Annotated in this window: 48 protein-coding genes (2 of these 48 cut by a window edge); 22 read left to right on the top strand and 26 right to left on the bottom strand. The window is 69.1% G+C overall.

Features of this window, described 5'->3' with window-relative positions:
- The 4 genes from Ssi02_RS00795 to Ssi02_RS00780 all read left to right on the top strand — a co-directional run.
- Positions 1-354, top strand: partial view of an FAD-binding oxidoreductase gene (locus Ssi02_RS00795; protein ID WP_204019955.1) — the 3' portion only. Its footprint begins 897 nt before the window's first position; only the last 354 of its 1251 coding nucleotides appear in the window; its start codon lies beyond the left edge, outside the window; it ends in the stop codon at positions 352-354.
- On the top strand, positions 354-1649 hold the full coding sequence (locus Ssi02_RS00790; protein WP_204019952.1) for a (Fe-S)-binding protein: 1296 nt from the start codon (positions 354-356) through the stop codon (positions 1647-1649). The genes Ssi02_RS00795 and Ssi02_RS00790 overlap by 1 nt, the downstream gene beginning before the upstream one ends.
- Positions 1646-2398: an IclR family transcriptional regulator gene (locus tag Ssi02_RS00785; protein WP_204019950.1), complete on the top strand. Its 753-nt coding sequence runs from the start codon at positions 1646-1648 to the stop codon at positions 2396-2398. Before Ssi02_RS00790 ends, Ssi02_RS00785 begins: the two co-directional genes overlap by 4 nt.
- 429 nt (positions 2399-2827) lie before the next feature.
- Entirely contained in the window at positions 2828-4012 is a 1185-nt protein-coding gene (locus Ssi02_RS00780; RefSeq protein WP_507763431.1) for an Rv1352/Rv1906c domain-containing protein, read from the top strand.
- 134 nt (positions 4013-4146) lie between these two features.
- On the opposite strand, the gene Ssi02_RS00775 is transcribed toward Ssi02_RS00780, so the two are convergent.
- Positions 4147-4620, bottom strand: a complete 474-nt coding sequence (locus Ssi02_RS00775; protein WP_204019947.1) for a hypothetical protein — start codon at positions 4618-4620, stop codon at positions 4147-4149.
- Positions 4621-4814: 194 nt separating this feature from the next.
- Between Ssi02_RS00775 and Ssi02_RS00770 the strand changes: the two genes are divergently transcribed.
- The 3 genes from Ssi02_RS00770 (at position 4815) to Ssi02_RS00760 (ending at position 8012) form a co-directional block, all read left to right on the top strand.
- Positions 4815-5495, top strand: coding sequence for a response regulator transcription factor (locus tag Ssi02_RS00770; RefSeq protein ID WP_204019945.1), 681 nt, complete (start codon positions 4815-4817; stop codon positions 5493-5495).
- Positions 5492-6766 carry a sensor histidine kinase gene (locus tag Ssi02_RS00765; RefSeq protein ID WP_204019943.1) on the top strand — a complete coding sequence of 425 codons (1275 nt, stop codon included), beginning with the start codon at positions 5492-5494 and terminating at the stop codon, positions 6764-6766. The genes Ssi02_RS00770 and Ssi02_RS00765 overlap by 4 nt, the downstream gene beginning before the upstream one ends.
- A gap of 766 nt (positions 6767-7532) precedes the next feature.
- On the top strand, positions 7533-8012 hold the full coding sequence (locus Ssi02_RS00760) for a PepSY domain-containing protein (RefSeq protein WP_204019940.1): 480 nt from the start codon (positions 7533-7535) through the stop codon (positions 8010-8012).
- A gap of 103 nt (positions 8013-8115) precedes the next feature.
- Here Ssi02_RS00760 and Ssi02_RS00755 read toward each other — a convergent pair whose 3' ends face one another.
- From Ssi02_RS00755 to miaA, 8 genes are all read right to left on the bottom strand, one after another.
- A complete protein-coding gene (locus Ssi02_RS00755) occupies positions 8116-8802 on the bottom strand; it encodes an HNH endonuclease family protein (RefSeq protein WP_239128481.1) in 687 nt (228 codons plus the stop codon).
- 303 nt (positions 8803-9105) lie between these two features.
- A complete protein-coding gene (locus tag Ssi02_RS00750) occupies positions 9106-9321 on the bottom strand; it encodes a hypothetical protein (protein WP_204019938.1) in 216 nt (71 codons plus the stop codon).
- Between the two features lie 51 nt (positions 9322-9372).
- Positions 9373-11805, bottom strand: a complete 2433-nt coding sequence (locus Ssi02_RS00745; RefSeq protein ID WP_204019936.1) for a GcvT family protein — start codon at positions 11803-11805, stop codon at positions 9373-9375.
- A 275-nt stretch (positions 11806-12080) separates the two neighbouring features.
- Positions 12081-12443: a phosphomannose isomerase type II C-terminal cupin domain gene (locus Ssi02_RS00740; RefSeq protein ID WP_239128480.1), complete on the bottom strand. Its 363-nt coding sequence runs from the start codon at positions 12441-12443 to the stop codon at positions 12081-12083.
- An 89-nt stretch (positions 12444-12532) separates the two neighbouring features.
- Complete coding sequence (locus Ssi02_RS00735) at positions 12533-13291, bottom strand: SDR family NAD(P)-dependent oxidoreductase (RefSeq protein WP_204019932.1); 759 nt, start codon at positions 13289-13291, stop codon at positions 12533-12535.
- Positions 13292-13373: 82 nt separating this feature from the next.
- Positions 13374-15662 (bottom strand): tetratricopeptide repeat protein, encoded by a 2289-nt coding sequence (locus tag Ssi02_RS00730; RefSeq protein ID WP_204019930.1) that lies wholly within the window; start codon positions 15660-15662, stop codon positions 13374-13376.
- Positions 15663-16372: 710 nt separating this feature from the next.
- Positions 16373-17128 carry an SCO6745 family protein gene (locus Ssi02_RS00725; RefSeq protein ID WP_239128479.1) on the bottom strand — a complete coding sequence of 252 codons (756 nt, stop codon included), beginning with the start codon at positions 17126-17128 and terminating at the stop codon, positions 16373-16375.
- Positions 17129-17300: 172 nt separating this feature from the next.
- Positions 17301-18218, bottom strand: a complete 918-nt coding sequence (miaA, locus tag Ssi02_RS00720) for a tRNA (adenosine(37)-N6)-dimethylallyltransferase MiaA (protein ID WP_204019927.1) — start codon at positions 18216-18218, stop codon at positions 17301-17303.
- Positions 18219-18302: 84 nt separating this feature from the next.
- Here miaA and Ssi02_RS00715 point away from each other — a divergent pair, with 84 nt between their 5' ends.
- Positions 18303-18557 (top strand): antitoxin, encoded by a 255-nt coding sequence (locus Ssi02_RS00715; protein WP_239128478.1) that lies wholly within the window; start codon positions 18303-18305, stop codon positions 18555-18557.
- A 234-nt stretch (positions 18558-18791) separates the two neighbouring features.
- Here the strand turns inward: Ssi02_RS00715 and Ssi02_RS00710 are convergent, their stop codons facing one another.
- Together Ssi02_RS00710 and Ssi02_RS00705 are read right to left on the bottom strand one after the other, a co-directional pair.
- A complete protein-coding gene (locus tag Ssi02_RS00710; RefSeq protein WP_204019921.1) occupies positions 18792-19322 on the bottom strand; it encodes a methylated-DNA--[protein]-cysteine S-methyltransferase in 531 nt (176 codons plus the stop codon).
- A gap of 178 nt (positions 19323-19500) precedes the next feature.
- Positions 19501-20193, bottom strand: a complete 693-nt coding sequence (locus Ssi02_RS00705; RefSeq protein WP_204019918.1) for a class III extradiol dioxygenase subunit B-like domain-containing protein — start codon at positions 20191-20193, stop codon at positions 19501-19503.
- 144 nt (positions 20194-20337) lie between these two features.
- Between Ssi02_RS00705 and Ssi02_RS39690 the strand changes: the two genes are divergently transcribed.
- Both Ssi02_RS39690 and Ssi02_RS00700 read left to right on the top strand, forming a co-directional pair.
- Positions 20338-20556 (top strand): putative leader peptide, encoded by a 219-nt coding sequence (locus tag Ssi02_RS39690; protein WP_373870057.1) that lies wholly within the window; start codon positions 20338-20340, stop codon positions 20554-20556.
- A 72-nt stretch (positions 20557-20628) separates the two neighbouring features.
- Entirely contained in the window at positions 20629-21921 is a 1293-nt protein-coding gene (locus Ssi02_RS00700; protein ID WP_204019915.1) for a dicarboxylate/amino acid:cation symporter, read from the top strand.
- Between the two features lie 140 nt (positions 21922-22061).
- On the opposite strand, the gene Ssi02_RS00695 is transcribed toward Ssi02_RS00700, so the two are convergent.
- A complete protein-coding gene (locus Ssi02_RS00695; RefSeq protein ID WP_204019912.1) occupies positions 22062-22502 on the bottom strand; it encodes a hypothetical protein in 441 nt (146 codons plus the stop codon).
- Positions 22503-22783: 281 nt separating this feature from the next.
- On the opposite strand from Ssi02_RS00695, the gene Ssi02_RS00690 reads away from it, so the two are divergent.
- Positions 22784-23245 carry a hypothetical protein gene (locus tag Ssi02_RS00690; protein ID WP_204019909.1) on the top strand — a complete coding sequence of 154 codons (462 nt, stop codon included), beginning with the start codon at positions 22784-22786 and terminating at the stop codon, positions 23243-23245.
- A gap of 71 nt (positions 23246-23316) precedes the next feature.
- Here the strand turns inward: Ssi02_RS00690 and miaB are convergent, their stop codons facing one another.
- The gene (miaB, locus tag Ssi02_RS00685; protein ID WP_204019906.1) at positions 23317-24816 is read right to left on the bottom strand and encodes a tRNA (N6-isopentenyl adenosine(37)-C2)-methylthiotransferase MiaB; all 1500 of its coding nucleotides are present in this window, start codon (positions 24814-24816) and stop codon (positions 23317-23319) included.
- Between the two features lie 185 nt (positions 24817-25001).
- Here miaB and Ssi02_RS00680 point away from each other — a divergent pair, with 185 nt between their 5' ends.
- The 6 genes from Ssi02_RS00680 (at position 25002) to Ssi02_RS00655 (ending at position 31305) form a co-directional block, all read left to right on the top strand.
- Complete coding sequence (locus tag Ssi02_RS00680; protein WP_204019903.1) at positions 25002-25658, top strand: Uma2 family endonuclease; 657 nt, start codon at positions 25002-25004, stop codon at positions 25656-25658.
- Between the two features lie 121 nt (positions 25659-25779).
- The gene (locus Ssi02_RS00675; protein ID WP_204019900.1) at positions 25780-26535 is read left to right on the top strand and encodes an amino acid ABC transporter ATP-binding protein; all 756 of its coding nucleotides are present in this window, start codon (positions 25780-25782) and stop codon (positions 26533-26535) included.
- Between the two features lie 247 nt (positions 26536-26782).
- Positions 26783-27637, top strand: a complete 855-nt coding sequence (locus Ssi02_RS00670; RefSeq protein ID WP_204019897.1) for a glutamate ABC transporter substrate-binding protein — start codon at positions 26783-26785, stop codon at positions 27635-27637.
- A 106-nt stretch (positions 27638-27743) separates the two neighbouring features.
- A complete protein-coding gene (locus tag Ssi02_RS00665; RefSeq protein ID WP_204019894.1) occupies positions 27744-28409 on the top strand; it encodes an amino acid ABC transporter permease in 666 nt (221 codons plus the stop codon).
- On the top strand, positions 28406-29284 hold the full coding sequence (locus Ssi02_RS00660) for an amino acid ABC transporter permease (protein ID WP_204019891.1): 879 nt from the start codon (positions 28406-28408) through the stop codon (positions 29282-29284). Before Ssi02_RS00665 ends, Ssi02_RS00660 begins: the two co-directional genes overlap by 4 nt.
- Before the next feature lie 119 nt (positions 29285-29403).
- Positions 29404-31305, top strand: a complete 1902-nt coding sequence (locus Ssi02_RS00655) for a S9 family peptidase (RefSeq protein ID WP_204019888.1) — start codon at positions 29404-29406, stop codon at positions 31303-31305.
- Between the two features lie 131 nt (positions 31306-31436).
- Here Ssi02_RS00655 and rny read toward each other — a convergent pair whose 3' ends face one another.
- On the bottom strand, positions 31437-33053 hold the full coding sequence (gene rny, locus Ssi02_RS00650) for a ribonuclease Y (RefSeq protein WP_204019885.1): 1617 nt from the start codon (positions 33051-33053) through the stop codon (positions 31437-31439).
- 535 nt (positions 33054-33588) lie between these two features.
- Here rny and Ssi02_RS00645 point away from each other — a divergent pair.
- Positions 33589-34263, top strand: a complete 675-nt coding sequence (locus tag Ssi02_RS00645) for an alkylmercury lyase family protein (protein ID WP_204019882.1) — start codon at positions 33589-33591, stop codon at positions 34261-34263.
- Between the two features lie 416 nt (positions 34264-34679).
- Here the strand turns inward: Ssi02_RS00645 and recX are convergent, their stop codons facing one another.
- Both recX and recA read right to left on the bottom strand, forming a co-directional pair.
- The gene (gene recX, locus Ssi02_RS00640; RefSeq protein ID WP_204019879.1) at positions 34680-36458 is read right to left on the bottom strand and encodes a recombination regulator RecX; all 1779 of its coding nucleotides are present in this window, start codon (positions 36456-36458) and stop codon (positions 34680-34682) included.
- Positions 36459-36517: 59 nt separating this feature from the next.
- Positions 36518-37675 (bottom strand): recombinase RecA, encoded by a 1158-nt coding sequence (gene recA, locus Ssi02_RS00635; protein ID WP_204019876.1) that lies wholly within the window; start codon positions 37673-37675, stop codon positions 36518-36520.
- Between the two features lie 406 nt (positions 37676-38081).
- On the opposite strand from recA, the gene Ssi02_RS00630 reads away from it, so the two are divergent.
- The gene (locus tag Ssi02_RS00630) at positions 38082-38354 is read left to right on the top strand and encodes a hypothetical protein (protein WP_204019873.1); all 273 of its coding nucleotides are present in this window, start codon (positions 38082-38084) and stop codon (positions 38352-38354) included.
- A gap of 55 nt (positions 38355-38409) precedes the next feature.
- Here the strand turns inward: Ssi02_RS00630 and Ssi02_RS00625 are convergent, their stop codons facing one another.
- The 4 genes from Ssi02_RS00625 to Ssi02_RS00610 all read right to left on the bottom strand — a co-directional run bounded on the left by Ssi02_RS00625 (position 38410) and on the right by Ssi02_RS00610 (position 42059).
- On the bottom strand, positions 38410-39639 hold the full coding sequence (locus Ssi02_RS00625; protein WP_204019871.1) for a Dyp-type peroxidase: 1230 nt from the start codon (positions 39637-39639) through the stop codon (positions 38410-38412).
- A 15-nt stretch (positions 39640-39654) separates the two neighbouring features.
- Positions 39655-40215, bottom strand: coding sequence for a copper chaperone PCu(A)C (locus Ssi02_RS00620; RefSeq protein WP_204019869.1), 561 nt, complete (start codon positions 40213-40215; stop codon positions 39655-39657).
- A 526-nt stretch (positions 40216-40741) separates the two neighbouring features.
- Entirely contained in the window at positions 40742-41308 is a 567-nt protein-coding gene (locus Ssi02_RS00615) for an MFS transporter (RefSeq protein WP_204019867.1), read from the bottom strand.
- 556 nt (positions 41309-41864) lie between these two features.
- A complete protein-coding gene (locus Ssi02_RS00610) occupies positions 41865-42059 on the bottom strand; it encodes a DUF3046 domain-containing protein (protein WP_204019865.1) in 195 nt (64 codons plus the stop codon).
- Positions 42060-42278: 219 nt separating this feature from the next.
- Between Ssi02_RS00610 and Ssi02_RS00605 the strand changes: the two genes are divergently transcribed.
- Positions 42279-47405 (top strand): Lhr family helicase, encoded by a 5127-nt coding sequence (locus tag Ssi02_RS00605; RefSeq protein ID WP_239128477.1) that lies wholly within the window; start codon positions 42279-42281, stop codon positions 47403-47405.
- Positions 47406-47645: 240 nt separating this feature from the next.
- Here the strand turns inward: Ssi02_RS00605 and Ssi02_RS00600 are convergent, their stop codons facing one another.
- Positions 47646-47963: a hypothetical protein gene (locus Ssi02_RS00600; RefSeq protein ID WP_204019863.1), complete on the bottom strand. Its 318-nt coding sequence runs from the start codon at positions 47961-47963 to the stop codon at positions 47646-47648.
- 541 nt (positions 47964-48504) lie between these two features.
- Here Ssi02_RS00600 and Ssi02_RS00595 point away from each other — a divergent pair.
- Positions 48505-49428: an oxidoreductase gene (locus Ssi02_RS00595; protein ID WP_204019861.1), complete on the top strand. Its 924-nt coding sequence runs from the start codon at positions 48505-48507 to the stop codon at positions 49426-49428.
- Here Ssi02_RS00595 and Ssi02_RS00590 read toward each other — a convergent pair.
- The 5 genes from Ssi02_RS00590 to Ssi02_RS00570 are packed head-to-tail and all read right to left on the bottom strand — an operon-like array spanning position 49416 to position 55463.
- Positions 49416-50534: a 2-oxo acid dehydrogenase subunit E2 gene (locus Ssi02_RS00590; RefSeq protein ID WP_204019860.1), complete on the bottom strand. Its 1119-nt coding sequence runs from the start codon at positions 50532-50534 to the stop codon at positions 49416-49418. The genes Ssi02_RS00595 and Ssi02_RS00590 overlap by 13 nt on opposite strands.
- Positions 50527-51513, bottom strand: a complete 987-nt coding sequence (locus Ssi02_RS00585; RefSeq protein WP_204019858.1) for an alpha-ketoacid dehydrogenase subunit beta — start codon at positions 51511-51513, stop codon at positions 50527-50529. The genes Ssi02_RS00590 and Ssi02_RS00585 overlap by 8 nt, the downstream gene beginning before the upstream one ends.
- Complete coding sequence (locus Ssi02_RS00580) at positions 51504-52460, bottom strand: thiamine pyrophosphate-dependent dehydrogenase E1 component subunit alpha (RefSeq protein ID WP_239128476.1); 957 nt, start codon at positions 52458-52460, stop codon at positions 51504-51506. The genes Ssi02_RS00585 and Ssi02_RS00580 overlap by 10 nt, the downstream gene beginning before the upstream one ends.
- Positions 52453-53958, bottom strand: coding sequence for a condensation domain-containing protein (locus Ssi02_RS00575; RefSeq protein ID WP_204019856.1), 1506 nt, complete (start codon positions 53956-53958; stop codon positions 52453-52455). Before Ssi02_RS00575 ends, Ssi02_RS00580 begins: the two co-directional genes overlap by 8 nt.
- A gap of 26 nt (positions 53959-53984) precedes the next feature.
- The gene (locus Ssi02_RS00570) at positions 53985-55463 is read right to left on the bottom strand and encodes a class I adenylate-forming enzyme family protein (protein ID WP_204019853.1); all 1479 of its coding nucleotides are present in this window, start codon (positions 55461-55463) and stop codon (positions 53985-53987) included.
- 316 nt (positions 55464-55779) lie between these two features.
- Here Ssi02_RS00570 and Ssi02_RS00565 point away from each other — a divergent pair, with 316 nt between their 5' ends.
- Positions 55780-57671, top strand: the start of a protein-coding gene (locus Ssi02_RS00565; protein WP_204019844.1) for a non-ribosomal peptide synthetase/MFS transporter. 3466 nt of this gene lie beyond the right edge of the window; only the first 1892 of its 5358 coding nucleotides appear in the window; its start codon is at positions 55780-55782; its stop codon lies off the right edge, out of view.

Here is a 57671-nt window from a genome sequence, read left to right as displayed (position 1 = left end):
GTGCGGCAGGACGACCTCTATGACGCGATGCTGGCCGTCGCGGGCACCGTGCGCGTCACCGGGGTCGAGGCGGCGGTGCGGGGGTGGGCCGCCCCCGTGTCGGTCCTGCGCATCGCCCTGCGCACCGACGACGGCCCGGCGGCAGGCGACGCGGCGGGTGCCGCCTTCGTCACGGCGCTCCGCGACATGGTCGAACCCGGGGGCCGCGTCGTGGTCGTGACGGCGCCCGAGGAGATCGCGCGGCGGGTCGACCGCTTCGGGCACATCGGTGCGCTTCCTTTGATGAAGCGGGTCAAGGAGAGGTTCGACCCGGATCGTTCGTTGTCGCCGGGACGTTTTGTGGGAGGCATCTGATGACCCCGTCCGAGCCACCGCACGGCATCGACGCGGAGCTGATCAAGGACTGCGTGCACTGCGGCTTCTGCCTGCCCACGTGTCCCACCTATGTGCTGTGGGGCGAGGAGATGGACTCCCCGCGCGGGCGCATCCACCTCATGGGGCAGCACGTCGAGGGAGCTCCCCTCTCGGACGCCATGGCCGGCCACTTCGACGCGTGCCTCGGATGCATGGCGTGCGTCACCGCGTGCCCGTCCGGCGTGCAATACGACAAGCTCATCGAGCAGACCCGCGCCGTGGTGGAGCGCGAGCACCCCCGGCCGCCCGGCGAACGCGCGATGCGCGCCCTGGTCTTCGCGCTGTTCCCGCACCCGCGCAGGCTGCGTGCCCTGCGCCTGCCGCTCCGCCTCGGCGCTCCCGTGGCGCGGCGGCTCCTCCCCCGGCTGCGCGCCCTGCATCCCTCGCTCGCCGCCATGGTCGAGCTCGCCCCGCCCGTGCCCGCCCATCGGACACGGCTGCCGCCTCGCGTCCGGGCCGTGGGCCCGCGTCGCGCCACCGTGGGCCTGCTGACCGGGTGCGTGCAGGGGGAGTTCTTCCCCGGGGTCAACGCCGCGACGGCGCGTGTGCTCGCGCTGGAGGGCTGCGAGGTGGTGATCCCGCGCCGGCAGGGCTGCTGCGGGGCCCTGTCGCTGCACTCGGGGCGCGAGGAGGAGGCCGTGCGGTTCGCCCGTGCCACGGTGGCCGCGTTCGAACGCGCCGGCGTCGGCACGGTCGTGGTCAACGCGGCCGGGTGCGGCTCCACGATGAAGGACTACGCGACGGTGCTCGCCGGCGACGAGGCGTGGGCGCGGCGGGCCGCCGAGCTGCGCACGGTCGACGTCGCGGAGTTCCTCGCCGAGCTCGGCCCGCGTGCGCGGCGGCACCCCCTGCGGCTGGACGTGGCCTATCACGACGCCTGCCACCTCGCCCACGCCCAGCGTGTGCGGGCGCAACCCCGCGAGCTGCTCGGCGCGATCCCGGAGCTGCGCGTCAAGGAGATCGCCGAGCCGGACATCTGCTGCGGCTCGGCCGGAACCTATAACCTTTTCCAGCCCGAGGCCGCGGCCGAGCTCGGCGAACGCAAGGCCACCCATGTGCTCGCCGCCCAGGCCGACCTGCTCGTCTCCGCCAACCCCGGTTGCACCATGCAGATCACCGCCGCGCTGCGCCGCACCGGCAGAAAGGAGCTCCCCATCGCCCACACGATCCAGGTGCTCGACGCCTCCCTGCGCGCCCTGCCGGTGAGCGCCCTGACCGGCGGAGCATCGCTGTGAGCACGGTTCAAGCCGTCGACCGGGCGCTGGACGTGCTGGAGGCGCTCGCCGGGCAGGGTGGAGAGGCCGGGTTGTCGGAGATCGCCGCCCAGACCGGCCTGCCGTACGGCACGATTCACCGCTTGCTCCGCACTCTGCTCGCGCGAGGCTATGTGCGGCAGGAGTCGGACAAGCGTTATGCGCTGGGCGGGGCTCTGGTCAGGCTGGGCGGCACGGCCGAGCGGATGGTGGCGGTGTGGGCGCAGCCGTACCTCTCGCGCATGGTCGAGCTGTCCGGGGAGACGGCGAACCTCGCGGTGCTTGAGGGGGACTTCGTGGTCTATGTCGCGCAGGTGCCGTCGCCCCGGCGGCTGCGCATGTTCGCCGAGGTGGGGCGGCGGGTGTTGCCGCACAGCACGGCGGTGGGCAAGGTGCTGATGGCCGACCGCGGCGACGGCGAAGTGGCGGCCCTGATAGAGCGCACGGGCATGCCCCGGCGCACCGCCAACACGATCACCGATCTCGGGTCCATGCTCGCCGAGCTGGAGGCGGTGCGGCGGCGGGGATACGCGCTGGACCTCGGTGAGGAGGAGCTCGGCGTGCACTGCCTCGCGGTGCCCGTGCGCGACGGGGGGCGGGTCATCGGCGCGATCTCGGTGTCGGGTCCTTCGGAGCGCATCGACGCTCTGGACCGCGAGACGCTCGCCCGTGACATGTCTGGGGTCGCCGCGGAGTTCGGGCGCGAGCTGGGGCCGGACCGGCAGGTCTGAGCCGTCTCGTCAAGATCCGCCTAGCCCCCGTCCATGGGCATGTGCGCCGGCTGTGCCGTACGGCTCGCGCCTGATCGGCCGGGGGCCGGATCGGGGTGGTCACATGGCAGCTGACCAGGAGGGGAACGGCTCGCGGGGCGGTGTGGGCCTGGATTGAAGATGCTCGGTGCTCGGCTCTCTCCGAAATATCCGACAGATCGAGATATTCTTGACCTTGTTCAAGCTGTCTAGTGGTATTACTCGTCACTACTCGTCTGTCACTACTGGTCGGTCAGCGTGCACCGGTCACCGCTGGTGACGAGTGACTCCGAGAGACTCGTCCTCGATAACTTGTCATCGGCCGACTGTCGTCAGCGGAGAGCCGTCACAGGCTCCACTTTCCTCCGGTGCCGTAGGACGTAGGGAGAGTTCTTGGGGCAAAGGGGTCAGGTGAAGTACCCCTCGACAATCCCCGGGAGGGGCTTGTTCGTCGTCGGGGTGGACATCGCGCCGGGCGAATACGTCTGCGAGGCGGCCAAGGGCGGCCGGTTCGTGCGCTACCCGGGAGGCGGCAGGCCTCCGGTCGTGCGAGTGCCCAGCCCCAGGACCCCCACGCAGATCACCATCGAGAGCGACGACACCGCTTTCGAGACCGCAATCCCCGGCGACTGGACCCGGGTGGCCGACGATCCCGGCCCGCGCGCCGCCACGCAGCCCTCGTCCGCCGAGGCACGCGACGCCGCCCCCGCGCTCGTGATCTCGCCGGAGGCCCCGGAGCGTGTCGCCACGCTGATCCGCGACCACCAGCAGGCCGTCCTTGAGGACTACCACGGCAAACGTATGGGGCCCTCGTCCCGATTAGACCTCGGACTGCGGATGGCGGCGGACTTCGCCCTCACCCCCGTGTCCGCTTTCACCGTCGCGACCGGCATCTACCTGAACTCCGGGTTCGGAGCCGTCCTCAGCGTCCTCGGCGGCACCGGCGTCGCCATCGGTGTGAGTCTCTTCTTCGCCAAAGCCGGGAAATACGCCCCCAGGATGTGGCGTGAACTCAGCGCCGTCCTTCTCGCCCGGGAACACCGAGAACACCTCCTGCTCCCCGAGGACTTCTCCGCCGACTGCGCGGCCCTGCTCTTGCGCGCCCAGCACGCCATCGAGTCGGTGCGTTCCTCGAAGGTGCGCCAAGCCGGCCTGCTGGACGCCCACGACACCGCCGGCACCCTCGCCGACCAGGAGTGGGAGATCGCCAAGGCGCTCGCCCAGGTGTCGGCGCTGCGGCGCACCCAGACCCAGATCATGGCGGCGGGAGCGGCCCCCGAGGTCTTCGCCGCCATCCAGTCGGCCGCCGCCACGCTGGAGACGGTGCTGGCGTCGGTGACCGAGCGGGTGGAGACCCTGGAACGCTACGCCGAGAGCGTGCACGGCGCCGACCTCGCCTATCGCGCGCATGAGCAGATCCGCGCCCTCAGCGAGCAGGCCCACCAATATGAGGACCTGCTCGCCTCGACGGCCCGCGACGACGTCGCCATCCCCGCCATCGAACGCCTCAGTGACCAGGCCACCACACTGCGCCAGGCACTCAACGACAGCCTCGACGTGGTCGGCCGCCTCGGCTCGGACCTGCGCGGCATCTAAACGCCGCATACCGCCTGGAACCCGGTTCGGGGCTCGGACGGAGTAGGGGTGTGTGACCGCATGAACGACGATGAGATCAAGATGGTGGCCCGCATCCTGTGGGGGCGGGTGCGGGCCATGTCGGGGCAGCGCTCTCAGTCGGCGTCGACCTCTTGCTGGATCTTCTCTCTGGGGATGCCGTTGGCGTCGCAGGTGACGGTGACCCGGATGTCCAGCCGCTCGGACTCGAACTCCACCTCCACGCGTTTGCCGGTGCCGTAGGGGCCGTCGTCGAGCTGGAATCCCTGGCCGGCGAACAGGTTTTGCACGGTGACCGTGCCGTTGGTGCAGGTCGCGATGAAGCTGCCGCCCTTGGTGGAGATGGCGCGCTTCTTGCCGCTCGCGGAACTCGGTTCGCCTGTGGGGGTCGGGCTGGGGCGGGAGGTCGCGGCGGCGACGGGGGTGGTCTGCGCCAGGGCCCTGGTGACGTCCTCGGTGGACCGGGCCGCGCCGGTGGAGCCGGTCAGGTCGGGCACGACGAGCCGTATCACCGCGATGCTGCCGACGGTCGCGATGACCGCGGCCACCAACCAGCTCCCGGCGATCAATAGAACACGCCGATTCAACACCCACTCCCCCTTCCGGCTGCGATCAACAGCGGGCGGATGATCCGTCCGGCCCGCGGCCTGGAAACTCGCGAGGGCCTAAGTCCTTCGAGGTCAGAGGGACTGAACACACTATCCCCCGCATCATGCTAAGGCGTGGTTAAGGCACCGCTAACGTGGTTATGCGCTTTGTCATGCACCGTCTACCGTGACACCAAATGGCCGATGTCCTGCTTATAGAAGACGACGCGACGATTCGTACCGCGCTGACGCGTGGCCTCCGCGAGCGAGGCCACGCGGTCACGTCGTCCCCCAACGCGCTCGACGGGTTGCGCCTGGCCGTCCAGGATCGCCCTGACTTGATCGTGCTCGACCTGGGTCTCCCCGACCTGGACGGCACGGAGATGCTGCGCATGCTCCGCGCCGTGAGCCGCATCCCCGTGATCGTGGCGACCGCGAGGGACGGTGACGCCGAAATGGTGCCCGTCCTGGATGCGGGGGCCGACGATTATGTAGTCAAACCGTTCACCTCCGCTCAGCTCGACGCCCGCATCAGGGCGGTACTGCGACGCACAGGTGAGAGCCGCCCGGACGAGACGGTGGCCGTCGGCGGGCTGCGGATCGATCCACGTGGACGCACGGCCACCCTGGACGACGCCGTGATCGAGCTCACCCCACGCGAGTTCGACCTGCTCCACTACCTGGCCACCCGCCCCGGCGAGGTGGTGACCAAGCGGGAGCTGCTGACCGAGGTCTGGCAGGTGCCGTACGGCGGAGCCGACAAAACCGTCGACGTGCACCTGTCGTGGCTCCGCCGCAAACTCGGTGAGACCGCCGATCGCCCCCGTTACCTGCACACTGTCCGCGGGGTAGGCGTCAAGCTGGTCGAACCCTCATGAGACGCCGGCTCGCCCTTCTGGTGACCGCCACCACCTCGCTCGTACTGATCGCTCTGCTCATCCCCCTCGCCATCCTCGTGTTGTCGGTCGCGGAGAACCGCGCCATCCACGAGGCGACGCAGGAGACGGAGTCGATCGCGATGGTGGCCGGGATCGAGACCGCCGACTTGCACCTCGCGGTCGAACGGCAGTCGCAGACCACCGGCCACCCCATCACCGTCTTCATGAGCGACGGCTCCCAGATCGGCAGCCAGGCGAAGCGTTCGCCCGCGGTTGAACTCGCGATGCGGGGCTGGAGCTTCACCGCCGAGGCGGAGGGGGGCGGCCAGGAGATCCTGGTCTCGGTGCGCGACCCACAGAACCGCCCGTTGGTGGTGCGCGCGATCCTCAGCGAGGCCGATCTCCGGCAAGGTGTGACGATGGCGTGGTTGGGGCTGCTGTGCCTTGGGCTGCTCCTCATCGGGTTCGGGGTGGTGGTGGCCGACCGGCTCGCCCTGGCGTGGACGCGGCCGATGGACAACATCGCCCGGGTCTCCCACAAACTGGCCGCCGGCGATCTGACGGCCAGGACGGAGCCGGACGGGCCGCCCGAGATGCGCGCGGTGGGCGTGGCGCTGAACGGGCTGGCGGACAGGATCAACGATCTGCTGGCGCAAGAGCGCGAGAACGCCGCCGACCTGTCCCACCGGCTGCGCACGCCGCTGACGGGGTTGCGCCTTGACGCCGAGGCGCTGCGCGACGTCGAGGAGGCGGCCAAGATCAGCGCCCGGGTGGACGCGCTCGAACGGGCGGTCACATCCGTGATCACCGAGGCCAGGCAGCGCACGACGGGCAGGCAGCAGTGCGACTCGGCCGCCGTGGTGCGAGAACGTGTCACCTTCTGGTCGGTGCTGGCCGAGGACCAGGCCAGGGAGGTCTTCCTTGACCTCGTCCCCGGTCCGCTCTACGTCGCCGTCAGCGCCAGCGAGCTGGCCGCCTGCGTGGACGCGCTGCTCGGCAACATCTTCGCCCACACCCCCGACGGCGTCGCGTTCACAGTACGGCTGACGCCTCGTGCGAGCGGGGCGCTCCTGGAGGTGGCCGACCAGGGGCCCGGGTTCCGGCGCGTCGAACCCCTGGCGAGGGGGGAGAGCGGCGCGGGGTCCAGCGGGCTCGGCATGGACATCGCGCGGCGCACGGCCGAGTCGTCGGGAGGCAGCATCACGATCGGCCCGACGCCGGGCGGCGGTGCCACGGTTTCACTGGTTTTGGGTGGCCCATCAGCGCCTTAACGATCTCTTAGCACTCTCGCAGCGTGGCCCTATCTTCGGTCACGCCAAGGTAGATCCATGACCAAGACAACGGAGAGACCGCCACTTCCCCGCTGTCGAAGGTCCCAAGCTGAGGGGTGAACCGCGAGAGCGGCTCTCCTCGTCAAGCGGACGTTCCACGGCCGCCGCGTCGCTACCCCGGCTCGGCACCGATCTCGCGACCGGGGCCAGGGAACGTTCATGGGGTGCCCGCAGCACCTCGAAGGGTAAGAATCTCCTTCCGCCCCGCCTGGTGAGTCCCCGTTGCCTCTACGGGTAAGGCAACCGGTCCTGCGAAACGGCTCGCCAGGCGGTGGAGGAGGGAAACGGCAGTGAGGTGGTCAACGGGCGTTTCAGCCTTCAACCCCTTCCCCACGGCCATTCCGCCGGCCGTGTGGATGGACACCTACCTGGTGGGACGGCGATGTCCGCACAGGTTGGTTGGAGGCTGACACGCTCAGCAGTGGTACGGCCATGTGAGGGCGCCGGCTCCGCTCGGGGGAGCCGGCGCCCTTCGCCGTTCCCAGGCAGCTCACCGCTTTCCAGGCAGCTCACTGTTCCCAAGCGGCTCACCGCTTTCCGGCGGTTCGCCGTTTCCGGCGGGTCACCGCTCCGAAAGCTCTCGCCGATTTCCGGCGACGATGGCGACTTTGGGGCTCTGACCAGGGGTTTTGTGTCTTAGCACAGCGTTAGTGTTCTCGCAGCGCGCCTCTATCTCGGGTCGCGCGAACCTATGGCTATGCGAAAAATGACGAAGTTCTCCCTGGCCGCCGCTGTCACCGCCACCATCGCCATCGCCGGCACCGGCGCCGCGATCGCCACCACCGGCGGCTCCCCGTCCCCGGTGTCCACCACCTCCTTCTCCCCCGAGTCCGCCTTCGGCGGACAGACGCCCACCCCCCAGACCCCGGCGGGGCAGACCCCCGCGATCGACGAGAAGCGGGCGGTCGAGATCGCCCAGCAGCGCGTGCCGGGTGCGAAGGTCGTCGACGTCGAGCTGGACGACGACGGCGCCAAGGAGTGGGAGATCGAGCTGCGCGCGGGCGACAAGGAATACGACGTCGACGTCTCCTCGGTCGACGGCCGGATCCTGGAGTTCGACGAGGAGACCGACCGCGACGACGACAAAGACGACCGGGACGACCGGGATGACGACGATCGCGACGACGACAAGGACGACCACGACGATCGCGATGACGACCGCGACGACCGGGATGACCGCGACTGACACGCTGACAGGGCGACGCCGTACGGATCACAGCACATAACCGATCCGGCAAACGGTGACGGCGCGTGCTCCCCCCACACGCGCCCCCTGACGTCCCCCGGCATCAGTCCCGGCACTTCACCAGAACCCTCTCTATGGCCTCCTTCTCCGCAGAAGTGACCCATAGCTCGTACTTAGCCTTCACCGCCACCTGCCGCGCCACATACGCACACCGGTAAGGCTTGTGCGGCGGCAGCCAAGTGGCCGCGTCCGCCGCGCCCTTCTGCCCGTTGAGCGGCCCGTCGACCGCTTGCAGATTGAGCGGATCGTTGGCGAACTCCCGGCGTTTGTCCTCATTCCACCGATGGGCGCCCTTCTGCCAGGCGTCGGCGAGCGCCACCACGTGGTCGATCTGCACATCCATGCTGCTCCGCTGCCCGCGCCGGAACTCGATCTCCCGGCCGCTGTAGGCGTCGTCAAGCGTCCCGCTCAGCACGACGCACCTCTTGGCCCCCTCCCCGAACGTCTCCTGCGTCAGATCGCGTTTGAGGATGTCGTTCCGTGTATCGCATCCGTTGCCGTCGACGTCCGCCCAGGCGCGGCCGAACTCCTCACGGTCGAAGCCGGTCATCGGCGCCCGCCCTTTGACCTGGAGTTTCGCGAGGTCGCGCCGTGCGGTGCCGATGTCGGCGGCGGCGTCGGCGATCTGCCGGCCGCCACCGGTGTCGTCCGAGGTGGACACGGCGCCGCATCCGGTAACGACCGCCAGCAGGACCGCACCGACGGCCGGCCGGATTCCTCGTCCGCCCACTCCGCACTCTCCTCACCCCGGCGAACCAGGTAAAGCCCAGGTAATCCCTAACTAGAGCAATTACCACGAAACTACGGAGAACGCGCTAAGCAACCACATGACCCGGCAAGACGTGATGGGACGGTCGTGGGTCATACCTGAGGTTCGACACACGGCGTGGACAGCGACCGTCGTAAGGTGCCGGCTGTCCGGCGACCGGCCGTGGACATGTTCGGACCGCCGCCTTTGCCCAGGGTGGCCGGCCCCCGGCACCCTGCTCGCCTTACCTCGACACCGCCCATCCCTGACCGGACCCCGCACAGGTCAGGGACGCATCGCCCGCTCGTCGTCCAGACGTCCGGCGACGTCGTCGGTGTGGCCGGGCTCCGCGGTCTGGGAGGGGAGCCGGTCCAGCGCGTTCCGGTGGCGGCGGCGTGACCTGCGCTGGTTGCGCACGACGTTGTTGGAGGGCTCCCTCCCATTGCCCGCGGCCACCTGGGGCCGGCGGTCGACACCGGGCTCGTCCCGGCCATCAGGCAAACGTTTGGCGGTGCCGTACCTCCCGGGGAGGCCGGCCCTCGGGAGGAAGACCTAACGCCGGATCTTCTCCCTGGCCGGGTCGTAGAGGGGCTCGGCTGCCACGATCGCCTTCACCTTCCGGTCGAAGTAGTCCACCTCCACCTCGGTGTCGACCACCGCGTACGGCGTGGCCAGCCATGCGTAGGCGATCGGCCGGTCGATCGTATGGCCGTAGGCCGCGCTCGTCACATGGCCGATGACCTCGCCGCCCGCACGCACCGGCTCGGCGCCCATGACGACCTGTGAGGTGAGGAGCGGCACGAGCCGGCGTTGGGGCGCGGCGCCGAGAGCCGACCGCCCCACGAACTCCTTGTCGGTCCGGAGGGCGAAGGCCAGGCCCGCTTCGTACGGCGTGTGCTCGGGTGTCATGTCGACACCCCACCGGCGGTAGCCCTTCTCCAGGCGCAGGCTGGTGAAGGCGGCCCGCCCGGCGGCGGCGACGCCTAGTGGCGCGCCCGCGGCCCACAGGGTGTCCCACAGCCGCAGGCCGAGGTCGGCTGTCGTGTAGAGCTCCCAGCCGAGTTCGCCCACCAGGGAGATCCGCATGGCGCGCACGGGCACCTCGCCCACGTGGCCCGAGCGGACGGCGAAGTAGGGGAAGGCGTCCGCGGACACATCCATGTCGGTGATCGGCGCGAGCAGGTTCCTGGCGTGCGGCCCCCACACTCCTACACAGCAGGTGCCGGAAGTGATGTCGCGGATGTAAACGTCGTCCGGAGCGTGCCGGCGCAGCCACTCCAGGTCGAGGCTGCCGTTGGCGCCGATCTGGAAGAGGTCGTCCGCCAGGCGGGCCACCGTGAGGTCGGACCTGATGCCGCCGGACGCGTCGAGCAGCAGCGTGTAGGTCACCGAGCCCGGAGGCTTCGCCACGTTGTTGGTGGATATCCACTGGAGATACTTCACCGCACCCGGTCCGGCCACCTCGATACGGGTTAAGGGCGTCATATCGAACAGCGCCACCCGTTCCCTGGCCGCGCGGGCCTCTGCCGCGGCGACAGGTGACCAGTGGCGTGCCGCCCAGGCGTCCCGTGCCGCCTCCCCGGCGGCGTTCCGGTCCAGATGCGCGTTGGCCTCGAACCAGTGCGGCTGCTCCCAGCCGGCGCCCTCCAGGAAGACCGCCCCGAGTTCCCGGTGGCGCTCGTGGAAGGGGCTGGTGCGCAGCGGCCTCGGCGATTTTATGGGGCGAAGCGGATGGACGATGTCGTATGCCTCGGCGAACATGGCCATGCCCCGCTCCTCGACATAGGAGGGGGACAACTGCACGGGCTCAAATCTCCCCAGTTCACACTCGTGCAGGTCGAACGAGGAGAAGCCGTCCACCAGCCACTCGGCGAGCGCCCGTGCGACCCCGGCCGAGTGTGTCACCCGCACCGCCTCGGCGAGCCAGAAGCCCTCCAGCTCCGCGGCCTCACCGACCAGCGGGAAACCGTCGGGTGTGAAAGAGGAGACCCCGTTGACGCCGCCGGAATAAGTGCCGGTGCCGAGTTCGGGAAGCAGCGCCACCGCCTCATGCCAGGCGGGCACGAAATCCTTTTCCGTGAAGGGCCGCGCCGCCGACGCCGCACCGGCCGCGATCTCCGCCGGCCGCACCGGCATCGGCCGATGCGCATAGGACCCGACACCGACGCGGTCGCCGTGCCGCCGGAAGAAGAGCCCCTGCTCCTGATGGCGCAGGATCGGCAACGGCCCGAGTGAGGGCAGCCGGGCGGAAAGCGCATATTGGTGGACCATCGGCTGCAGAGGTACGGTGACCCCCGCCATCCGCCCGACCTGCGGGCCCCAGCATCCCGCCGCGCACACCACCACGTCGGCGGGGATGACGGTGGACGCGGCTCTTGCCGTACGGCTCGAGCCGCCGTCGCCGGTCTCCGCCACGGTGACGCGCACCCCTGTGACGCGCCCAGCGCGCTGCTCGACGGCGACGACGCGTGTGCCCGGCAGGAACCTGGCGCCTTTGGCGGCGGCGCGGGCCGCCTGGGCCTCGGCGCAGACCAAGGGGTCGGCCTGGCCGTCCCCCGGCACGTGATAACCGCCGTGCACCATGTCGGGGTCGAGCAGCGGCCACAACTCCGCGCAGCGCCCGGGGTCCACGATCTCGCCGTCGACGCCGTAGGAGGCCGCCCAGCCGCGTCTGCGGTGCAGATCGAGCATGCGCGGGGCTGTGGTGGCCACTTCGAGTCCGCCGACACGGTGGTAACCCGGTCTGCCGTCCAAGTGGAGTTCGCCGTATTTCCGGACGGTGTAGGCGGCGAACTCGGTCATGGTCTTGGAGACGTGGGTCTGGAAGACGAGACCGGGGGTGTGTGAGGTGGATCCGCCGGTGGTGAAGAGCGGGCCCTGGTCGACGACCGTGAGGTCGGTCCAGCCCCTCATGCCGAGCTCGTCGGCGATCGCACAGCCCACAATGCCGGCGCCAATGATCACAACGCGAGGCCGGCCCGTCATGCATCCTCCGGGTGCTCACAAATGCACAACTATGTCCGGAAGATAAGCGCTGATCACTGGTAATACAAGGCGAAAATGCTGGTATTTAATCAGTTACGGAGAGTTAGCAGCGGGCCTATTTCCCCTGCGGCGACAGGGTTTCCCGGTGCCGGCGGGCCGGTGCCGGAATCTCGGAGCCGCCGCGCACCTCCCGGCCGTGCGGGTCCCGCGGCACACGACCACAAGGCGTGTCCGGCGCCCTGCCCTGCCGCAGGGGCCGGACACGCCAAGCCGGCTCAGACGCGACCGTAGGCGTCTTCCAAGCGCTCGATGTCGTCCTCGTCGAAATGCCCGAACGCGATCTCCAGGATGCGCGTGGCGGGGCCCGACGAACTCAGCCGGTGAGTCTGACCGGCCCGGATCAGGACCCGGTCACCGACCGCCGGTTCGAACTTCTCGCCGTCCACCTCGAAAACGGCCCCTGGATCAAGCGCCACCCACAACTCGTCCCTGTGGACATGCCGCTGCAGACTGAGCTGCTGTCCGGGCTCGACATGGATGATCTTTACAGTGGACGCCTCGTTATAGGTGTAACGTTCGAAGCCCCCCCAGGGACGTTCGTCACGGACCACCGCGGTGATCCGATCGATCTCCAGCAAGGTGCTCTCCATTCCCATCGGTGGAAGGAAAATATGCCGCACCGGCGGGAAACCGATGCACTCCTTCCCCACAAACCCCCCCGAATGAACTAGGTAATCAGGATGCCACCATCCACCGGCAGCGCCACACCCGTCACATAGGAAGACGCGTCACTGGCAAGGAAAATCGCTGCGGCCACCAACTCGTAGGGATCACCCGGCCGGCCCGCCAGCACCCTGCCGTTCACCGCCCCCTCCAGATAGCCCTCCTGATATTGCGCGGTCATCTCCGACTCGAAGAAGCCCGGCTCCAGGCAGTTGACCCGGATGCCGCGCCGCCCCGTCCACTGCTGGGCGAGGTCGCGGGTCAGCCCCACGACCGCCGCCTTCGACGAGCAGTAGGCCGCCTGCGGGAGCCCCGCGGTGGTCTCACCGAGCACACTGCCGATGTTGACGATCGACGATCCCGGCCGCATCACCCGGGCGCACTCCTTGGCCATCCAATAGCTGCCCATCAGGTTGACGTCGACGACCTGGCGGAACTGCTCGGGGGTCTCCTTCAAGGCGGGCACCGCCGAGGCGACACCCGCATTGTTGATCAGGATGTCCACGGCGCCGAGCTCGGCCACCGTCGAGTCGACCAGCGCGCGGCAGTCGTCGGGGTCGACGACGTCGGTCACCTTGGCGTGGCAGCGGCGGCCGGTCTCCTCGACCAGGGCCCGGGTCTGGCCGAGCCGGTCGGCACGGCGCGCCCCGATCGCTATGTCCGCACCGGCCTCGGCCAGCCCTCGCGCGAACGCGACACCGAGGCCGGAAGAGGCCCCGGTGACGATCGCGACTTTGCCATCAAGACGGAATCTGTCAAGCATCTTTCGATCTCCCTCGCTCTGGAACCCCGACGACAGACAGACCGAACGGAATTCTAGAAGAGAGCAACCGGCGGGTAACTAGCTAGAGCCCGTATTCCTTCACAATGCGCTCATGCCGCTCGACCTCGACATCGACCTCGCGGGCGAGGTCGAGCCACGCCAGCGGGTGCACCCAGCGCTCGGTGGCGTCGTCGAGCAGCGCGTCGACCTCGGTGGGGCTGACGTCGGGCGGAACCGCGACCCAGCCGAACACACCCGGGAGGCGCTCGCCGGTCGACGGGTGAGTCACCGTGTAGTCCTCGTCGCTGTAGACCCACACCGGCCAGCCGCGCTCGGCCAAGACCTCGTTGAACTCCGTCCAGTCGTCCTCGCTCGGCGCGGCGCCGTCGAAGAAGAAGCTGGTGAAGCCGCCGGGCCGGAGCATGCGCACCCCGGCGAAGGGCGGCACGAACTCCTCGCGCTCCTGCGGGTCGTCCGGGATCGGCTCAAGGAGCTGCGGATCGAAGACGACCAGGTCTCCGGCGTTGTAATCCATGTTGCGGGGCTGCGGCACCGCGAGACGCGCCGTCGCCGGCCCCGTGCGCAGGCTCAGCACCTGACGCTGGCTGCCGTCGGGAGCGGGAAGGATGATGCGCACCAGGCCCATCTCCTCCTCGATGGGACCCTCGTCCGAGTTGAGCGGCATGCCGAGCTTAGTGGTGCCCACCCGCACGGACTCCCAGTCCTCGACCGAGGTCGCCATGACGATCAGCTTCCAGATGTCCTCCTGCTCGACGGCCTCGTCGTCGAGGACCTCGCGCAGCACCTTGACGCCCTGGGCGGAGTCGTCGAGCTGCTGAGCGGCGGCCGCCCAGATGCGCCGCGCCTCGATCGCGGCCCCTGAGGCCGCCGTGGCGGAGCGCTCGGCCTCCGCGGCGGCCTCCGCCCAGCGGTCGCGGGCGCGGTGCAGACGGGCCAGGGCGAGGTGCCGCTGCTCCTCCGGCAGCTTGGCCGCGAGCTGCTCCAGCCGCTCGTCCTGCCTCGCCTCGATGAGCAGCCCGGTGAAGTAGGTCAGATCCTCGTCGTCGGCCGAGTCGGCCTTGCCCGAGTCGACGAGCATGGTCCAGTAGATATCGGCGCCCTGAGCCGGATAACCGAGGAAGCCGAGAGTGGTGGTGTGCCGGCGGGTGGCCTCAAGGTCGGTGCCCGACAACGGCGACAACCACTCGACCCAGCGCTCGGGGTCGGCGTTGAAACCGTCGGCGGCGTCGAAATATGCCACGCGCTCGTCGACCGGCCCCGGCGCCTCGGGCGGGGTCGTCGACCGCGCCGACGCGCGGAGCGCCTCGATGCGCTCGGGCAGACCGTCGGTGACCTTCAACTCGCCCATCGCCGACTCGGCGAGGTCGGCGAGCAGCTTCGCCTGCCAGACGGCCTTGCGCTCGACGGCCAGCTCACCGGCGATGACGGCCAGCTCGACGCGGGCGCGATAACCGCCCATCATCGCGAAGTAGTCGATCCACTGCCGCAACACCTTGCCGAGCTGCCAGCTGTTGGCGATCTGCTCCGACCCGGCGAGCATTCTCACCGCGCGGGCCCACTCCACCCAGTCGCGCGGGTGGTCGCCGACCACGTCCAGGTCGGGAAGCGCCTCGACGGCCTCGGACACGCGCCCCAAGGTGGCGAGCACCCAGGCGCGCAGCACCGCCTCGACGTGCGGCTTGGAGACCGGGTCGTCCCCGGCGAACTCCGCCGCCGCGTCAAGCGCCGCCAGCGCGTCCTCCGCGCGGCCCGCCGCCAGCAGCGCCCGCGCGCTCATCGCGCCGAGCTCGAAACTCGCCTCCCGGCCCGCGGCACGCAGCCGCTCCACCGACGACTCGGCATAGGCCACCGCCTCTTCGGCGCGCCCGGCGTCAAGCAGCGCCGACACATAACCGGCGGTGAGCGCGGAGAACGCCAGCGACTCGGCCTCGACCCCCGCCAGCGCCGCGCCGAGCGCGGCCAGCCGGTCGGCGGCGTATCCGGGCCCGTCGGTGTTGGCCTGCGCAAGGGTGAGCACCTCGACCGCGGCCACCGTCGACGGGCACTCGCGCACATCATCACGTCCGGCGAAGTCGGCGAGCGCCTGGGCGTCGGTGAGCGCCACCGCGCCCTGCGCCCTGTCGCCGACCCGGCCCAGCAGATGCCAGTAACGGGCGTAGAACTCCAGCCAGGGAAGCTCCAGGGTCTCCCCGTGCTGCGCGACCGCGGGCGCCATCACGTCAAGCTGGGAGTAACGGCCTTCCAGCGCCAGGGCTGGCAACTCACCCAGCGCCATCGCCAGCCCGGAGTTGCCTGCCTGATGCAGTTGCCGCTGGGTGTCGACCACCCAGGCCCAGATGTCCACGTCCATGGGCAGTCAGTCTGCCAGGTCGGAGACCCTCCCCCAAACCCCGCGAGCCACAGTCCCGTAGATCTTGCCGAACTACCCGCTCACTACCGGCGGATCTCTCCGGCGCATCCCACCATAGGAGCGATTCCCTCACCGGACCAGGCCCACTCCACGGGTTCTCCCGGCTTACCTGCGCGATAGAGCGAGGGCACGAGGCGACCCGAAGCCGCGATTCCCGCACGCCCACTCACCATCCGCCGAGAGGCTCGGGGGCTTATCGCCTCATGGCCCGGAGAGCGGGTCGCATGCGCGACGGGCGGGTTCCGGGGTTGCCCGAGCCCACGAGCCGACCGGCTCGGCCGACGAGGCTCCCGTAGTACGGCTCGCGCCGGGAGTGCGCCTAATGCCTGGAGCGTGCCAGGCGGCTCACGGCATGTACGGCTCAGCCAACCGCGCTTCCGCCGTACAGCTCACACCGGGAGTACGGCAAACGGCCCACATCCTGCGCACTCGGCCAACCAGGCCTCCGCCGTACGGCTCGCGCCGGGAGTGTGGCCGGTGGCCGGCCGGGTCTGCCGCTGCCTTGGAGTGGCGGCGTGATGGGTGGGCAGGTCGGCTCGCGCGCACACGCTCCTCCGTTTCCCGGCCGGCCGGTCACCGGCTCCGCCGCGTCGCCGGACGCAGCGGAGACGACGGTGCCGGTCGGTTTTCCAGCCGGTCCCCGGCTCGGCTCAGGAAATCGGTATGCGCCCCAGGATGTCCATCAACTCCGCCGCCTCCTTGGCGTCCAGGGCGTCGAACGCCGGGGCCATGAGTGTGCCGGTGAGTTCCTCGACCTTGGCGCGGAGGGCCAGGACGTCCGGGGTCACGTCGGGGTAGGGCTCGGGCCAGCCGGCGAAGTGCGCCATCGCCGTGCCTTCCCGATGGCCCGCGGGCGCGCCTTCGTGGTAGGCCGAGAGGGTGGCGAGGAGGGGGGCGAGCCCCGAGGAGACAACCGCGACGGCGTGCAGCCCGCCGCGGAGTTCGCGCAAGGTGTGCATGAGTTGAGCGAGGCGTGCGGGTGGATCGTCGGGCAGCGGCATGGCGCGCCATCCGGCGAACAGCGGCACACCCACGACGTCGGCATTGTTGACGACGATTCCGACGAGTTCGGCGAGCCTCTCTGCGTCGGGGAAAGCGCCGTAGTTGCGTCTCCCCCACTCCTGGCAGGCCCACGCGTAGCCCGCCGCGGCCTCGGCTGCGGGCAGGGATGCGCCTTCCTCCCATGCCGACCTGACGCCGTCGGCCGGGAAGAAGACCATCGACGCGGTCACCACGTCGGCGTCCACGTCGCCGAGCACGCCGCAACGCCCCCGGAAGTACATCGCTCTGGCCCCGAGCCCGGTGCGCTCACAGAGCGCCTTGACCTCTCGCGACATCATGAATCCGGCGCCGAGCACCGACACCGGTTTTTTCACCGCCACTGCAACGGACAGTGAATCCGTCATGAAAGCTCCTCCCACTGGCGTCGATCGCACTCCGGCAGGCCACGTGCCCGCCACTCGGGTGGGCCCGGCCCGCCCCGGCCGGGCCCACCTAAGTCTAGAAAGTGAACCCAGAATTCCCTATGGTGTGGCCGCCGGGCAAGTCTTGATCGTCCCCTTCTCCACAAGGTCTTCGCTAAAGCGCCCCACCCGCGGCCACCGCCTGCAAGGCCCGCTCCACGAGGTCGGGCAGATCGAAGGAGAGCCACACGACCCGGGGGTCACGGCGGAACCACGACTCCTGGCGGCGGGCGAAGCGGCGGGTGGCCCGGATCGTCTCCTGCCGCGCCTCCTCCTCACTCCACTCCCCCGAAAGGAAGCGCAGGACCTGGGCATATCCGAGGGCGCGGCTTGCCGTGCGGCCCTCGGTCAGGCCCTCTCCGGCGAGAAGGCGCACCTCGTCCACCAGACCGGCCTCCCACATGCGATCGACGCGCAGGGCGATGCGTTCGTCGAGGACCGGGCGGGGCACTTCCAGCCCTACCTGCACACTCGGATAGATCGCCTCGAAGGACGGCATGGTCGCCGAGAACGGGCGGCCGGACAGCTCGATGACCTCCAGGGCGCGCACAATGCGCCTGCCGTTGCTCGGGAGGATGACCTCGGCCGCGGTCGGGTCGAGTTCGCGGAGCCGGAGGTATAGCGGCTCCGGGCCCCTCTCCTCAAGCTCGGCCTCTAGCCGGGCCCTGATGGCGGGGTCCGTGCCGGGGAAGTCGAGATCGTCGATCGCCGCCCGGACGTAAAGCCCGGAACCGCCGGCCAGGATCGGCGCCGCGCCGGCCGCCAGCATGCCCTCGATGAGGGGCCTGGCCAGCCGTTGATACTCGGCGACGCTGGCCGTGCGCGTCACATCCCAGATGTCCAGCAGGTGGTGCGGCACACCGCGAAACTCGTGCGGTTGCAGCTTTGCCGTACCGATGTCCATTCCTCGGTAAAGCTGCATTGAATCGGCATTGATGACCTCTCCACCTAGCCGGAGTGCCAGATCCACGGCGAGATCTGACTTTCCTGCTGCGGTTGGACCTACGACGGCGATGACTGGCTGGTGACCCACAGGGATAAGTGTGTCAACCCCCTGGGTATGGGTAGGTGACGACGCCCGGGCGCGTCGGATTGGGGGAACACGGCGATGTCGCTCATGAACAAGCTGCGTGGACTTCTCGGAAGCCACTCGGACAAGGTCGAGAAGGCCGCCAAGCAGGGCATCGACAAGGCAGCCGACATGGCCAAGCAGAGGACGGGGGGCAAGTACGACCAGCAGATCGACACCGCGGCGGCCAAGGCCAGAGAGGCCGCAGACAAGATCGACAACCGCCCCGGAACACCCGGCGGCCACCCCGGCGCACCGGGAGAGCAGCCGCCCGGCGAGCAGGGCCGCCCGCCGGCCCCCTAGACGTGAACGTTCCAAGCCGACGGGCCGTCCCACGACGGCCCAAGGGAGGACACCCCGGCCGCCGGTCACCGGCGAGCGCGACCCCTCCGGGTCGCCAAGCGCACGGGGGTTGCCGGTGAGCGCGGGGAGCGGGGGCGGTGAGACCGGTGATAAGGGTGCCGGCGCCGACGAGGCTGCCGACGAAGACGGGGCCGACGTACGGCGGACCTGCCGGGTCGCCGGTGTGCGGTGCGGCTACAGGTCCCAGTCGAGGGTTGGCTGCAAATAGCCCTCCAAGGTCAGGAGCCGGCGTTTGGACTCCACTCCCTCGCCTCCGCTGAAGCCGCCGAGGCCGTTGCCCGCTATCACGCGGTGGCAGGGCACCACGATGGGCACGGGGTTGGCCCCCATGATCGAGCCGATGGCGCGGGCGGGTGCGGCGGCGCCGCTGCGTGTGGCGAGTTCGCCGTATGTCACGGCTTCGCCGTACCCGATCTCGTCGTAAAGGGTGCCGAGCACCTGCCGCTGGAGTGGTGTGAAGAGGCGCCAGTCGACGGGCACGGTGAAGGCGCGAAGCTCCCCGGCGAAGTAGGCGGTCATCTCCTGGAGCGCGGGTGAGACGCGGGCCGGGTCGTCGGCCTCGGGGAGGCCGAGACGGGCGAGTGTGCGGGCGCGGGCGGCGGGTCCGTCGCGGAAGTCGGTCGCCGCCAGGCCGTCCTCGGTGAGAGCGACCATGATCTGCCCAAGCGGGCTCGATATCCCGCCAAACGCCACCGTGCCGGACATCAGCCGTCCCTCCCCGTCATCCCGATCACGTCATCACGAACGCGTCGTCACGAACGCGTCGCCCCGATCACGTCATCACGAACGCGTCAGCCTGATCGCGTCATCCCGATCAAACCGTTCAGATCAAGCCGTCCAGATCAAGTCGGCCGGTCAAGCCGGCCCGGTCAAGCCGGCCCGGTCATGACAGCCTGTCCCAGGCGACGACCGTGTAGGCCACGCCGTACGGCTCGGCCCGGTGGAGCAGCCGGCCTCGCATCGCCGGAGCCGTCTCTGCGGCGCCTGCGAGGACCTGGAAGGCGGCGCGCCCGGCCACCCACAGCTCGGCCGCCTCCTCGGGGTCCAGGGCGCTCAGGGCGGCCCTGTCGGCCCCGGTGAGCGCCTCTGTGAGCGCGTCGTCGAACCGGCGGGCGCGGGGGTCGAGGTAGCCGGGTGACTTCTCCGTCAGACACGCCGAGCCGTCGCCCATGACCAGCAGCGCCACCCGCTCGCCCGCCGAGGCGAGCTCGTGTCCGAGCGCGGCGCAGCGGGCCGGGTCGGCGTCGAACGGCACCGCGTGGAAGGCGCCCGCCTCACCGCCGGCCTGCGTGAGGAGCCACCGGCCCACGGTGAGCGAGAGCGGCAGGACGGGATCGCCGTCTCCGACGCGCACGTCGACGCCCCAGGGTGCGAAGGTGCCTGACGCGTCGGCGGGGTAGCTTCCGGGCAGGTCGGCGCCGCCCACCACGATCAAGGTGTCGGGCTCGGCGGCGAGGAGAGAGCGCACCGCGGCGGCGCAGGCGTCGCGTAGCTCGTCAAGCTCCCCTGCCGCCGCACCGGCCAGCGCGGGAACGATCAGGGGCGGATGCGGGCATACGGCCGCGGCGGTGAGCATCCAGAAAGGCTACAGCCACGGCAGGACAGGACTTCGCGGCACTCTTACAGCATCTATGGAGCTTTATGTCGACTTGCGTATAGCTCCACGACCATAAAGACCTCAATGAATGGAAAAGGGCGGTTCATGGGATAACCTGACCACATGGGAAGGATGGACTCCCGTGTGAGGTTCACTCCCACGACACCGGCTCGCCCTATGGCGCACCTCGTGCGGCAGGGCCAGGTCCGTCCAGGCGAGACGAGCGCCTGCACGGACAACAGGGGCGTGGCCGGATGGGCAGAAAAGGGCTCGGTGACCGTGTGGCTGTATGAGCGGCTGCACGTTGACCTGTGCCGTCTGAGCAGCCAGCTCTGTCACTGATCACAGCCTCCGCCGATCTGTTCCCATCCCGCATGCCTTCGCCAAGGCATGCCCTTTTCCGGAGTCTCATAAATGAAGAGGTTCTCCTTTTCCCTGCAGTTGCTGCTGGGCTTGGTCGCCGGCCTCGTCCTCGGATTCATCGCCCGCATCGGTGAGGTCACCTGGCTCACCACGACCCTGACGGAGATCGGCAGCATCTTCGTCCAGCTCCTGAAGCTCGCCGTCCCGCCCCTGGTCTTCACCGCCGTGATCGTGAGCGTGGCGGGACTGCGCAATGTGGTCGGGGCCGCCAGACTGGCGGGCAAGACCCTGATGTGGTTCCTCATCACCGCGTTGATCGCCGTGGCGATCGGCCTCGGGCTCGGGCTGCTCCTCAACCCCGGCCAGGGGGTGACGATCTCCACGTCGGGTGCCAAGGCCCCCGACCTGGACGGCGCCGGCACGTGGATCGACTTCTTGACCGGGATCGTCCCGACCAACATCGTGACCGCGTTCACCGAGCTCAACGTGCTGCAGATCGTCTTCCTCGGCATCGTGCTCGGCGCCGCGGCGGTCGCGATCGGGGAGAAGGCCGAGCCGTTCCTCGCCTTCAGCCGCTCGGTGCTCGACCTTGTGCAGAAGGCTCTGTGGTGGGTGATCCGGCTGGCGCCGATCGGCACGGCGGGCCTCATCGGAAAGTCCGTGGCGAGCTACGGCTGGGACCTGCTCGCGCCGCTCGGCAAGCTCACCGCCGGCGTCTACATCGGCTGCTTGCTGGTGCTCCTCGTCAGCTATCCGCTGCTGCTCGCCCTCGTCGCCAAGGTCAACCCGATCACCTTCTACCGGAACACCTGGCCCGCGATCGAGCTGGCCTTCTTCTCCCGCTCGTCCGTGGGCACCATGCCGCTGACGCAGCGTGTCACCGTCGACAGGCTGGGGGTGGACCGCGACTACGCCGCGTTCGCCGTGCCGTTCGGGGCCACCACCAAGATGGACGGCTGCGCCTCGATCTACCCGGCGATCGCCGCGATCTTCGTGGCGCAGGTGTTCGCGGTGCCGCTCGGCGTGGGCGACTACCTGCTGATCGCGTTCGTCTCGGTGATCGGTTCCGCCGCCACGGCCGGTCTGACCGGGGCGGTCGTGATGCTCACCCTCACGCTCAGCACGCTCGGCCTGCCCCTGGAGGGCGTGGGCCTGCTGCTGGCCATCGACCCGATCCTCGACATGATCCGCACCGCCACCAACGTGGCCGGTCAGATGGTCGTGCCGGTGCTGGTCGGCAAGACCGAGGGACGCCTCGACGAAGAGGTGTTCAACGCCCCGCCGCAGCCGCTGGAGGAACCGCCCGCCGTCCCGGTCGCGGCCCCCGCGCCCGCGCCGGCCTGACCTACGTCAATCGAAAGCGGGTGGGAGCCACTGGTGGCCCCACCCGCTTTTGTTGTGTACGGCGAGAGCCCGATTCGAAGCCGCACACGACCCCTCGTCGGCCGTGCGAGGCGTTCGCCGCCCCCCGGGCTCGCCGCTCGCTATTGTCCTGACGGAGGTCCGCCCGGGATCATGCCGCCGGGACCGTCGGCGAACTCGTCGAGCCCGGCGCCGGGCGCGGTGCCGCCACCGGGGCGAGAGCCGTTCCCGGAGTCGCCGCCCTTCTGCGGGGCGGTCGCCCCCTCGCGGTCGCGCTGCGGCGCGTTGCCCGCCGACCCCTGGCCGCCCGAGCCTTCACCGCCGCCCGAGCCGCTGCCCGATCCGCTGTCTGAGCCGCCGCCGGAGAACTCCTGGTCACCGGCGGGGTCCCCCTCCGCGGGAGCCTCGCCGTCCGATCCGGCCGGAGCCTCCCCCGTGCCGGATTCGCCGTTCTCCTCCTGCTGCCCCTGAGTGGGGCGTGTCATCGAATCCCCCGTGCCTGCGGAGTTGCTGAGCACGGCGAAGACGATCCCTCCGCCGAGCAGGATCCCGACCGCCGCCACGGCGATGACGATGAGTGTGTTCTTCCGTCCTGACGTGGGCTCATTGCCCGGACCCGAAAGATCTTCGGATCTGCTAGGGGCCGACGCCGCCCCCGGTTGGCCCGTCGACGATCCAACGTGCCCGTGCATGCAAAACAACTCCCTGTGATCAAGGGGAAACCACGGCGGCTTCCACGCGGGTGGACCACACTAGCCGCAGTAACGGTTTCGCTGCACGACAGTCACATCTTAATCACGATTTACCATCCTAAATGTCACATCTCACCGAAAAGACCCTGGCAATGGGCATAAAACCCGCCTTAGTGGCTGTAGCCTCCGCACTTGCCGTCGTCGGTGCCGGGGCGCTACTGCTGCTCACCCCCTCGGGCAGGCAGGCACACGAGGCCCGGCCCGCCGCTCCCGCGCCCCCGCCGGCCCCCCAGCCGCGAGGCTCGTCCACCGGCGGCCTGCTCGCCCACGGCGCCGTGCGCCTGCTTCCGCCTCCCGGAAGCCTCACAACACGCGGATTACCCCAGCTCACGAGGGTCGCCCGCGATCCGGTCACCCCTCGAGCGGCACCCGGGCGCCCTATCGCCCGCCCCGCCACGCAGGTGCGCCCCCCTCCCGGGCGGCCACACGAAAGGGCCGTCCACGGCACGGCGCAGTCACCCGCGGCCGCGCGGCGGCACGACTACTGCCTCCGGTTCCCCTCACCCCGCCGCGAGGCCTGCCGCGTCATGCTCGACCACCTCTTCGGCTCATAACCGGACAACGCCATGCCGGACAACGCCATGGGGTACGGCTTGCGCCGTACCCCATGGCGTGACGTGCGGGATCAGTGGGAGAGCGAGCAGCCCGAGGACGCGGACGCCGGGGCGGGCTCTGGCCGGCCCCGGGCCGGCATGCCGAGGAGCACACCGGAGGGCGCCTGCGGCGCGGCCTGACGGGCCTGCCAGGCGTCACCTGCGCGGGTGCGGCGCAGCGCCGCCGGCCTGCCGTCGGCCACCAGGTGGTGCGGCGCGGCGTATGTGACCTCGACCGTGACCATGTCCCCCGGCCGCGGTGTCTCGTCGCCCACTCCGAAGTGGACCAGGCGGTTGTCGGCGGCGCGGCCGGACATGCGGCGGGTGGCCTCGTCCTTGCGGCCCTCCCCCTCCGCCACCAGCACGTCGAGCACCTTGCCGACCTGCCGCTTGTTCTCCTCCCAGGAGATCTCGTTCTGCAGGGCGACCAGCCGCTCGTAGCGCTCCTGGACGACCTCCTTCGGCACCTGGTCGGGCATGGTCGCGGCCGGGGTGCCGGGGCGGATCGAGTATTGGAAGGTGAAGGCGCCCGCGAAGCGGGACTCGCGCACGACGCGGAGGGTCTCCTGGAAGTCCTCCTCGGTCTCGCCGGGGAAGCCCACGATGATGTCGGTCGAGATGGCCGCGTCAGGCATCGCGGCACGCACACGCTCGATGATGCCGAGATAACGCTCGGCGCGGTAGGAGCGGCGCATGGCCTTGAGCACGCGGTCGGAGCCCGACTGGAGCGGCATGTGGAGCTGGTGCACGACATTGGGCGTCTCGGCCATGGCGGCGATGACGTCGTCGGTGAAGGCGGCCGGGTGCGGCGAGGTGAAACGCACCCGCTCAAGCCCCTCGACGTCACCGCAGGCGCGCAGCAGCTTGCCGAAGGCGAGCCGGTCGCCGAACTCCACGCCGTAGGTGTTGACGTTCTGCCCGAGGAGCGTGATCTCCAGGACGCCCTGGTCGACGAGGGTGCGGATCTCACTGAGGATGTCGCCGGGCCTGCGGTCCTTCTCCTTGCCGCGCAGCGCGGGGACGATGCAGAACGTGCAGGTGTTGTTGCATCCCACCGAGATGGCGACCCACGCGGCATAAGCGGACTCGCGCCGGGTCGGCAAAGTCGAGGGGAACGTCTCCAGCGACTCCTTGATCTCGACCTGGGCCTCGCGCTCCACGCGGGCGCGCTCAAGCAGCACGGGCAGCGACCCGATGTTGTGCGTGCCGAAGACCACGTCGACCCAGGGCGCCTTGCGCACGATCTCGCCTTGGTCCTTCTGGGCCAGGCACCCGCCGACCGCGATCTGCATGTCGGGGTTGGCGATCTTTTGGGGGCGCAGGTGGCCGAGGTTGCCGTAGAGGCGGTTGTCGGCGTTTTCGCGCACCGCGCATGTGTTGAACACCACAATGTCGGCGGCCGCCCCCTCGGGGGCGCGCACATAACCGGCGTCTTCCAGCAACCCGGACAGCCGCTCGGAGTCGTGCACATTCATCTGGCACCCGTATGTGCGGACCTCGTAGGTGCGGGTGCGCTCCTCTGTGACAGTCATCTCACCCCCAAGCGTAAGTGCTTTCCGGACTCCACCACCCCTCGGCCGCCGCGGGCGGCGCACCCGCGGACGCGAGGCGTCACCGGACGCTCACCGAGTGTGACGGAGGCTGGTAGAGTGGGGAGGCCGCGGCGCGCCGCAGTGGCCATCGACGACGTGCGCGGATCTCACATCCGGAGGCGTCCATGCCGTCCATTCCGCGCCCGCCCGTCGGTCCTCCCGGCTTGCCCAACGCGGCGGTGCTGCCCAGCCCCTGGCGCACTCCGGGCGTGCTGAGCGTGGAGGAGTGGCTAAGGCTCAACGAGCGTTCAGGCGACGGCAGTCGCTATGAGCTGATCGACGGGAGCCTCATCCTGTCCCCTCCCACCGGGTTCATCCACCGGTGTGTCGGCGCGGGACTGCAGACCGTCCTGCGGGCCGCCGCTCCCGAGGAGCTGATCGTGACCTCCTCCGTGGGGCTCATGCTCGACGGCTCACCCGGCGCCTTCCCCGATCTCCTGGTGCTCGACCGCGCGGCCTTCGCGGCCAGTGGCACTCCCCCTCCACCCGTCGCGCGGCCGGAGTGGGTCAAGCTCGCGATCGAGGTGATCTCAGACCCGCACAGGATCGTCGACCGCCTGCTCAAACCCGCTAAATATGCCGAGGTGGGCATCCCGGCGTTCTGGCGGGTGGAGACACACCCCTTCCGAGGGCAGGGGGGAGACGAGCTCCCGATCATCTTCACCTACACCCTCGGCGATGAGGGATATCGCCTCACCCACCGCTCCTCCGCGGGCTCGGTCGTCGAGGAGACTATCCCCTTCCCCGTGCGTTTCGACCCCGGCGCCCTGCGCGCCCCCTGACCCGCCCGCCGGACACCCTGCCAACCCGCAGGTCACATGTTTCCACCTCGCAACACGCCGTGATCTGATCGGTACCCCGGGGTTAGTGACCAGTGCCCTCCGGGCCCCTACGTTGTTGACCATGGCGGAGAACGGGGAAGCGACTCCACTCGTCAAGTTGGACAACGTCAACAAGCACTACGGTGACTTGCATGTCCTGAGAGACATCAACCTGACCATCTCCAAGGGAGAGGTCCTAGTCGTGATCGGCCCTTCAGGCGGCGGCAAGTCGACGCTGTGCAGGGCGATCAACAGGCTGGAGACGATCGACGGCGGCACCATCGTGTTCGACGGCAGGCCGCTGCCCGCCGAAGGGCGCGAGCTCGCCCGGCTGCGGTCGGAGGTCGGCATGGTCTTCCAGTCGTTCAATCTGTTCGCACACAAGACAATCCTGGAGAACGTCACGCTCGGCCCGATCAAGGTGCGTAAGAAGGCGCGAACCGCTGCGGAACAGCGCGGGATGGAGCTCCTTGAGCGCGTCGGCATCGCAAGCCAGGCTCACAAATATCCCGCACAACTCTCCGGCGGCCAGCAACAACGCACGGCTATCGCCCGCGCGCTGGCCATGGATCCCAAGATGATCCTGTTCGACGAGCCCACGTCGGCCCTGGACCCGGAGATGGTCCAAGAGGTGCTCGACGTCATGGTCGGGCTGGCCCGTGACGGCATGACCATGGTCGTCGTCACCCACGAGATGGGCTTCGCCCGCAGGGCCGCCAACAGGGTGGTCTTCATGGCGGAGGGCCAGATCGTGGAGGAGAACATCCCCGAGGAGTTCTTCACCAACCCCAGTACGGACCGGGCCAAGGACTTCCTCTCCAAGATCCTCACCCACTGAGGGTCACATAACCGACCGTGTTCGCCCGTGGCCCGGCCGCCACGTGGCCTACTTGTGACATCTCGAAAGACCGGAGCGATCCGTACAACGGGGGCCGGGTGGGTAGACCACCCTCCACAAACTCGCTCGCCCCCACCCGACAACCAAACATGGCCCAGAGCAGACCCATCCACAAGCACCGAATCAAGCACTAAGCGGGACTGTAACCCCCCGCGACCCAGCCGTGAAGTTCAGGGAAGAGGTAGCGATGCAACCACGTCGAATCGGTGCACTTGTCGCCGTCGCGGCCCTTACCGCGAGCCTTGCCGCCTGCGGCGGTGGCGAGACGACCTACGCCTCGGTGGTCGACAAGGCCAAGGGCGCCAAGAAGCTGGTCATCGGGGTGAAGTTCGACCAGCCGGCCCTTGGTCTGAAGAAGCAGGACGGCACGGTTGAGGGCTTTGACGTTGACGTCGCGAAATATGTCGCCAAAGAGTTGGGCGTCCCGGAGAACGCGATCACGTGGAAGGAGACCATCTCCAAGAACCGTGAGCCGTTCATCCAGCAGGGTCAGGTCGACCTCGTGTTCGCGACCTACTCGATCCTGCCCGAGCGCAAGGAGAAGGTCACCTTCGGCGGGCCGTACATCGTCGCCCATCAGGACATCATGGTCCGCGGCGACGACGCGGCGATCACGAAGGTCGAAGACCTCAAGGACAAGCGCATCTGCCAGGCGTCGGGCTCCAACTCTTACAAGCGCATCACCGACCCGCCGCCCAACGGCAAGGACATCAAGAGCCAGCTCGTGCCGGCGGGCACCTACGCCGAGTGTGTGGAGCGCCTGAAGGGCAAGACGCTCGACGCGGTGACCACCGACGATCTGATCCTCGCCGGTTTCGCCGGTCAGGGCGGCGGCACCTTCAAGATCCTGGGCACGCCTTTCACCGACGAGAAATACGGCGTCGGCATGAAGAAGGACGACAAGGCCACATGCAACGCGGTGAACGCGGCCATCACCAAGATGTACCAGGACGGCACCGCTCAGTCGCTCGCCAAGAAGTGGTTCGGCAGCGCCCAGGGCCTTCAGCTCCCCACCGCGGCCCCCGCGTTTGAGGGCTGCTGACCCCGTCAACCGCTGACGTCTGGCGCGCCGGCGGGCCCCGCATCCGATTGCGACCCCGGGGCCCGCCGGCGCGTACCTATAGCGCGAGAAAATCGCGAGGAGGCCGATGGACGCGCTGCTCTCCAATCTCCCCCAGGTGCTCGACGGATTCTGGTCGACGATCCGGCTCACCGTCATGAGCGCGATCTGTTCGCTCATCCTGGGGACGGTGCTGGCCACGATGCGTGTCGCACCGACGCCGGTGCTGCGGGGCGCCGGCACGTTCTACGTGAACGCGCTGCGCAACACCCCGCTGACCCTGGTGCTTTTGTTCTGCAGCCTGGGCATCAGCAACGTGCTGCAGTTGAACTTCTCCGACGAGCCGTCGATGAACGGCTACTGGTTCGCGATCCTGGGCCTGTCCGCCTATACATCCGCTTTCGTCTGCGAGGCGATCCGGTCCGGCATCAACACCGTGCCCCTCGGCCAGGCGGAGGCGGCGCGGGCCGTCGGGCTCACCTTCCTCCAGTCGCTGCGGCTGATCATCCTGCCGCAGGCGTTCCGCCGGGTGGTGGGGCCACTCGGCAGCGTGCTGGTGGCGTTGACCAAGAACACAACCGTTGTCATCGTCGCGGGCTACACGGAGGCCGCTTTCGTGATGAATGAGATGATCTACGAGGGCAGCGGCACCGTCGGCATCTTCCTCGGATTCGCCCTTGGATTCGTGATCCTGACCCTGCCCACGGGCTTCTTCTTCACGTGGCTCGCCAAGCGCCTGGCGGTGGGCCAATGAGCTCATCCGCCACGGCCGTACTTTTCGACGCGCCGGGCCCGCGCGCCCGGCTGCGGAACAACATCCTCACGCTGGTCGGCGTGATCATCATTCTGGGCGTCGCCTACTTCGTGTGGGCGAGGTTCAGCGAGGCCGGGCAGTTCGACTCCAAGTTGTGGACTCCGTTCCTCGACCCCGGTGTCTGGCAGGGCATGATCCTTCCTGGCCTGGTCGGCACCTTGTCGGCCGCCGCCTTGTCGATCGTGCTCGCGCTGCTGTGCGGCGCCGTCTTCGGGCTCGGGCGGCTGTCGGACCACTGGTGGATCCGGTGGCCCTCCGGAGTGGTCGTGGAGTTCTTCCGGGCGATCCCCGTGCTGCTGATGATCTTCTTCGCGCAGGCGGGAGCGTTTGAGCTCTTCGGCTACACCATGCCCGCCTTCACCGCCGTGGTCATCGGTCTGACGCTCTACAACGGCTCGGTGCTCGCGGAGGTCTTCAAGGCCGGCATCCTGGCCGTGCCGAAGGGCCAGTCGGAAGCGGCCTACTCCCTCGGGCTGCGCAAGGGCGGCGTGCTCAGGCTCATCCTGCTCCCCCAGGCGGTCACGGCGATGATGCCCGCGATCGTCAGCCAGATGGTGGTGGCGCTCAAGGACTCGGCTCTCGGCTACATCATCAGCTATGAGGACCTGCTCAACACCGGCTTCCGGCAGCTTCCAAACAACTTCGGCAACCTGGTGCCCGCGGCCATCGTGATCTCACTGGTCTATATCGTGCTCAACCTGGCTCTCACCTACCTGGCGACCGCGCTGGAACGGCGAAGCCGGCGAAGCCGTAAATCGACCGCTAAACCGGTCAGCCTCGCCGCGGTCACCGGCGGGACGAGCACAGGAGAGTGAACCCTCGCAGCCTTGGGAAACGGCAAAGATTCACCGGGAAACCGAACAATCTACCCGATCCAGCACCACAGACCTCATTAGAGGCGACATACGGCAGTGTCTTCGGGCAGGATTCGGTTATGTCGTCCCCTGATCGCACAGCGTTGCCGTACACCCATTGGCCCTCCCCGATCTCCACCTCCGACGTCGCCGTCGCCGGACTGCACCTCGCGTCGCCGACCGTCTTGGGGGACGACGTGTGGTGGTGCGAGGACCGCCCCGCCGAAGGCGGCCGCACCACCATCGTCCATCGGGCGGCCGACGGCGTCCGCAGCGAGCTGCTCGCGGCCCCGTGGAGCGCGCGGTCAAGGGTGCATGAGTACGGCGGACGCCCCTATGCGGTCGTCCCCGGTCTGGGCGTGGTGTTCTGCAACCAGTCCGACCAGCGGCTTTACCTGATCGCCCGCGGCCATGAGCCGAAGGCGATCACTCCGGCCCCGGAGCGGCCCGCCGGGCTGCGCTACGCCGACCTGCTGGTCCGCGACGGCCAGGTGTGGTGTGTGCGGGAGGTACACCACGACGACGGCAAGGTCGTCAGGGGGATCGTGTCGATCCCCCTCGACGGCGGGGAGGAACCTCAGGAGCGGGTCGGCGGATCGGAATTCTACGCCTTCCCCACGATCTCCCCTGACGGCACGCATCTCGCCTACATCTGCTGGAACCACCCGCGCATGCCGTGGGTCGGCACCGAACTGCGGATCACCCGCCTGGCCGACGGCAGCTCGTGGACGATCAAGGGTGGCGCCACCGAATCGGTGCTGGCACCGCGATGGAGCGACAACAGCCACCTTTACCTGATCTCTGATTGGTCGGGGTGGTGGAACCTCTATCAGATAGGCATTTACGGCACCTCCCCACGTGCTCTTTTCCCCGCGAAGGAGGAGTTCGCCGAGCCGCTCTGGCAACTCGGCAACGCCCCCTACGAGCTGCTGCCCGACGGCCGCCTCGCCGTACTCCACGGCCAGGGCGACCTCCGCCTCGGGCTACTCGATCCGGACACCGACACGCTGCAGAACCTCGACGTGCCCTTCAGCGGGTGGATGCCGGGGCTCAGTGCCGACGGCACGGTGCTCGTCGGAGTCGCGTACGGCCCGGCCCACCCGACCACGGTCGTCCGCCTCGACACGGCCACCGGGCGGGTCGAGGGCCTGCGCCGCGACATCGAGGTGCTGCCCGACATCGCCTACCTGCCGACGCCACGCGGCGTCGAGATCCAGGGGGCCTCCGGGCGCCGCGTTCACGCCTATCTGTATCCACCGGCCAACCCTCAGGCCACCGGGCCGGCCGGCACGGCTCCGCCGTACGTGCTGTTCGCCCACGGCGGGCCGACGGCGCACGTCGGCACGGCGCTCAGCATGGAGAAGGCGTACTTCACGAGTCGTGGCATCGGGGTGCTCGATGTGAACTACGCGGGTTCGACCGGGTACGGCAGGGCCTATCGTGACCGGCTGCGTGGGCAGTGGGGCGTCGTGGATGTGCAGGACATGGTGTCTGCCGCCGAATGGCTGGCCACCGAGGGGCTGGCCGACCCCACACGCATCGCGATCAGAGGCGGCAGCGCCGGCGGGTGGACCGTCATGGCGTCCTGCTGTTTCTCGGATGTTTTCGCCGGTGGCGTGTCCTATTACGGCGTAAGCGCGCTCGCGCCGCTGAACGCGCACACCCATGACTTCGAGTCGCGCTATGTCGAGTGGCTGGTCGGCCCCGAGGACACCGCGGTCTATGCCGCCCGCGAGCCGATCAGCAACGCCGACCGGGTCAGCTGCCCCATGCTGCTGTTGCAGGGGCTTGACGACCCGGTGGTGCCTCCCGACCAGTCGGCGGGGTTCGCCGCCGCGCTGGCCGCGCGAGATGTGCCGTGCACCTACCTCACTTTCGAGGGGGAGTCACACGGCTTCCGGCGGGCGGAGACCCGTGTCGCGGCTTTGGCCGCGGAGTTCGCTTTCTACCAGCAGATCCTTGACGCCTCGTGGCCGATGTGAACGTGAGTCCTCGCGGGGTCCGGAGGTCTCCGCACGGGCTCGGGTGAGCCCGGCGGGGGCTTGCTTCGGTCTGCTCGCAGGTTGGGTGTTCAGCTGCTGGGTGTCAGCGGGCTCGTGTCGTGTCGTGGGTGTCAGCGGGCGAACTCGGTGGCTCTGGACTCACGCACCACCGTGATCCGGATCTGACCGGGATAAGTCAGTTCCTCCTCGACCTGCTTGGCGACGTCGCGGGCGATGACCTGGGCCTGGATATCGTCGATCGCGTCGGGTTTGACCATGACGCGGATCTCGCGTCCGGCCTGCATCGCGAAGACCTTCTCGACGCCCTCATAGGACTGAGCGATCTCCTCCAGGCGCTCCAGCCGCTTGACATATGCCTCAAGCGACTCCCGCCGGGCTCCCGGGCGGCTGCCGCTGATCGCGTCAGCCGCCTGGGTTAGCACGGCTTCCACCGTGCGCACCTCGACCTCGTTGTGATGCGCCTCGATGGCGTGCACCACGTCTTCGTGTTCGCCGTACCTCCGGGCGATCTCGGCACCGATCAGGGCGTGGCTGCCCTCGACCTCGTGGGTGAGGGCCTTGCCGATGTCGTGCAGCAGAGCACACCGTTTGGCCAGGTCTCGGTCCAGGCCCAACTCGGCGGCCATGATGCCGGCGATGTGGGCGGATTCGATGAGGTGCTTCAGCACGTTCTGCCCGTAGGAGGTGCGGTAGCGGAGCTGGCCGAGGAGCATGACCAGCTCGGGGTGCATGTCGGTGATGCCCACCTCGACCAGCGCGTCCTCGCCGGCCCTGCCGCACAGGTCTTGCACCTCGGCCTTGCTGCGCTCATAGGCCTCTTCGATGCGCTGCGGGTGGATGCGGCCGTCGAGCACGAGCTTCTCCAGCGTCAACCGCGCGGTCTCCCTGCGGACCGGGTCGAAGCAGGACAGCAGCACCGCCTCGGGGGTGTCGTCGATGATGAGGTTGACGCCGGTCGTCGACTCGAAGGCGCGGATGTTGCGCCCTTCCCTGCCGATGATGCGACCTTTCATCTCATCGCCCGGCAGGTGGAGCACGGAGACGACCGACTCGGTCGTCTGCTCGGTCGCGACACGTTGCACGGCAAGGGTGACGATCTTGCAGGCTCGTTTCTCACCCTCTTTGCGGGCCTCGCTCTCGATCTCGCGGATGATCAGCGCGGCCTCGCGTTTGGCTTGGTTCTCGATCTCCTTGACCAGCTCCGCCTTCGCCTGTTCGGCCGTGAGCCCGGCGACCCGGGACAAGATCGCCCGGCGTTGCTCCTCCACCTGATCCAGCTCAGAACGCCGATCCGCCAGTTGCGTCTCGGTCTCCGCGAGTTTGCGCGCCCGCTCGCCCTGCCGGCGCGCCTCCTCGTCCAGCCGCTGCTCACGCTCGCCGAGCCGGTGTTCCCTGCGTTCCAGGTCGGCCCTGAGATCCTTGAGCTCGTGCTTGAGGACCTGCCCCTCCTCCTCGGCCTCCTTGCGTAGGCGCGATGCGTTCTCCGTGAGCGACTCGGAGCGTCTGAGCAGCTCATCGGCATCGGACTCGGCCCTCTTCCGGATGTCGACCGCCTCGCGCTTGGCCTGCTCCAGCTCGCGGTAGACCTCGGCGATCTGCTCGGCAGTCGGCCCTGCGACCTGCGCCGACTGCCCACCGGAACGTCGCACCACCACGACAAGAGCAGACAGCGCCACCACGGCGAGAATCAGCACGGCCACAGTTAGCGCGACCGAAAGCGTCTCCATGAGCGCTCCGCCCTCCTCGCGTCACAACCCCTCACGACCTTCAACCCGCGAGATGTCACGCGCGCGGCACAGATCACCCAAGGAATGGCGCCACCAGGACAAATATCAAACCAAGACTGGCGGCACGCCCCACTGAGCCACCCTCGTCCCACCTGTCTCGGATTCTCAAGCTCGCTCGTCCATCGTCCACACCGTTATGGCAATCCGCACTGCGCGGAGTAACTCCTCACTGTCGTCGAGGTTAAGTTGTCGAAGTGGTCACGGGCAAGCAAAGAACGGGTGGCACGTACGCATAGCCATTGCGCGCCGCCCGGACCTGCGAGTTCGGAGTCGGACGCACTAACACTCCGTAATCGCGCGACTCTTCCGCAATGCAGCAGCAAGTAGCGCCGACGAGCGCTTAGACCGATTCAATACTCGGACGAAATCCACATCTTCCCAGGTAGCAGGCTTGGACCGAGATACCGCCGCGAAATAGCGGTAAGCATAGTGAGCCATGTCATTTGGCTGTTATGGTCGGCAACGGAGGTACAGCATGGACGACTGGGACGTGCGTCAACAAGTGTTCACGACGTTCGCCGAAGAGGGGCGTGCACCCTCCGTCGCCGAACTCGCGGTCCAGCAGGGCGTCGACGAGCACAGCATCCGCGACAGCCTCATCCGGCTCCACGAGGCACATGCGATCGTCCTCACGGAGTACGGCGATGCCATCCGCATGGCCCACCCCTTCTCGGCGACGCCCATGGGGTTCGTCGTCACCGCCGACGCCCCCTATGAGCAGCGCATGTGGTGGGGCGGCTGCGCCTGGGACTCCTTCGGCATCAGCGCCGCCCTCAAAATCGACGTCACCGTCGACACGCGCTGCCCCGGATGCACCACACCCCTGCGCCTTGACGTCGGCCCACACCAGCAGCCCGAACCCGACCTCATCGCGCACATCCCCAAACCCGCCGCTCAGTGGTGGGACGATGTGGTGGACACGTGCAACAAGATCCGCCTGTTCTGCTCCACCGAACACCTGAAGCTGTGGGCCTCCCAGACGGACACCCCTGTCGGCCAGGCCATTCCCGCCACCACTCTGTGGCAGCTCGCCCAACCTTGGTATGGCGACCGCCTCAACTCGGGCTACCGGCCCCGGCCCCTGGCCGAGTCACAGGCGCTACTCACGGAGTGTGGTCTCACTGGGGATTTTTGGACCCTCCCAGAGTGAGAGCTGTGCGTTAAGGGGTGTCGGGGGTTACCCACTCTACGTGCGTATAAATACGGTTTGGCGATCCATTGGATGGACACTACATAAGACGCCAAATCACGCAATCAATGCTATAGCAGACAGAATACTTTTTCTCCACCGAATAGCGCATACCAATCCACCCCTGGGTTCCTCTCAGCGTAGGCCGCCTCCCACCAGCCGCACTCCCCACCTGAGAAGGCACACCCCCTCCTCGCCCAAGTGATCAGGATCCCTCCCTCACCCAGCCCGGTCACGCTGCTCTGGTCCTCAGCACCCCAGGTCATGCGAGACAACCGGATCGGGAGCATTTTCCGGGATCAGCCTCACCAGCCATGAACTCCCCGGGATCACCGCACTCCCCTCGCTGTAACGACGGCACCATGCGCAAGGCCGGCTCAAGACCACTCCCCTGGGTCGGGATCACCGCCCATGGAATCCTCGGGAAGATCCTCGGCCTCCATCGCCTCGCGCACCACGCGGAACGCGAGGCCGGGGGCGTAGCCCTTTCTGGCGAGCATGCCGGTGATCCGGCGCATCCGAACCTCGGGGGCGAGCCCTCGGGTGGACGCCAGTTTCTTGGCCACCAACCGGCGGGCCGTCTCGACCTCCTGGTCGGGATCAAGCCGGTCGACCGCAGCCTTGACCATCTCGTCCTCGACACCCCGATGGCGCAGCTCGGCCGCGAGGGCACGCCGGGCGAGACCTCGCCCATGGTGGCGTGAACTCACCCACGCCTCAGCGAACGCCTCGTCATCGATCAGCCCGACCTCTGAGAAGCGTGACAACACCGCCTCGGCCACCTCATCGGGGATCTCCCGCTTGCGCAGGGCGTCCGCGAGCTGAGCCCTGGTCTTCGGCGCGAGGGTCAGCAAGCGCAGGCAGACCTCCCGGGCGACGGCATGCGGGTCACGCTCCAGGGCAGCCCGCCGCCGCTCACCTCTCCCCGACCTGGCCGCACGCGAACCCGTCCGCCGATCGCCGTCCCTGGACTCACCCGTATCGGGCTCCACGCCATCGGAGCGGGCGGAACTCTGGCCTGAATCACCCCAGCCCCGATCGTTCTCCTCCGCATTCTCTTCCGCATATGAACGTCCTCTGTTGGAACGCCCCTTCCCGCCACGCCTCTGCCCGCTCTCCCCCCATCCAGCACGATCACGCCCCGCTCCCCGGCCGCCCGGCCGCCCCCCACGATCACGCTCCTCACGAGCATGCTCCTCACGCTCGTGGCGGGCGTCGTCACGTTGAGCACGGTCACGGGTGGAGTCGCCCTCCCGAGCACGCCTGAACAGATCGGGGTCAGCCGGATCAAGGCCAAGAAAGGCCAGCGCGCTGCCGAACTCCCCCTGCCCTGCCGCGCCACAGCCGGCCTGCTCCCGGCGAGCTCCCTCAGCCCCCGCATGATCCCGCGAAGCCTCGGCAGCGGCACGCGCCGACCGATCATGCTTGCGGGCAGGCCCCGAGGAGCGCCCCCGCTTCGCCCGCCCGGACACATCCGAGGACTCGGTGTCCCCCCATGCCCTCCAGTCCTTCGCCCCGACCTCAGGATCACGGGAGGAGGGATCGTGACCACTCAGCTCAGCTTTCCCCTCACCTGCATCCCCATAGACCTGGTCGCTCCGTCGAAGATCGCCTTCCCGTCCCCAAGAAGGGCTACGGTCCGACAACCTCCCCAAGCCGGGAGGCTCGGGAGCATCGGCCTCGCTCCGCCCCCCGGGCTCCGGATCGTGGGAGGAGACGTCGCGACCACTTGGATCCGCGCCACTCTCATCGGACTGCCAAGCCGGTTGATCCCCTTGTGGAACACGACGCCCCCAGCCCGAGGAACGGCTGCGACGCGGCCACTTCCCCGAGCCCGACGAGTCAGGGGAATCGGCTTCCCCCCACACCTCGGGCTCCGGATCACGGTCAGCCCCACTCCCAGCAACCCCCCAGCCCGAAGAGCGGCCACGACGCGGCCACCTCCCCGAACCGGAAGAACCAGGGGGATCGGCTTCCTCCCATGCCCCGGGCTCCGGATCGCGGGAGGAAGGGGCGTGGCCACTCAGCTCGGCTTCACTCTCGCCAACCCCCCGGCCGGACTTGCCACCCCGACGGATAGGACCTCCCCTGCCCAAGGGGCGCCTCCGGCGCGGCTGGTCTGCTGTGCCGGAGGGGTCGGGAAGGTCGGCGTCCATCCATGCTCCCCAGTCCCGCGTCCCGGGATCGGGATCGTGGGAGGAGGTGTCGTGTCCGCTCAGACGTCACCCGGCTTGGGGGCCGTGGCCGTGGCCCTGGCCGCTCGGGCGGAGGCACCGGCGCCGCGACCGGTCGCGGCGGCGGGGGCTGCGGTGCGGGGTGCAGGGCCCGCGGCGGGGGTGGCCGGCTTGACGGCGGGGGCGTCGGCGGGTGCGTCGACGCGGGGGCCGACACCGAGCTTCTCCTTGATCTTCTTCTCGATCTCGTTGCCGGTGTCGGGGTGGTTCTTCAGGAAGTTGCGAGCGTTTTCCTTGCCCTGGCCGAGCTGCTCGCCCTCGTAGGTATACCAAGCGCCGGACTTGCGCACGAAGCCGTGCTCGACACCCATGTCGATGAGGCCACCCTCACGGGAGATGCCAAACCCGTAGAGGATGTCGAAGTCGGCCTGGCGGAAGGGCGGCGCACACTTGTTCTTCACGACCTTGACCCTCGTGCGGTTGCCGACGGGCTCGGTGCCGTCCTTGAGGGTCTCGATGCGACGCACGTCGAGGCGGACCGACGCGTAGAACTTGAGCGCCTTACCACCGGTCGTGGTCTCCGGGCTGCCGAACATGACGCCGACCTTCTCCCGGAGCTGGTTGATGAAGACGGCGGTCGTGCGGGTCGAGCTGATGGCGCCGGTCAGCTTGCGCAGGGCCTGGGACATCAGACGGGCCTGGAGGCCGACGTGGCTGTCGCCCATGTCGCCCTCGATCTCGGCCTTGGGCACAAGCGCGGCCACCGAGTCGATCACCACGATGTCGATGGCGCCGGAGCGGATCAGCATGTCGGTGATCTCAAGCGCCTGCTCACCGGTGTCGGGCTGCGACACCAGCAGGGCATCGGTGTCGACCCCCAGCCGCCGAGCGTATTCAGGGTCGAGCGCGTGCTCGGCGTCCACGAACGCGGCGATGCCGCCGGCCCGCTGGGCGTTGGCCACCGCGTGGAGGGCGACGGTCGTCTTACCGCTCGACTCGGGGCCGTAGATCTCGACGACGCGTCCCCGGGGCAGTCCGCCGATGCCGAGGGCGACATCGAGCGCGATCGCGCCCGTCGGGATCACCTCGATCGGGGCCCTCGCGTCCTCGCCGAGCCGCATGACGGAGCCCTTGCCGAACTGCCGCTCAATTTGGGCGAGGGCGGTCTCAAGGGCCTTCTCGCGGTCGTTGTTAGCCATGGGAGCCCCCCCAAAAGGGATGTGGATCTGGTCAGTGGAGAGAAAGCTACGACCTGCCACCGACAATTTCCGGCACGGCACGCGCCGACGGCGACGCCTTCATACTAGCCGAACGATTGTTCGATCACAGCCCGAACACGCCGACCTCCGAAAGCCTCCCGCGCACGTGGGGGCACATATGGACACACAGGCCAACACCCCACCAGATACCCAGCCAACCCCACCGCTCCGCCGTACAACACCACGAGCCGGGCTCTCCGGCCGTGAGCTGGGCGGGCTTCGCCGTACAAGATCAGGGGTACATGCGAGGTGCGGGCCGAAAGCGCAGGGGCGACTTGCTTTCAGCTGTTGCCACAGTGCTGACCTGCGGCGATCCTGAAGGGAGACGAACCCCGAGGTGCCAGACGTGACCAGCACGTACACCCAGCAACGCCGCACCCATCTTGAAACGCTCGCTGCTCAGCTTGTGGAGCACGGGCTCGTGGGCCGCCTCCTCGGCGGCGACAACCCGATGTTGTGGGTGTGGCATCCCACAACAGGCAAACAGACCATCATCTTCGCGACCCCCTCCAAGGACGGATGGCAATTCCTCTGGTCCCCCAACGGCCAGATGAGCGCCGACGCCACAGCCAGGACCGTGCAACTGCTCAGAGACGCCCTCTCCGACAATCCGCCCTGATGTCTGGTGGCCCGCACCGTACGGCACGGGCCACCATAAACATGACCTGGGGCGATTAGGAGAGCAGCGTCTCGCCGATCCACCCCGAGGACGAACACCCCGGAGGTATGGCGAAGACCGCAGACCCGATCGGGGTCGTCCATTCGTTGAGCAGATCGACCTCCGCGAGCCTCCGCTGGATGGGGACGAACTGACGCTCGATGTCGGCCTGATAGGACGCGAAGATCAACCCCGAATCGGAGCGCCCCCGCGCGGTGAGCCCCTCATCATAGTTGTAGGCCCTCCGGAAGATCCGCAGACCGGGATCGGCCACATGGGCCCTCCGCACGTGGGAGAACTCCGAGATCACCGGAAACCCCACGTCGTTGAGCCGCTCGAAATCAGGCGGGTCGTGCTCCGCGCGACCGGTCAGCGGGGCTCCCGTGTCCAGGCGGCGCCCCACAGAGAACTCCTTGGCCACGCGGTCGACCGCGTCCCAGGTCTCAAGCTCCATCCGGATACGGCGGAGCACGAGCATCGTGCCGCCGCGCAGCCAGGCGGGGTCATCCGCCACCCATACGGCCTTATCGAAATCGGGTGTGCCAGGACGGTGATTGACGGTGCCGTCGAGCTGCCCCATCAGATTGCGCTGGGTCAGCCCCGGAGCCTCGACGTGAGGAGGACGCCGGAACCCCCGCTGAAGCCAGCGGACCTCGGCAAAGGCGCGCACGTCTTTGACGATCATGCGCAGCGCGTGGGACAACGTGACCGCGTCGTCCGAGCAGATCTGCACAAGCAGATCTCCCCCGCTCCACCGCTTCTCCAGCTTGTCGATCTTGAACTCCGGCAGGGCCTTCAGCGACCTCGGCCGCCGGTCCTCGGCCTCGGCCGCCGTGAAGAACCCCGGGCCGAACCCGAAGGTGACGCTTAACCTGGCCGGCAGTACGGCCAGCTCGGGTTCGGTGTCGGCCAACGCGGGTCGTCCCTCGGTCAACCGCCGCGCGTCGTCGGTGAGCAGCCTCATCAGCCGGCCCAACGCGTCGCGATCGGTCCCCTTCCTGAGGTCGAGCCCGAGGAACACCGCATATGTCTGGGGAAGCGTGGCGACACCCCCTTGGTGAGGACCATGGAAGGACTCCACACTCCTCCCATGAGGTACGGCGACGCCGCCGTTGGCCTCGGCCGGACTCCCGGCGACCGTGGCGGCGAAGGTCGCGGCGGCGGCAGCCGTACCGCCGGCGAGGAGACCCCGCCGGCTCAGCCCGCCCCCGCCCGGCCCCGGCTGGGCAGGCGTTGAGTTGCGCATCGTTCGGGCCTGTCGTCAGTGCTGGTCGGAGCCGGGCTCGTATTCCTCGTTGCCACCGGCGAATTCCTTGCCGACGGCGGTGAGCTCGACGTCGGCGCCGTCCGCGGTGGTGAGGGTGAAGGTGAACTGGTCACCTGGCTTGATGGCCTTCTTCACACCCATGATCATGATGTGGTCGCCACCGGGTTGCAGGGTCAGCTTCCCCTTGGGCGGGACCACGAAGCCCCCCTGCTTTTCACGCATCACCATCTTGCCGTTGTTGTCGGCCACCTCGTGGAGCTCGATGGAGGAGGCGGCAGGCGTGGCACCGGACACGAGGGTCACGGCTTTGTCGGTGTTGTTGACGAGGGTGCCGAAGACGGCGGTCATGCCGGTCGACGCCGCTTTCACCCAGGGGTCGACGATGGTCACCGTACCGGCGGCGGCTGCGGGAACCGCCGCCGGACTCGCCGGCGCGGAGGTGGCCGGGGTGGCGGTGGAGGTGGTGCCGGAGGATCCGCACGCGCCGACGGCGAGAGCGGCGGTGAGAGCAGCGGCCAGGAGAAGACCGGCCTTCATGGGACGGTGAAGCTTCATGCGTGATGCCTTTCTTAGGCGCGTCCGAGCACACCCGCGATGCCCACCGGGGAAACTCACGGTGGGGACGGCAGGTGAGCGGTCGTCACTGAGCGCACTTCATCCGGTCTCCGGCATCACAGCCCTGCCGCCAGACGGTCGACGCCTGACGCCCGACGCCCTAGACCCGGCGGTGGACTGTCTCGACGTTCTAGTCGTTTCCGGCGGCTCGTCGTTTCCGGCGGGCTCGACGTTTCCGGCGGGCTCGACGTTTCCGGCGGGCTCGACGTTCTGGTCGCTCCCGACGGGCTCGACGTTTCCGGCAGCTCGACGTTCTGGTCGTTCCCGACGGGCTTGACTGTCGGCAGGACGGCGAGTCGGTGTCGGCTCGGCGAGTCGGCGATGGATCGTGTCAGCCAGAGGGATGAGTGCGGCTCACGGGTTTACGGTGCCGACGGCACAACCGGCCGGTCGGCACAACCTCGCCCTCCCGGGCGAGGTGCGGGAACCGCGACAGCGCCCCCGGCGCCAGGGACGAACCCGGAGCTCAGAGGGCGGCGGTGAGGCCCGTCGGCGGCCCACGCCGGCCGACGGCATGGCGCAGCAGCGCCGACTGCAGGATCTGCGGCTCGGGCGCCCACGGCACGGCCGGCCAGAGCGTGATCGGCTGGATCAGCTCGACAACGGGGATGCGGAGACGCGCCCCGATGCGACGCAGCAGCGCCCAAAGCAGCGCCTCGCCACGAGCCAGCCACAACGCGGTCAGCCCGACGGCCCACCCGTGCATGACGAGCATGCCGATGTCAGGCATGAGCCCCGTGTGAGGAACCTCGACATGGCCGACCGGCATCGTTCCCTGAGGCACGGCGTGCGACATGGCGAACAGTACGTGCAGCACCACTTGCAAGGCCGCGAGCAGCGGCAGAATCACCCGCAGGGTGCGCTCACGCCCCGAGAACGGCAACGCCGCGACGAAGGCGAGGCTCAACGCCCCCACCACGACCGTCCCCGAGACCTGCCCTCCACCAAAGATGTGCGCGACCACGCTCAGCCCGGCACACACCACGGCGAACGCGGCAGTCCTGACGAGTCGGAACGACACTGTGGAGGGCATGATGGCGCCATCTTGACACATCCCCCGGCCGGTGAACGACTTGCCTCGACGCCATGAATCCCCGCCATGCCCGCTAAAAGGAGCAGAGTAGAGCGATCACGAACGCCGGAACAGACGCGAACACGAGGGCGGATGCACATCGCGACAGCCCGGCGCGAAGGCGGGTGCAGACGGGACGCGGGGCGGCAATGACGCCGGAGGCGTACGAGCACGCCTTTAGGCGGGGGCGTGTACGGCGGAAGCAGACTTGGAGCTCGCCACAAACCCTCGCGTAGTCCTCGGCGAGGTGCCGACGTGCGCGGCACGGCAGGAGCAGACATGCTGTGGGAGGCGCACTGACCGCCGCCAAACCCCGTGAACACATCGGTCCCTGCCTCACCGCGGTCCGCGTCTGACGCATGCCGACCCGATAGCCCCCGCGAATCCGTCCGGTCAAGATCCGAGAACCTTCGGCGGCGGGGGCGGAGACGACCGCAGTCTTGGAAGCCTGCGCCTCCTTGGGGGCAGCCGTGCGTCTTGAACCCGGCTCAGAGATCAGTCGCACTCGGCTTGGGGATCAACGCAGTTTGGGGTCCACATCGACGGTGACGCACACGGCCTGCCAGACCTTCTTGGCGGGCTCGCCGTCGGCCAGGGCCTGGACCACGGTGCGGCTGCCCAGTTCGGCGATGACATAGTCACGTGCCCAGGACTCGGAGTAGACCTCACCGAACTGTGCGTGCATCCGTCTCCAGAACTCCGTAATACGCATCTCCCCAGTCTGGCACCCCTTCCCCACCGGGACTGCCCGCCTGCGCGGGCCATGGGGACGAGAACACGCGCGTCCGGCGCCGGCTCTCGCAGCCGCCCCTGCCCTTCCGCTACCGGCTCGAAGAAATTTGTGAGGGATGGAAGGGGCGGAAGTGGCCTGGAAGACATTTGAGACAGCGGGCCGGGCGGTTCTGTCGGTGGGGGGAGGCAGACTGGGCCTGTGAGCTCGCTCGACCATTTCAGCAGCCTGACCAGGCAGTGGTTCCAGGGCGCCTTCGCCAGGCCCACGGCCGCGCAGGAGGGGGCCTGGGAGTCGATCGCGCGTGGGGACAACACTCTCGTGGTCGCCCCCACCGGATCGGGTAAGACGCTGGCGGCGTTCCTATGGTCCCTCGATCGGCTGGCCTCCGGAGACAGGGCACGGAGCGGCACAAGTTCTGCTCATGCGAGCCCTGCCGACACGAGCCCTGCCGGCACAAGCCCTGGCGGCACAAGCCCTGCCGACACGAGCTCTGCCGGCACAAGCCCTGCCGGCACAAGCCCTGCCGGCACAAGCCCTGCCGACACAAGCCCTGCCGGCCTGGGCTCGGCGGCCGGGCGTAAAGGCCGGGGGGCGAAAGGATCGGGAGGCACCGCCCGCCAGCGGACATGCCGGGTGGTCTACGTGTCGCCCCTCAAAGCGCTTGCCGTCGACGTCGAGCGCAACCTTCGGGCGCCGCTCGCGGGTCTGCGGCAGACGGCCAGGAGGCTGGGCGGCGAGGCGCCTGATATCTCGGTGGCCATCCGGTCCGGTGACACCCCGGCCGAAGATCGCAGGCGGTTCGCGACCAAGCCGCCGGACATACTGATCACCACGCCCGAGTCGCTTTTCCTCCTGCTCACCTCACAGGCCCGGGAGGCGCTGCGCGGTGTGGAGACGGTCATCGTGGACGAGGTGCACGCGGTGGCCGGCACCAAGCGGGGCGCCCACCTGGCACTCAGTCTGGAGCGTCTCGACGCGCTGCTTCCCCGTCCGGCGCAGCGCATCGGGCTCTCCGCCACCGTGCGGCCGGTCGCCGAGGTCGCGACCTTCCTCGGGGGCGCTCGCCCGGCGACCGTCGTGCAGCCACCGTCGGACAAGCAGTGGCAGATCGACGTGGTCGTCCCGGTCGAGGACATGACCGAGCTGGACCGCCCTCCAAAACCGGCCGCGGGCGAAGGCGAGTTGTGGGCTCCGGAGACCCGGAGGTCCATCTGGCCCCATGTGGAAGAGCATCTGCTGGATCTCATCGGGAGACACCGCTCCACGATCGTCTTCGCCAACTCCCGCCGCCTGGCCGAGCGCCTCTGCGCCCGCCTCAACGAGCTGTCCTATGAGCGTGGCCTGGCCTCCCTGGCTCCCGGTGATGAGGGCATGTCGCCCGTCTATGGCGACACCCATGGCACTGCCGCAGGAGACGGCTTTGACGGCGCGAGTGACGAAGTCCGTCACCTCCACGGAGACGACGGAGACCGCCGAGGCAGCGGCGTGCACACCTGGGACAGGGATAGCGCGGACTCCCGAAGCAAAGGGGACGCCCAAGGCGAAGGGGACGTCCAGGGCGAAGGGGACGTCCAGGGCGAAGGGGTCGGCAAGACGGTAGAGACGCCTCGCGACGACGGGCGCACGCCACCCCGCGAGGATCTCGGCAACGGTGGCGGTGCCGTACTCGGAGGTGCCGGTGAAGCGAATCGTGGCGATGCGCGGCGGGGCTGGGGGAACGGCGTGGCCGGGGGGATGCCAGCTGCGATGATGGCGCAGGCCGGGGCGGGGAAGGGGGCGCCGGCCGAGGTGGTGCGGGCGCACCATGGGTCGGTGTCCAAGGAGGAGCGGGCGCAGATCGAGGAGGCGCTCAAGTCGGGGAGGCTGCCGGCGGTTGTGGCGACCTCCAGCCTGGAGTTGGGCATCGACATGGGCTCGGTCGATCTGGTGGCCTGTGTGGAGGCGCCGCCCAGTGTGGCGAGTGGTCTGCAGCGGGTGGGGCGGGCCGGTCACCAGGTGGGGGCGGTGTCCAGGGGGGTCATTTTCCCGAAATATCGGGGTGATCTCGTGCAGACGGCGGTGGTCGCCGAGCGTATGAAGAGCGGGGAGATCGAGGAACTGCGTTATCCCCGCAATCCGCTCGATGTGCTCGCGCAGCAGATCGTGGCGATGACGGCGGTCGACGAGTGGACGGTGGACGAGCTGGAGGCCCTGGTCCGCAGGGCGGCGCCTTACGCGACGCTGCCGCGGACGGCGCTTGAGGCGACGCTCGACATGTTGGCGGGGCGTTATCCGAGTGAGGAGTTCGCGGAGCTTCGTCCTCGTGTGGTGTGGGACCGGGTGACGGGGGCGTTGCGGGGGCGGCCGGGGGCGCAGCGGCTGGCGGTGACGAGCGGGGGCACGATTCCCGATCGTGGGTTGTTCGGGGTGTTCCTCGTGGGTGAGCGGGGTTCGCGGGTGGGTGAGCTGGACGAGGAGATGGTCTACGAGTCGCGGGTCGGCGACGTGTTCGTGCTGGGGGCGACATCGTGGCGCATCGAGGACATCACGGCTGAGCGGGTGCTCGTGTCGCCGGCTCCCGGGCAGCCGGGGAAGTTGCCGTTCTGGCATGGTGACACGCCGGGACGGCCCGCCGAGCTCGGGCGGGCGATCGGGGGGTTTCTGCGGGAGGTGGCCGCGGCCGAGGCTCCTGAGGGGCGTGTGCGGGCGGCGGGGCTCGACGAGTTCGCCGCGGACAATCTGCTGGCCTATTTGAAGGAGCAGCGTGAGGCGACGGGGCACATTCCCGACGACCGGACGCTGGTGGTCGAGCGGTTCCACGATGAGCTGGGCGATTGGCGAGTGGTGGTGCATTCGCCATACGGCGCGCGGGTGCACGCCCCGTGGGCGCTGGCGATCGATCGGCGGTTGCGCGAGCGTTATGGCGTGGATGTGCAGGCTGTGCACTCCGACGATGGGATCGTGCTGCGCATCCCGGACACGCTGACGGATCCGCCGTCCGATGTGGCGGCGTTCGATCCGGAGGAGATCGAGCGGATCGTCACCGAGGAGCTCGGCGGGTCGGCGTTGTTCGCGGCGCGTTTCCGGGAGTGCGCTGGGCGTTCGCTGCTGTTGCCGAGGCGCAGTCCGGGCAGGCGCACTCCGCTGTGGCAGCAGCGGCAACGTTCGTCGCATCTGCTGAAGGTGGCGAGCGGCTACGGGTCGTTCCCGGTCGTGCTGGAGACGATGCGCGAGTGCCTGCAGGACGTGTTCGACGTGCCGGGGCTGGTCACGCTGATGCGCGACATCGCGGCGCGGCGGGTGCGGGTGGTGGAGGTGGAGACTCAGCAGGCTTCGCCGTTCGCCGTGTCGCTGTTGTTTAACTATGTCGGCGCTTTCATGTACGAAGGGGACGCGCCGCTGGCCGAACGCAGGGCTCAAGCGCTCGCGCTCGACACCTCGCTGCTGGCGGAGCTCCTCGGCCAGGCCGACCTTCGTGAGCTGCTCGACCCCGAGGTCGTCGCGGAGGCCGAGCGCGAGCTGGCCAAGCTCGTCTTTCCCCTGCGTGACATGGAAGACTGCGCCGACCTGCTGCGTTCCCACGGACCGCTGCTCGCGGCCGACGTGAGTGTGCGCGGGGGTGACCCGGCCTGGCTGGCCGAGCTGGAGCGGACCAGGCGGGCACTGCGAGTGCGGGTCGCCGGTGATGAGCTGTGGGCCGCGATCGAGGATGCCGCGCGGCTGCGCGACGCGCTCGGCACGCCGCTGCCCGTCGGTGTGCCGCATGTCTTCCTCGAACCTGTGGACGACCCGCTGGGCGATCTTCTGGCACGGCACGCACGCACCCGCGGACCGTTCACGGCGACCGGGGCGGCCGCGAGGTTCGGGCTCGGGGTGGCGGTGGTGCGCGACACCCTGACCCGCCTCGCCGGCTCGGGGCGGGTCGTCAGCGGCGAGTTCCTCCCCGGCGGGAGGGGCGAGGAATGGTGCGACGCGGGTGTGCTGCGCATGCTGCGGCGTCGTTCGCTGGCGCGTCTGCGGCGCGAGGTCGAACCGGTGCCCGCCGAGACCCTTGCCCTGTTCACCCCCGTCTGGCAGGGCGTCACAGCGGGGGCCGGTCAAGGTTCGCGGGCCGAAGGTGGCGGGGCGCGGCAGATGGACACTCTCGTCAGTGCCATCGAGCAGCTTCAAGGCGCGGCTGTGCCCGCGTCCGCACTGGAGACGCTCGTGCTGCCCGGCCGGGTGCCCGGTTACTCCCCTGCCATGCTCGACGAGCTGACCGCGTCCGGTGAGGTGCTCTGGGCCGGGCAGGGCGGGCTGCCGGGCGGCGACGGCTGGGTTTCGCTTTACTTCGCCGACACCGCGCCGCTGCTGCTGCCCGAGCCGGTCGAGATCACGATGACGCCTCTGCATGAGCAGGTGCTCGACGCGCTGGGCGGTGGAGGCGCGCTGTTCTTCCGCGGTCTGTCCGACCGGATCGGCTCGCTGGACGACCCCGCGCTGGTCACCGCCCTGTGGGATCTCGTGTGGGCGGGGCGGGTCTCGGGTGACACCCTCGCCCCTCTGCGTGCGGCGCTCGGCGCCGGTCGCCCAGCGCACCGGCCCGCCACCTCCCGCCGCAGGCGGGTCGTGTTGCCCACCCGCACCGGACCGCCGACCGCCGGCGGGCGGTGGTGGTTGTTGCCCGGACCGTCGCCGGACGCGACCCAGCGGGCCCACGCCCAGGCGGAGGTGCTGCTCGAACGCCACGGTGTCGTGACGCGGGGCGCCGTCGCCGCCGAGCGGCTTCCTGGGGGGTTCGCCGGGGTCTACCAGGTGTTGCGGGCCTTCGAGGAGAGCGGGCGATGCCGCCGGGGCTACTTCGTGGAAGGGCTCGGCGGCGCCCAGTTCGCGCTCACGGGCGCGGTCGACCGCATGCGCGCCCTTACCCCGTCCGCCAGTCGGCGCCGCGAGGCCCCACGCGTGGTGGTCCTCGCCGCGGCCGACCCCGCCAATCCGTACGGCGCGGCGCTCCCATGGCCCGACCGCCTCACCGACGTGGCCCACCGCCCGGGGCGGAAGGCGGGCGCGCTGGTGGTGCTCGTGGACGGCCACCTTGTGCTTTATGTGGAGCGGGGCGGCAAGACCCTCCTGTCGTTCGCCGAGGACGGCCCTCACCTCTCGCCTCAGGAGGCCGGCGACGGCTCGTTTGACACCCTGATCCGGCCGGCCGTGGACGCCCTGGCCCTTGCCGTCCGCGAAGGCGCCCTCGGCAAGCTCACGGTGGAGAGGGCCGACGGCCTGCCGATCAACGACTCCCCACTCGCCGCCGCCCTGGAAGCCGCCGGCTTCCACCCGACACCACGCGGCCTCCGCCTGCGCGCGTAACGGTCGGGCCGGACGACTACAACCGGGCGAAACTCGCCGTGGCCTCCACCTGCGCGCGTAAGAGTCGGGCCGGACGACTACAACCGGGCGAAACTCGCCGTGGCCTCCACCTGCGCGCGTAACGGTCGGGCCGGACGACTACAACCAGGCGAAACGCGGCGTCGCCTCCGCCTGCACGCGTAGCCGTCCCGCGACCGATGCGAGGGCCCTAGGCGGTTCGAGGAGGTGCCGGTCGCGGGGCTAAGGGGTGACCGCGACGGCCAGGCCGCCGACGCGGTAGTCGCCGATGGCCTGGGTGACGGCGAATGGGGCAAAGCGGCCTGTTTGCAGTTTCGTCACTTGGATCAACAGGTGGACCCGGCGCTGTTCTCCGGGTTCCAAGGCGACGGGGAAGGTGCCCGCGCCTTCGAAGCCGATTTCGCCGTCCACTTTGAACGCGGTGTGCGTCCACATGGGGTCGCCCGGCACCTCCCCGAGCAGGCCGGCGATGTTCTCCATCGGGCCCACATGCACATCGAACCGCATGAACTCCGCCGTCCGCCGCACGGGTGAGTTCACGGATATACGCGTCGGCGGGCCGGGCCAGAAGGGTGTCCGGCCAACTCCAGTCCTCGATGCGCTGGTCCTCCTGCCGTGGGTGGCGCGGGAGATGGGGAAACGCGGCTATGTGTTTGCGCAAGTGCTCGATCTTCCTACTTTGCTCAAGCACCCCCGGGACCATGGATTTCAACCGGTTACCCACGTCGTTGAAGGCCGACTGTGCGGCCGCGTCCGGCGGGGCGGCGAGGACGCCTTCCAGCCCGGCCCGAACTCGCCTATGGCGTGGCTCCAGCCCTCCAGGTCCCCGCAAGCCCACCCCCAAAAACGTCTCAACGGTCACATTGGCACCACAAGACGGCTACGGTATGGGCCATAGATGTGATCTTTGGTGCGTCGCAGGACATTCACTGCCCATCTATGGCAAGGCGTCATGCAGCCCTACGAGAGCACGTCACCACGGGGAGTTGGGGCGACCGCAGACTGCCTTCAGCAACCTGCGCGAGTATGACGAACACGGGCGGCCCACGCGTTCGCCCGCCTGAAATGCCAAGGGGGCAACATGCGCTGGACCGCAGCCGACATACCTGATCTATCTGGCAAAACAGCTATCGTCACGGGGGCGAACAGCGGGCTCGGCATGATCACCGCCGGGGAGCTGGCACGGCGAGGGGCGTCGGTGGTGCTGGCCTGTCGCGACACCGGCAAGGGCAACGAGGCCGCCGCGCGGATGCGGGCCGTGCTTCCGCACGCGCACATCCACGTGGCCCGGCTGAACCTCGCCGACCTGCGATCCGTCCACGAATTCGCCGACATGATGAAGGACCGCCACGCCGAGGGGGTCGACCTCCTCGTGAACAACGCCGGCGTGATGGCCATGCCGTACCGCAGGACCTCCGACGGCTTCGAGTTGCAGTTCGGGACCAATCACCTTGGGCACTTCGCCCTCACCGGGCTGCTCATGCCGCTCCTGCTGGCGGGCCGGGGGGCGCCGCGGGTGGTGACGGTGAGCAGCGGGGCACACCGTGCCGGCCGGATGAACTTCAAGGATTTGAACGCCGAAGGCCGCTACGGCAAATACAGCGCCTATGCCCAGTCCAAGCTGGCCAATCTTCTCTTCGCCTTCGAACTCGACCGGCGGGCCACCGGGTCGGGCCTGGTCAGTGTGGCGGCCCATCCGGGATACGCCGCCACGAACCTCACGATCGCGGGTCCTCGTATGGAGGGGAGTAAGTGGCGTGAGCTCGTCACCAAGGTGGGCACCAAGGTCGTGGCGCAGAGCAAGGAGCGCGGCGCGCTGCCCCTGCTGCACGCCGCCACCAAGGAGGGGTTGCGCGGCGGAAGCTACATCGGCCCGGACGGCATGTTCGAGTCGCGGGGTTACCCCAAGCAGGTGGAACCCGCCCCGCTCGCCCGCGACGCGAAGAGCGCCCGCAAGTTGTGGGAGGTCTCGGAAGAGCTGACGAAGGTGCGTTACGTGTTCTGATCGCCGGTGAGTTCCTCCGGCGCCTCCAGTGACTCCCTGAGCGCGCGGAGGAAGGCGGCGACGTCCCTGCCGTTCAGCACCCGGTGGTCGAAGGCCAGGCTGAGGTTGGCGATCCGCTTGGCCACTACCGTTCCGTCGGGGGCGAAGACCGGTTCGACGCGTGGTGCGGCGATGGCGAGGGTGCAGGCGGTGCCGGGGAGGATGAGGGGGATCGCGACGGTGACGTCGCCGTCGTGGTGAAGCGCGATGCTGAAGGACGCCCCGGCCAGGTCGGCCTCCCGGAACTCCCCGTTCACCGCCGCGACCCTGAACTCCATGAGCTGGGTAGCGATCTCCTTCACCGGCCGCCGGGTCACGTCGCGGATCACCGGCACGTAGAGCCCCTCCCCCGCGTCCATCGTGATCCCGATGTGGGGTTTCGGGTGCAGCTCGATCGTCTCGTCGTCGGCGAAGCGGGAGAACATCAGCGGGAAACGCTCATGCAGGCGGGCGACCGCGAGCACACAGAGTTCGGGCAGCCCGACGGGGCGCCGCACCAGCTTGGTGAGCCGAGCCGCGTGGTCGAGCGCGGCGCCGACGTCCGCCCGCATCACGCTGACGGCCGGGGGGATCGTCTCGTGGGACGTCCGTACGGCACGGGCCACGGCACGCTGCACCCGGGACAGCGGGCGGCGTTCCCCGCCGGCCGTGGCCGGGGAGGTCGCGACGGCCAGGCGTTCGACGTCCGTACGGCGCACCACCGGCACTCCCAGAGCGCGGACCTGCTCCTCCCCGATGCCGAGTTCCTCCATGAGTGCCCTCGCGGGCGCGGTGACCAATGGCGCGTCCGCGAGGGCGGTCTGGGTGGGAGCCGGTCTCTCCTCCGGCGGCGCGGCGCCGTCGCCGATGTCGGCGAGGACGGTGCCCGGGGGGTATTCGGCTCCGGTTCCGGCGCGGTGCCGCAGCACCCCGGCGTATTCGCTCTCGATCTCCTCGGTGGCCTTGGAGGTCTCCAGGAGGACGACCGGTTGTCCGGCTTTGACCTCGGCGCCGTCCTCCACCAGCCACTCGACCAGCAGGTAGACGTCGTCGTTGCTGTTGAGCTTGGGAACCCGCAGCTCAGCCACCGAGCACCTCCAGCACGGTCTGTCGGATCGTGGACTCCTGCACGAGGATCTCTTTCTCCAGGTGGGGCGCCGCGGGGATGATGCAGTCGCGGGCGTGGACGGTGCCCACGGGGCGGGCGAGCCGCCCCCACAGCGCGGTGTGGAGCCGGTGGGCGACCTCGGCGCCCCACCCGGCCCCGCCCGGGCCGTCCTCGCACACGACGGCGGCTCCGGCGCGCGCGACGTGCGGGATGACCGGGTCGAGGTCGAACGGGTGGATCCGGGACGGCACGAGCAGCAGGCAGTTGACCTCGTGTTCGAGGAGGAGCCCGCGCATGGCGGCCATGGCGCGGTGCGCCATCCCACCGGGGGCGATGATCACGCAGTCGGCCGCCGCGGGGTCATCTAGGTAGACGCGGGCGACGTCGCGGTCGACATCCCATTTGAACAGTTCTCCGGCGTCGTACATGTGCCGGGTGTAGAGCACCTTGTCCTCGAACAGGATGCACGGCTCCTGCCGGGCGAACATCTCCCGCAGCACCGCCCGGTTGTCGTGGAACGGCGAGACCTCGTAGAGCGACAGGCCGGGGATGCCGATGAAATGTTTGTGCGGGCTCTGGCTGTGGGTTGGGCCGTAGCCCCGGCCACCGCCCGTGGGGCACCGTACGACCATGCGCAGCGGCAGCGACTTGCCGTACATCGCGACGGACTTGCTGGCGAAGTTGACGATCTGGTCGAAGGCGAGGGCGACGAAGTCGCCGAACATGATCTCCACGATGGCCTTGTCGCCGGTGAGGGCGAGGCCGCCGGCGACGCCGGCGATGCCGCCCTCGCTGATCGGGGTGGAGAGCACGCGGCCGGGGAACCTCGTCGACAGGCCTTTTGTGATCTTGAAGGCTCCGCCGTACGGGTCGGCGATGTCCTCACCGAGGAGGTAGACGTCGGGGTCGTGTTCCAGAAGCTCGTGCAGCGCCGAGTTGAGGTTGTCGGCTACACGCACGGCGGCTCCCAGGTGGACAGGGGCCTCGCGGCCACCTCTTCGGCGATGTCGGCGATGAGTTCACGCTGGGCCGCGTCCAGGGAGGAGAAGTGCTCCGGGTGCGCGGCGGCGTATAGGTCGTACCAGTCGTTGGAACGTGCCTCGCGCAGCACCTGCGCGGGCCGCGTGTCGTCGCCCTTGCTGTGGGGGCCGACGCGGTGGGTGACGAACTCCACCACTTGGGGGCGGTGCTCGTGTCGTACCAGGTCGACGACGGGGCGCAGGCCGGTCCTGAGCTCGTTCACGTCGAGGGAGGTGAGCCGCGTGTGACCGGCGCCGAACGCCTCGGCACGCCCTCGGACCGTTCCCGACATCTGGCTGCCGGTAGGGGTGGACTGGGCGATGCCGTTGTTCTCGACCACGACGAGCAGCGGGAGGCGCCACAACACGGCCATGTTGAGCGCCTCGTAGACCGCGCCCTCGCCGAAGGTGCCGTCGCCGATGTAGACGCACGCCAGCGAGCCGACCTCCCGGTTCTTGAGGTGCAGCGCCACTCCCGCGGCGACGGGCACGCTCTCACCCTGGACCCCGGTCGACAGGTAGCGGTCGCGGTGGATGTGCTGGCTGCCGCCTACGCCGGCGCAGATCGCCCCCTCGCGGCCCATGATCTCCGCGAGGAGTCCGTGCGGGTCGTGGTGCCGGGCGATGTAGTGGCCGTGGCCCCGGTGGTTGCTGAACACGTGGTCCAGGGGCGCGAGGAGGGGCGCGAGCGCGACCGGCACGTATTCCTGGCCGAGGCAGGTGTGCGTGGTGCCGCTGAGTTCGCCCCTGTCGAACAGATCCAGCAGCTTGAGCTCGAAGTGCCGGATGAGCAGCATCGTGCGCAGGTCGTCGTCCGCGAGGCGGGAGAGCCCGCCGAGCTGTGCAAGCCCGCCGGGCCCTGCCTCCTCTGTGAGCACGTCACCCACGTCCGGCTCTCTCGATCTCGGCGACGACGCCAGAGATGGTGGGGTTGTCGAAGAAGGCGTCGAGTGAGACCTCGATGCGAAGCCGCTTGCGCATGCGGGCGATGATCTGGGTCATGGTGAGGGAGTGCCCTCCGAGGTCGAACAGGTCGTCGTCGTCCTCGATGCCCTTCATGCCGAGGACCTCCTGCCAGATGGCCCGGATGTCGTCGGCCAGCGCGGTGCCTTCGGCGGTGACCGCCCCGGCAGCCGGGGCGACGGGCTGGACGGCGGCCGGGACACCGGCGCCTTCCACGGGGAGGGCGGTGAGGGCGGCGTCGGGCTCGTCCGCCGCGGTCTCCAGCACCGACCGCAGGCCGGCCGCTATCTGCGCGGCGGCCTCCGGGGTAAGCGTGCCGGCGCGGTATTGCACGTGGGCGTTGAGTCCGTCGGGCCCCTCCACGACGAGCAGGTGGAGAGTGCTGCGCACGGAGTGGTTGAAGACGGTGTAGTCGACGCTGACGTCCAGCCCGCTGAACTCCGGCAGCGCCTTGCGCCTGCGATAGCTCACCGACACGGGTGCGACCGCGGCGCGCGGCCGGAAGCGGGGTACGGCACGAGCCACGGGAACCTCGCGGAACAGATAGGTGGCCCGCAGTTCGGCGCGCAGCCGCAGCGCCAGATCGCGGAAGCTCGTGATGCCGCCGGGGGCGCTCGCGACCGGGAACTCGTTGACGAACAGGCCGAGCTGGTCGCGTGTCTCCGGGGTGCGCGTGGACACGTCGACGGCGGTGACGACGCGGTCGTTGCCGTAGCGGTAGAGCACGGCGTGGAGTGCGGCGAGGAAGAGTTCGAAGCGGGTGACCCCGATGCGCCCGGCCCCGTCCAGCCTGGCGGCGTCGATCGCGAAGGGCAGGCTCTCACCCGGCGCCACCGCGCGGGAGGAGCCGGTGTATCCCGGCAGATGGACGGCGCCGGGTTCGCTCCAGCGCGGCTCCCAGAACGCCTTGGCCTCGGACAACAACCCGGCGACGCGCACCCGTTCCGCCGCCGCGTGGTCCGCATAGGTCGAGGGCAGCCGCGGGAGCGGGGTGCCGTTGTAGAAGGCGGCCAGGTCGCGGAGGAACACGTCCTTGGATTCGCCGTCGAAGACGAGGTGGTGGGCGACCACGACCAGGACGTGCCGCTTCGGGGAGAGTTTGACGAGCGTGAAGCGGATCAGCGGGCCTCTGAAGAGGTCGAAGGGGCGGAGCACCTCTTCGCGGACGAAGGCGTCGAGGTCCGCGGGCGCCGCGGCCACGGCGGTGGGCAGGTTGGCCGCCGCCACCTCGACCAGCACGCCGTCGCGTTCCTCGACCGCGGTTGAGAGCACGGAGTGGCGGCGCACGACGACTGCGCACGCGTCGAGCAGGGCACGTTCGTCGAGCTCGCCGTCGAAGGTCACGAGCAGGGGCATGTGGTAGACGGAGCCGGCGCCGCCGGTCGACTCCATGATCCACATCAGATATTGCGCGAATGACACCTCAGCCCGCGCACCTAAAGTTTGTGTCATTGTTGGTCCGTTTCCGTGCCGTCGGCGGTCGTGCACATGGTGCGTAGCCGCCGTTTGTCGACCTTCCCCGCGTCGTTCCTGGGGAGGGCCCGGATGGTGTGCACCCGGGTGGGCAGTTCATGCTGCGCAAGCCGATCGAGCAGGAAGGCTCGCAGGGTCTCGGGAGTGATGGGCGAACGCGGAACGATCGCTACGGACACCGTCGTGCCGAGCACAGGGTGGGACACCCCGAAGGCCGCAGCCTCCAAGACCTCGGGATGCTCGTACAACGCCTCCTCCACCCGCAGCGTGGAGACCTTGTAGGCGCCGGACTTGATGACGTCCCTGTCGCGGTCCACAAGGTAGAGATAGCCCTCGTCGTCCAGATATCCGAGATCCCCCATCCGGATCCAGCCGCGGTCGAAGACACTCCGTGTGGCCTCAGGGTCGCCGTAGTAGGCGCGGGTGGTGGCCGCCGACTTGAGCCACACCTCGCCGGTGGTGCCGGGTGGCAGCGGGCGTCCGTCCTCGTCGGCGACCCGCACGTTCCCGCCACCCGATGGCCTGCCCACCGACCCGGGACGCTCCGGGTCGAAGACCATCACTGTGTGGGCGGGCGACGACTCCGTCGAGGTGTAGTAGTTCGCGATCGTGGCCCTCGGCAAGGCGCGGGACAACCCCGCCGCCACCGCGGCGGGGAGGGGCGCCGCGGCCGAGCCGAGCAGCAGCACGCTTGAGGTGTCGTGGCGTGAGAGGGCACCGCTCGCGAGCAGTTCGATGGCCATCGCCGGCACCACGAAGACGGTGCCGGCCCGGTGTTCGGCGATGAGGCGGGCGAACCGCTCAGGGGTGAACCTCGGCAGCGTCACGATGGTCGGGTGCGCGTCGAGGGCGTTGAACAGCATCACCTGCCCGGCGTTGGTGCCGATCGGGAAGGCGTGCACGAGGTGCCGCGAGTGGCGATAGGTCCGGCGGTTGGCCGTCGGCGCACTGCCGTACGTGAGGTTGGCGTGGGTGGCGATGACGCCCTTGGGTTTGCCCGTGGTGCCGGAGGTGTAGAGGATCTGCGCCGGGTCGCCTGGCTCGACGGTCACCGGGAGGGGTCCGCGGTGGCCCGTGTCGAGGTCGGCCACGGTCAGGGATCCGTCGAATCCGCTGCCGCAGATCGTGGCGACGGCGCCCGCGTGCCGCACTGTCTCACGCAGTGTGGCCGGCGCGAGCCGATCTGAGAGCGGTACGGCTACCGCCCCCGCCTTGAGCACGGCGCAATAGGCCACGGCGTAGTCGATCCACTCGCGATTCCCGAACACGAGCGCGACCCGGTCACCCTTGGTCACGCCGTGGTCGAGGAGCCCGGCGGCGACGCCGGAGGAATACCCGTCCCACTCCTCCGCGCTCAGCGCGCCGACGCCGGGCACCACGAGCGCGATACGGTCCGGCTCGACAGCGGATCGCGCTGCGAGCAGCGCTGGGACCGTACGCGACATCTTGCTCATCCTGACTCCCGCACGAATCAGAATTGGAAAGCTTGTTTCCGGAAAGATTCTTAACAGTTGTCCGGCGGCGCCAGTGTGACACGTCGATCGAAGTAGGCGCAAGAGCCCCTATCGGGAGATGAAGACCCGAGATGCAAGGGGGTATTGTGCCTGCACTCGTGATCATGGGAGACTGGCGGCCACTCGGGAATAGCAAAGATTCTTTCCAGAAAGAATCCTTCCAGTTGGGGGTGCTTCCCTTAACGTGGACGCACTTGTCAGACCAGACTCACGCGAAGATGTGGTCGCCCCGCGCGATCCCGGCTCGAATACGCCGATGTCGCCAGGACAGACGGGGCTGTGGTTCCTGAACCGCCTCGATCCGGATAGCGCGGCCTACAACATGTTCATCGCGCTGCGCCTGCGCGGCCCCTTCTCCGCCGGAGTCCTCGACGAGGCCCTGCAAGAGGTCGTGGCCCGCCATGAGGTGCTGCGCACGAGATACGCCGAGGTCGACGGCGAGCCCGTCGCGGTGGTCGACGCCCCCGCCGGCACCGCGCGAAGACCGGTGCTGGAGCGGGTCGATCTGACCCACCTCGCGCCCCCGGAGCGGGAGGCAGCCGCCTCCGCCGCCGCGGCCGAGCGGGTCAACCGGCCTTTCGACCTCGCCGGCGAGCCGGTCCTGCGGGCCGCGCTCCTGACGCTGAGCGGCGACGATCACGTCCTGCTGCTCGTCCTGCACCACATCGCGGGCGACGGCTGGTCGCTGGGTCTGCTCCAGCAGGAGTTGTCCACGTTGTACTCCGCCTTCCTGGCGGGAGCCGAGTCGCCGTTACCTCCACTCGCCGTGCAATATGCCGACTACGCCGCGTGGCTCGACGCTCGCGGTGCGCCGCCGCTGGGCGTCTGGGAGCAGCGCCTCAGCAACCCGCCCGTGCTGGAGCTCCCCGCCGACCGTCCGCGGCCGCGGGTGAAGGGCTCGGCGGGGGCGGTGGTCACCCGGCAGCTGCCGCGCGACCTGAGCGACGGGCTCGCCAAGCTGGCCCGCAGGGAACGTTGCACCTTGTTCATGGCGCTCGTCGCGGTGTTCAACGCGCAACTGTCCGCCTACACCGGGCAGAACGACATCTGCGTGGGCTCCCCCTTCGCCTCCAGGCAGCGCCCGGAGCTGGAGCCGGTCATCGGCTACTTCATCAACACGATGGTGTTGCGCACCGACACCTCGGGCGACCCCACCTTCGCCGAGCTGCTGAAACGCGTGAGGTCCGTCGCCCTGGAGGCATATGCCTCCGAGGTGCCCTTCGACCGGCTTGTGGAAGCGCTCGACATCAAGCGCGACCTCAGCCGCACCCCGGTGTTCCAGGCCGAACTGACGCTGCGCACCGAGGACGCCGAGATCTCCGAGTTCGGCGGAGTGCCCTACGAGCCCTACGAAGCGGGCGCCACTCAGGCCAAGTTCGACCTCGCGCTAGAGGTGAAGATCCGCGCCGAGGGCCTGCTCACCCATCTCGTCTACAGCACCGACCTGTTCGAGGCCGCCACGGTCGAACGTATGTCGGAGCACTTCGAGAACCTCGTGCGCCAGGTCGTCGCCGACCCCGGCATCCGCCTCTCCGCACTGGATCCGCGCACGGAACGGGAACGTTCCCTGCTGGAGGAGTGGAGCCGCGCCACCCCCGTGCCGCCCACCGCCTCCACCGTGCACGAGCTGGTGGAGGCCGCCGCCGCACGGTTCCCGGACGCGCCCGCGATCGTCGACGGCGACCGCACGCTGACCTACTCCGAGCTGTCCCGCAGGTCCGGCAGGCTCGCCCGTGAGTTGCGCGCGCTCGGCGTGGGACGCGACGACCGGGTGGCGGTGCTCGTCGAACGGTCTCCCGAATCGGCGGTCGCGCTGCTCGGCGTGCTCAAGGCCGGCGGCGCATATGTGCCCGTCGACCCCGAGCAGCCGGTCGACCGCATCGCCTATGTGCTGGAGGATTCCGGCGCGGCGGCTCTGGTCGCCGACGAGAGCGCCCCCCGCGTGGCGGGCTTCTGCGGCCCCGTGCTGGCCGTGCCACGTGAGGCGGGGGCCGAAGAGGCGCCCGCCTCTTCGGCCCCCGCCGTGGACGCCGGGCCTGAGGACCTGGCCTACGTGATCTACACGTCGGGCTCCACCGGGCGGCCCAAGGGCGTCGCCGTACAACACCGGCAGATCCTCAACTACCTGTCCGACGTGCGGGAGCGCTT

Origin of the sequence: Sinosporangium siamense, from assembly GCF_016863435.1 — a bacterium.
Taxonomy (GTDB): Bacteria; Actinomycetota; Actinomycetes; order Streptosporangiales; family Streptosporangiaceae; genus Sinosporangium; species Sinosporangium siamense.
This window is presented reverse-complemented; position numbering and strand designations above follow the sequence as displayed.

Bases quoted from the DNA above. Each gene is read 5' to 3' on its own strand.
- Ssi02_RS00790 (WP_204019952.1), top strand. From the start codon at position 354: ATGACCCCGTCCGAGCCACCGCACGGCATCGACGCGGAGCTGATCAAG.
- Ssi02_RS00770 (WP_204019945.1), top strand. From the start codon at position 4,815: ATGGCCGATGTCCTGCTTATAGAAGACGACGCGACGATTCGTACCGCG.
- Ssi02_RS00765 (WP_204019943.1), top strand. From the start codon at position 5,492: ATGAGACGCCGGCTCGCCCTTCTGGTGACCGCCACCACCTCGCTCGTA.
- Ssi02_RS00760 (WP_204019940.1), top strand. From the start codon at position 7,533: ATGACGAAGTTCTCCCTGGCCGCCGCTGTCACCGCCACCATCGCCATC.
- Ssi02_RS00745 (WP_204019936.1), bottom strand. From the start codon at position 11,805: ATGACGGGCCGGCCTCGCGTTGTGATCATTGGCGCCGGCATTGTGGGC.
- Ssi02_RS00735 (WP_204019932.1), bottom strand. From the start codon at position 13,291: ATGCTTGACAGATTCCGTCTTGATGGCAAAGTCGCGATCGTCACCGGG.
- Ssi02_RS00730 (WP_204019930.1), bottom strand. From the start codon at position 15,662: ATGGACGTGGACATCTGGGCCTGGGTGGTCGACACCCAGCGGCAACTG.
- Ssi02_RS00725 (WP_239128479.1), bottom strand. From the start codon at position 17,128: ATGACGGATTCACTGTCCGTTGCAGTGGCGGTGAAAAAACCGGTGTCG.
- Ssi02_RS00715 (WP_239128478.1), top strand. From the start codon at position 18,303: ATGAACAAGCTGCGTGGACTTCTCGGAAGCCACTCGGACAAGGTCGAG.
- Ssi02_RS00710 (WP_204019921.1), bottom strand. From the start codon at position 19,322: ATGTCCGGCACGGTGGCGTTTGGCGGGATATCGAGCCCGCTTGGGCAG.
- Ssi02_RS00705 (WP_204019918.1), bottom strand. From the start codon at position 20,193: ATGCTCACCGCCGCGGCCGTATGCCCGCATCCGCCCCTGATCGTTCCC.
- Ssi02_RS39690 (WP_373870057.1), top strand. From the start codon at position 20,338: ATGGGAAGGATGGACTCCCGTGTGAGGTTCACTCCCACGACACCGGCT.
- Ssi02_RS00700 (WP_204019915.1), top strand. From the start codon at position 20,629: ATGAAGAGGTTCTCCTTTTCCCTGCAGTTGCTGCTGGGCTTGGTCGCC.
- Ssi02_RS00690 (WP_204019909.1), top strand. From the start codon at position 22,784: ATGGGCATAAAACCCGCCTTAGTGGCTGTAGCCTCCGCACTTGCCGTC.
- miaB (WP_204019906.1), bottom strand. From the start codon at position 24,816: ATGACTGTCACAGAGGAGCGCACCCGCACCTACGAGGTCCGCACATAC.
- Ssi02_RS00680 (WP_204019903.1), top strand. From the start codon at position 25,002: ATGCCGTCCATTCCGCGCCCGCCCGTCGGTCCTCCCGGCTTGCCCAAC.
- Ssi02_RS00675 (WP_204019900.1), top strand. From the start codon at position 25,780: ATGGCGGAGAACGGGGAAGCGACTCCACTCGTCAAGTTGGACAACGTC.
- Ssi02_RS00670 (WP_204019897.1), top strand. From the start codon at position 26,783: ATGCAACCACGTCGAATCGGTGCACTTGTCGCCGTCGCGGCCCTTACC.
- Ssi02_RS00665 (WP_204019894.1), top strand. From the start codon at position 27,744: ATGGACGCGCTGCTCTCCAATCTCCCCCAGGTGCTCGACGGATTCTGG.
- Ssi02_RS00660 (WP_204019891.1), top strand. From the start codon at position 28,406: ATGAGCTCATCCGCCACGGCCGTACTTTTCGACGCGCCGGGCCCGCGC.
- Ssi02_RS00655 (WP_204019888.1), top strand. From the start codon at position 29,404: ATGTCGTCCCCTGATCGCACAGCGTTGCCGTACACCCATTGGCCCTCC.
- rny (WP_204019885.1), bottom strand. From the start codon at position 33,053: ATGGAGACGCTTTCGGTCGCGCTAACTGTGGCCGTGCTGATTCTCGCC.
- Ssi02_RS00645 (WP_204019882.1), top strand. From the start codon at position 33,589: ATGGACGACTGGGACGTGCGTCAACAAGTGTTCACGACGTTCGCCGAA.
- recX (WP_204019879.1), bottom strand. From the start codon at position 36,458: ATGGACGCCGACCTTCCCGACCCCTCCGGCACAGCAGACCAGCCGCGC.
- recA (WP_204019876.1), bottom strand. From the start codon at position 37,675: ATGGCTAACAACGACCGCGAGAAGGCCCTTGAGACCGCCCTCGCCCAA.
- Ssi02_RS00625 (WP_204019871.1), bottom strand. From the start codon at position 39,639: ATGCGCAACTCAACGCCTGCCCAGCCGGGGCCGGGCGGGGGCGGGCTG.
- Ssi02_RS00620 (WP_204019869.1), bottom strand. From the start codon at position 40,215: ATGAAGCTTCACCGTCCCATGAAGGCCGGTCTTCTCCTGGCCGCTGCT.
- Ssi02_RS00615 (WP_204019867.1), bottom strand. From the start codon at position 41,308: ATGCCCTCCACAGTGTCGTTCCGACTCGTCAGGACTGCCGCGTTCGCC.
- Ssi02_RS00610 (WP_204019865.1), bottom strand. From the start codon at position 42,059: ATGCGTATTACGGAGTTCTGGAGACGGATGCACGCACAGTTCGGTGAG.
- Ssi02_RS00595 (WP_204019861.1), top strand. From the start codon at position 48,505: ATGCGCTGGACCGCAGCCGACATACCTGATCTATCTGGCAAAACAGCT.
- Ssi02_RS00570 (WP_204019853.1), bottom strand. From the start codon at position 55,463: ATGAGCAAGATGTCGCGTACGGTCCCAGCGCTGCTCGCAGCGCGATCC.